At 45.6% G+C, this 57,671-nt stretch carries 55 protein-coding genes (2 of these 55 only partly in view); 12 read left to right on the top strand and 43 right to left on the bottom strand.

Annotation, left to right across the window (positions count from 1 at the left end; translation table 11 throughout):
- The 4 genes in view from AB0763_RS12180 to AB0763_RS12165 are tightly spaced (at most 9 nt apart) and all read right to left on the bottom strand, a layout consistent with a single transcriptional unit that may run on beyond the window.
- Positions 1 to 710, bottom strand: the 5' portion of a protein-coding gene (locus AB0763_RS12180; protein ID WP_306102041.1) for an SMP-30/gluconolactonase/LRE family protein. The gene continues 196 nt to the left of window position 1, outside the view; only the first 710 of its 906 coding nucleotides appear in the window; it begins with the start codon at positions 708 to 710; its stop codon lies beyond the left edge, outside the window.
- A 9-nt stretch (positions 711 to 719) separates the two neighbouring features.
- Positions 720 to 1,838, bottom strand: a complete 1,119-nt coding sequence (locus AB0763_RS12175; protein WP_306102040.1) for a substrate-binding domain-containing protein — start codon at positions 1,836 to 1,838, stop codon at positions 720 to 722.
- Positions 1,838 to 2,875: an ABC transporter permease gene (locus AB0763_RS12170; RefSeq protein WP_306102039.1), complete on the bottom strand. Its 1,038-nt coding sequence runs from the start codon at positions 2,873 to 2,875 to the stop codon at positions 1,838 to 1,840. The genes AB0763_RS12175 and AB0763_RS12170 overlap by 1 nt, the downstream gene beginning before the upstream one ends.
- On the bottom strand, positions 2,862 to 4,400 hold the full coding sequence (locus tag AB0763_RS12165; protein WP_306102038.1) for a sugar ABC transporter ATP-binding protein: 1,539 nt from the start codon (positions 4,398 to 4,400) through the stop codon (positions 2,862 to 2,864). Before AB0763_RS12165 ends, AB0763_RS12170 begins: the two co-directional genes overlap by 14 nt.
- A 431-nt stretch (positions 4,401 to 4,831) precedes the next feature.
- On the opposite strand from AB0763_RS12165, the gene AB0763_RS12160 reads away from it, so the two are divergent.
- Entirely contained in the window at positions 4,832 to 4,978 is a 147-nt protein-coding gene (locus tag AB0763_RS12160) for a hypothetical protein (protein ID WP_306102037.1), read from the top strand.
- Positions 4,979 to 5,205: 227 nt separating this feature from the next.
- Here AB0763_RS12160 and AB0763_RS12155 read toward each other — a convergent pair whose 3' ends face one another.
- From AB0763_RS12155 to yiaK, 10 genes are all read right to left on the bottom strand, one after another.
- Positions 5,206 to 6,078, bottom strand: a complete 873-nt coding sequence (locus AB0763_RS12155; RefSeq protein WP_306102036.1) for an L-ribulose-5-phosphate 3-epimerase — start codon at positions 6,076 to 6,078, stop codon at positions 5,206 to 5,208.
- A 44-nt stretch (positions 6,079 to 6,122) separates the two neighbouring features.
- The gene (locus AB0763_RS12150; RefSeq protein WP_306102035.1) at positions 6,123 to 6,884 is read right to left on the bottom strand and encodes an IclR family transcriptional regulator; all 762 of its coding nucleotides are present in this window, start codon (positions 6,882 to 6,884) and stop codon (positions 6,123 to 6,125) included.
- A 12-nt stretch (positions 6,885 to 6,896) separates the two neighbouring features.
- Positions 6,897 to 7,541: a 3-keto-L-gulonate-6-phosphate decarboxylase UlaD gene (locus AB0763_RS12145; protein ID WP_306102034.1), complete on the bottom strand. Its 645-nt coding sequence runs from the start codon at positions 7,539 to 7,541 to the stop codon at positions 6,897 to 6,899.
- Positions 7,534 to 9,027 carry an FGGY-family carbohydrate kinase gene (locus AB0763_RS12140; protein WP_306102033.1) on the bottom strand — a complete coding sequence of 498 codons (1,494 nt, stop codon included), beginning with the start codon at positions 9,025 to 9,027 and terminating at the stop codon, positions 7,534 to 7,536. The genes AB0763_RS12145 and AB0763_RS12140 overlap by 8 nt, the downstream gene beginning before the upstream one ends.
- A 35-nt stretch (positions 9,028 to 9,062) precedes the next feature.
- A complete protein-coding gene (locus tag AB0763_RS12135; RefSeq protein ID WP_306102032.1) occupies positions 9,063 to 9,908 on the bottom strand; it encodes a Cof-type HAD-IIB family hydrolase in 846 nt (281 codons plus the stop codon).
- Entirely contained in the window at positions 9,898 to 10,608 is a 711-nt protein-coding gene (locus AB0763_RS12130; RefSeq protein WP_306102031.1) for an L-ribulose-5-phosphate 4-epimerase, read from the bottom strand. The genes AB0763_RS12135 and AB0763_RS12130 overlap by 11 nt, the downstream gene beginning before the upstream one ends.
- Positions 10,609 to 10,670: 62 nt before the next feature.
- On the bottom strand, positions 10,671 to 11,642 hold the full coding sequence (locus AB0763_RS12125) for a DctP family TRAP transporter solute-binding subunit (RefSeq protein ID WP_306102030.1): 972 nt from the start codon (positions 11,640 to 11,642) through the stop codon (positions 10,671 to 10,673).
- A 20-nt stretch (positions 11,643 to 11,662) separates the two neighbouring features.
- Positions 11,663 to 12,943, bottom strand: a complete 1,281-nt coding sequence (locus AB0763_RS12120; RefSeq protein ID WP_306102029.1) for a TRAP transporter large permease — start codon at positions 12,941 to 12,943, stop codon at positions 11,663 to 11,665.
- Positions 12,940 to 13,524, bottom strand: coding sequence for a TRAP transporter small permease (locus AB0763_RS12115; RefSeq protein ID WP_306102028.1), 585 nt, complete (start codon positions 13,522 to 13,524; stop codon positions 12,940 to 12,942). Before AB0763_RS12115 ends, AB0763_RS12120 begins: the two co-directional genes overlap by 4 nt.
- A gap of 19 nt (positions 13,525 to 13,543) precedes the next feature.
- Positions 13,544 to 14,545, bottom strand: coding sequence for a 3-dehydro-L-gulonate 2-dehydrogenase (gene yiaK / locus AB0763_RS12110; protein WP_306102027.1), 1,002 nt, complete (start codon positions 14,543 to 14,545; stop codon positions 13,544 to 13,546).
- A 254-nt stretch (positions 14,546 to 14,799) separates the two neighbouring features.
- On the opposite strand from yiaK, the gene AB0763_RS12105 reads away from it, so the two are divergent.
- Positions 14,800 to 16,224, top strand: coding sequence for an ATP-binding cassette domain-containing protein (locus AB0763_RS12105; protein WP_306102026.1), 1,425 nt, complete (start codon positions 14,800 to 14,802; stop codon positions 16,222 to 16,224).
- Positions 16,225 to 16,238: 14 nt separating this feature from the next.
- Here the strand turns inward: AB0763_RS12105 and AB0763_RS12100 are convergent, their stop codons facing one another.
- Together AB0763_RS12100 and epmB are read right to left on the bottom strand one after the other, a co-directional pair.
- On the bottom strand, positions 16,239 to 16,739 hold the full coding sequence (locus tag AB0763_RS12100; protein ID WP_306102025.1) for an MgtC/SapB family protein: 501 nt from the start codon (positions 16,737 to 16,739) through the stop codon (positions 16,239 to 16,241).
- Positions 16,740 to 16,849: 110 nt separating this feature from the next.
- Complete coding sequence (gene epmB / locus AB0763_RS12095) at positions 16,850 to 17,872, bottom strand: EF-P beta-lysylation protein EpmB (RefSeq protein ID WP_306102024.1); 1,023 nt, start codon at positions 17,870 to 17,872, stop codon at positions 16,850 to 16,852.
- Positions 17,873 to 17,905: 33 nt separating this feature from the next.
- On the opposite strand from epmB, the gene efp reads away from it, so the two are divergent.
- The 4 genes from efp to mutM all read left to right on the top strand — a co-directional run bounded on the left by efp (position 17,906) and on the right by mutM (position 21,070).
- A complete protein-coding gene (gene efp, locus AB0763_RS12090) occupies positions 17,906 to 18,472 on the top strand; it encodes an elongation factor P (RefSeq protein WP_306102023.1) in 567 nt (188 codons plus the stop codon).
- A 284-nt stretch (positions 18,473 to 18,756) separates the two neighbouring features.
- A complete protein-coding gene (epmA, locus tag AB0763_RS12085; RefSeq protein ID WP_306102022.1) occupies positions 18,757 to 19,719 on the top strand; it encodes an elongation factor P--(R)-beta-lysine ligase in 963 nt (320 codons plus the stop codon).
- A gap of 26 nt (positions 19,720 to 19,745) precedes the next feature.
- Positions 19,746 to 20,240, top strand: a complete 495-nt coding sequence (locus AB0763_RS12080; protein WP_306102021.1) for a hypothetical protein — start codon at positions 19,746 to 19,748, stop codon at positions 20,238 to 20,240.
- An 11-nt stretch (positions 20,241 to 20,251) separates the two neighbouring features.
- Positions 20,252 to 21,070 (top strand): bifunctional DNA-formamidopyrimidine glycosylase/DNA-(apurinic or apyrimidinic site) lyase, encoded by an 819-nt coding sequence (gene mutM, locus AB0763_RS12075; protein ID WP_306102020.1) that lies wholly within the window; start codon positions 20,252 to 20,254, stop codon positions 21,068 to 21,070.
- Between the two features lies 1 nt (position 21,071).
- On the opposite strand, the gene AB0763_RS12070 is transcribed toward mutM, so the two are convergent.
- The 4 genes from AB0763_RS12070 to AB0763_RS12055 all read right to left on the bottom strand — a co-directional run bounded on the left by AB0763_RS12070 (position 21,072) and on the right by AB0763_RS12055 (position 24,649).
- Positions 21,072 to 21,995, bottom strand: coding sequence for a glycosyl transferase family 90 (locus tag AB0763_RS12070; protein WP_306102019.1), 924 nt, complete (start codon positions 21,993 to 21,995; stop codon positions 21,072 to 21,074).
- Between the two features lie 11 nt (positions 21,996 to 22,006).
- Positions 22,007 to 22,492: a pantetheine-phosphate adenylyltransferase gene (gene coaD, locus AB0763_RS12065; protein WP_306102018.1), complete on the bottom strand. Its 486-nt coding sequence runs from the start codon at positions 22,490 to 22,492 to the stop codon at positions 22,007 to 22,009.
- Positions 22,479 to 23,522: a glycosyltransferase family 4 protein gene (locus AB0763_RS12060; protein WP_306102017.1), complete on the bottom strand. Its 1,044-nt coding sequence runs from the start codon at positions 23,520 to 23,522 to the stop codon at positions 22,479 to 22,481. The genes coaD and AB0763_RS12060 overlap by 14 nt, the downstream gene beginning before the upstream one ends.
- Positions 23,523 to 23,596: 74 nt before the next feature.
- Positions 23,597 to 24,649 (bottom strand): glycosyltransferase family 9 protein, encoded by a 1,053-nt coding sequence (locus AB0763_RS12055; RefSeq protein ID WP_306102016.1) that lies wholly within the window; start codon positions 24,647 to 24,649, stop codon positions 23,597 to 23,599.
- 100 nt (positions 24,650 to 24,749) lie between these two features.
- On the opposite strand from AB0763_RS12055, the gene AB0763_RS12050 reads away from it, so the two are divergent.
- From AB0763_RS12050 to AB0763_RS12040, 3 genes are read left to right on the top strand one after another with little or no spacing between them, the layout of a single operon-like run.
- Positions 24,750 to 25,133, top strand: coding sequence for a diacylglycerol kinase (locus tag AB0763_RS12050; protein ID WP_306102015.1), 384 nt, complete (start codon positions 24,750 to 24,752; stop codon positions 25,131 to 25,133).
- Between the two features lie 27 nt (positions 25,134 to 25,160).
- A complete protein-coding gene (locus tag AB0763_RS12045; protein WP_306102014.1) occupies positions 25,161 to 25,880 on the top strand; it encodes a 3-deoxy-D-manno-octulosonic acid kinase in 720 nt (239 codons plus the stop codon).
- 19 nt (positions 25,881 to 25,899) lie between these two features.
- Positions 25,900 to 26,883: a glycosyltransferase family 9 protein gene (locus AB0763_RS12040; RefSeq protein WP_306102013.1), complete on the top strand. Its 984-nt coding sequence runs from the start codon at positions 25,900 to 25,902 to the stop codon at positions 26,881 to 26,883.
- A gap of 11 nt (positions 26,884 to 26,894) precedes the next feature.
- On the opposite strand, the gene AB0763_RS12035 is transcribed toward AB0763_RS12040, so the two are convergent.
- Positions 26,895 to 28,010, bottom strand: coding sequence for a glycosyltransferase family 4 protein (locus AB0763_RS12035; protein WP_306102012.1), 1,116 nt, complete (start codon positions 28,008 to 28,010; stop codon positions 26,895 to 26,897).
- Between the two features lie 245 nt (positions 28,011 to 28,255).
- On the opposite strand from AB0763_RS12035, the gene rffA reads away from it, so the two are divergent.
- Together rffA and AB0763_RS12025 are read left to right on the top strand one after the other, a co-directional pair.
- The gene (rffA, locus tag AB0763_RS12030; RefSeq protein WP_306102011.1) at positions 28,256 to 29,413 is read left to right on the top strand and encodes a dTDP-4-amino-4,6-dideoxygalactose transaminase; all 1,158 of its coding nucleotides are present in this window, start codon (positions 28,256 to 28,258) and stop codon (positions 29,411 to 29,413) included.
- Entirely contained in the window at positions 29,406 to 30,461 is a 1,056-nt protein-coding gene (locus AB0763_RS12025) for a TDP-N-acetylfucosamine:lipid II N-acetylfucosaminyltransferase (protein ID WP_306102010.1), read from the top strand. The genes rffA and AB0763_RS12025 overlap by 8 nt, the downstream gene beginning before the upstream one ends.
- A 75-nt stretch (positions 30,462 to 30,536) precedes the next feature.
- On the opposite strand, the gene AB0763_RS12020 is transcribed toward AB0763_RS12025, so the two are convergent.
- The 19 genes from AB0763_RS12020 to AB0763_RS11930 form a co-directional block, all read right to left on the bottom strand.
- On the bottom strand, positions 30,537 to 31,694 hold the full coding sequence (locus AB0763_RS12020; protein WP_306102009.1) for an acetyl-CoA carboxylase biotin carboxylase subunit family protein: 1,158 nt from the start codon (positions 31,692 to 31,694) through the stop codon (positions 30,537 to 30,539).
- Positions 31,691 to 32,626 carry a sulfotransferase gene (locus AB0763_RS12015; RefSeq protein ID WP_306102008.1) on the bottom strand — a complete coding sequence of 312 codons (936 nt, stop codon included), beginning with the start codon at positions 32,624 to 32,626 and terminating at the stop codon, positions 31,691 to 31,693. The genes AB0763_RS12020 and AB0763_RS12015 overlap by 4 nt, the downstream gene beginning before the upstream one ends.
- Positions 32,627 to 32,722: 96 nt before the next feature.
- On the bottom strand, positions 32,723 to 33,961 hold the full coding sequence (gene waaA / locus AB0763_RS12010) for a lipid IV(A) 3-deoxy-D-manno-octulosonic acid transferase (RefSeq protein WP_306102007.1): 1,239 nt from the start codon (positions 33,959 to 33,961) through the stop codon (positions 32,723 to 32,725).
- Positions 33,955 to 35,010 carry a lipopolysaccharide heptosyltransferase II gene (gene waaF, locus AB0763_RS12005; protein ID WP_306102006.1) on the bottom strand — a complete coding sequence of 352 codons (1,056 nt, stop codon included), beginning with the start codon at positions 35,008 to 35,010 and terminating at the stop codon, positions 33,955 to 33,957. Before waaF ends, waaA begins: the two co-directional genes overlap by 7 nt.
- A 27-nt stretch (positions 35,011 to 35,037) precedes the next feature.
- Positions 35,038 to 36,018, bottom strand: coding sequence for a lipid A biosynthesis (KDO)2-(lauroyl)-lipid IVA acyltransferase (locus AB0763_RS12000; protein WP_306102005.1), 981 nt, complete (start codon positions 36,016 to 36,018; stop codon positions 35,038 to 35,040).
- Between the two features lie 92 nt (positions 36,019 to 36,110).
- Positions 36,111 to 37,049 (bottom strand): ADP-glyceromanno-heptose 6-epimerase, encoded by a 939-nt coding sequence (rfaD, locus tag AB0763_RS11995; RefSeq protein WP_306102004.1) that lies wholly within the window; start codon positions 37,047 to 37,049, stop codon positions 36,111 to 36,113.
- Between the two features lie 136 nt (positions 37,050 to 37,185).
- Entirely contained in the window at positions 37,186 to 39,249 is a 2,064-nt protein-coding gene (locus AB0763_RS11990) for a YjbH domain-containing protein (protein WP_306102003.1), read from the bottom strand.
- Between the two features lie 217 nt (positions 39,250 to 39,466).
- Entirely contained in the window at positions 39,467 to 40,372 is a 906-nt protein-coding gene (locus AB0763_RS11985; RefSeq protein ID WP_306102002.1) for a hypothetical protein, read from the bottom strand.
- 650 nt (positions 40,373 to 41,022) lie between these two features.
- Positions 41,023 to 41,292, bottom strand: coding sequence for a hypothetical protein (locus AB0763_RS11980; protein WP_306102001.1), 270 nt, complete (start codon positions 41,290 to 41,292; stop codon positions 41,023 to 41,025).
- 67 nt (positions 41,293 to 41,359) lie between these two features.
- Complete coding sequence (gene wecA, locus AB0763_RS11975) at positions 41,360 to 42,427, bottom strand: UDP-N-acetylglucosamine--undecaprenyl-phosphate N-acetylglucosaminephosphotransferase (protein ID WP_306102000.1); 1,068 nt, start codon at positions 42,425 to 42,427, stop codon at positions 41,360 to 41,362.
- A 297-nt stretch (positions 42,428 to 42,724) separates the two neighbouring features.
- On the bottom strand, positions 42,725 to 44,134 hold the full coding sequence (gene cysN / locus AB0763_RS11970) for a sulfate adenylyltransferase subunit CysN (protein WP_306101999.1): 1,410 nt from the start codon (positions 44,132 to 44,134) through the stop codon (positions 42,725 to 42,727).
- Between the two features lie 54 nt (positions 44,135 to 44,188).
- Positions 44,189 to 45,151: a DHH family phosphoesterase gene (locus AB0763_RS11965; protein WP_306101998.1), complete on the bottom strand. Its 963-nt coding sequence runs from the start codon at positions 45,149 to 45,151 to the stop codon at positions 44,189 to 44,191.
- A complete protein-coding gene (cysC, locus tag AB0763_RS11960; protein ID WP_306102088.1) occupies positions 45,141 to 45,803 on the bottom strand; it encodes an adenylyl-sulfate kinase in 663 nt (220 codons plus the stop codon). The genes AB0763_RS11965 and cysC overlap by 11 nt, the downstream gene beginning before the upstream one ends.
- Before the next feature lie 79 nt (positions 45,804 to 45,882).
- Positions 45,883 to 46,791, bottom strand: coding sequence for a sulfate adenylyltransferase subunit CysD (gene cysD, locus AB0763_RS11955; protein ID WP_306102087.1), 909 nt, complete (start codon positions 46,789 to 46,791; stop codon positions 45,883 to 45,885).
- A 158-nt stretch (positions 46,792 to 46,949) separates the two neighbouring features.
- Positions 46,950 to 48,683 (bottom strand): SLC13 family permease, encoded by a 1,734-nt coding sequence (locus AB0763_RS11950; protein WP_306101997.1) that lies wholly within the window; start codon positions 48,681 to 48,683, stop codon positions 46,950 to 46,952.
- Positions 48,684 to 48,810: 127 nt separating this feature from the next.
- Complete coding sequence (locus tag AB0763_RS11945; protein ID WP_306101996.1) at positions 48,811 to 49,461, bottom strand: ABC transporter ATP-binding protein; 651 nt, start codon at positions 49,459 to 49,461, stop codon at positions 48,811 to 48,813.
- Positions 49,448 to 50,104: a hypothetical protein gene (locus tag AB0763_RS11940; RefSeq protein ID WP_306101995.1), complete on the bottom strand. Its 657-nt coding sequence runs from the start codon at positions 50,102 to 50,104 to the stop codon at positions 49,448 to 49,450. Before AB0763_RS11940 ends, AB0763_RS11945 begins: the two co-directional genes overlap by 14 nt.
- Before the next feature lie 91 nt (positions 50,105 to 50,195).
- Entirely contained in the window at positions 50,196 to 52,223 is a 2,028-nt protein-coding gene (locus AB0763_RS11935) for a rhamnan synthesis F family protein (protein ID WP_306101994.1), read from the bottom strand.
- Positions 52,220 to 53,329, bottom strand: a complete 1,110-nt coding sequence (locus tag AB0763_RS11930; RefSeq protein ID WP_306101993.1) for a hypothetical protein — start codon at positions 53,327 to 53,329, stop codon at positions 52,220 to 52,222. The genes AB0763_RS11935 and AB0763_RS11930 overlap by 4 nt, the downstream gene beginning before the upstream one ends.
- Positions 53,330 to 53,832: 503 nt before the next feature.
- On the opposite strand from AB0763_RS11930, the gene AB0763_RS11925 reads away from it, so the two are divergent.
- Entirely contained in the window at positions 53,833 to 55,377 is a 1,545-nt protein-coding gene (locus AB0763_RS11925) for an EAL domain-containing protein (RefSeq protein WP_306101992.1), read from the top strand.
- 82 nt (positions 55,378 to 55,459) lie between these two features.
- Here the strand turns inward: AB0763_RS11925 and AB0763_RS11920 are convergent, their stop codons facing one another.
- The 3 genes from AB0763_RS11920 to AB0763_RS11910 form a co-directional block, all read right to left on the bottom strand.
- Positions 55,460 to 56,491, bottom strand: coding sequence for an NADP-dependent oxidoreductase (locus tag AB0763_RS11920; protein WP_306101991.1), 1,032 nt, complete (start codon positions 56,489 to 56,491; stop codon positions 55,460 to 55,462).
- Positions 56,492 to 56,566: 75 nt separating this feature from the next.
- Positions 56,567 to 57,205, bottom strand: coding sequence for a TetR/AcrR family transcriptional regulator (locus AB0763_RS11915; RefSeq protein WP_306101990.1), 639 nt, complete (start codon positions 57,203 to 57,205; stop codon positions 56,567 to 56,569).
- Positions 57,206 to 57,364: 159 nt separating this feature from the next.
- On the bottom strand, positions 57,365 to 57,671 hold the 3' portion of the coding sequence (locus AB0763_RS11910) for a peptidase M14 (RefSeq protein WP_306101989.1). Its footprint extends 1,694 nt past the window's final position; the window shows 307 of its 2,001 coding nt (coding positions 1,695-2,001); its start codon lies beyond the right edge, outside the window; its stop codon occupies positions 57,365 to 57,367.

The raw sequence follows: 57,671 nt of genomic DNA, 5'->3' as shown, positions 1-57,671 counted from the left end.
CTGCAATAGAGTTGGCCATGACGGTCGACGGTCATGCCGTCTGGAATACCTTTATCGACAGTAAATAGCGTCTTGCCCTGCTCGAGCTGGTAGTGATTCACTCGGTAGGCACGCACTTCCTTTCTGCCGCATTCGGGAAATTCCACAATCGACATGTCGGCCACATAGAGCGTTGACTCATCCGGTGAAAAGGCCAACCCGTTTGGGCGTTGTACATCAGTTGTGGCTAAGTGAAGCTGACCGGTTTTAGGATCAAAGCAATAGACCCAGCAACCAATAATTTGACTTTCTGATTTGTAGCCCTCCTCGTCGTTGATGATCCCATAGGGAGGGTCAGTAAACCACAAGGTGCCATCAGAATGACGTTCGACAACATCATTTGGTGAGTTGAGGCGCTTTCCTTCAAACTTTTCAACCAGTACAGCCGCTTGATCAAGTTGACTTGCACGGCGTAGTGATAAGCAACGGCGACCGTGTTCACAAGAGACAAGATCACCATTTTGAAGAGCGACATTGCCATTGCTGTAGTTGGATTGCGCGGTAATTAATACCGTTTCTTGGCTGTGAGTATCATAGCGGTAGAGGCAGGATTTTTTGACATCGGAAAAGACCAACTGTTGAGAGTGCGCTAACCAAGCCGCACCCTCACACCAACTATGCCCACCGCTTATCTTGATCAAATCAGATTGTAATGCACGAGCAAAAGACATAGCACTTCCTTATTGTGGTTGTTGGCCATTCCACATGGCTTGATAGTAATCGCGATAGCCGTTGTCTGGGTCATAGGCATTGTTATCGCCACCGTCTTGGTGAATATTATCCGCTGTGACAAGGTGAACAGGAGTGACATAGCCACTGATGGGTTGGTCGTTAAATAAGCGGTTAAACTCATCGATAATTTGCCAGCCATGTAAGTTTAGTGGCTCAGCAACCGTTGCTGATTGATGGTTGCCATTGCGAATGCGCTCAAAGGCGGATTGGCTGCCATCGCCGGCCGAGATATTGTAGGGCGGTTGGTCATCTTGTCGGCCTAATGAGCGTAATGCCGGCGACATATAATCGAAGTACAGATCGTTAATGGCCAAGGTGTAGGTGTATTTCTCTTGGTATTTTTGCACCAGTGAGTAAGTCAACTGAGGGATACGGGCCGAGGTGTTGGCCAGTGGTGTATCTTCGTAACTCAATACCGAACACCCCGCACATTGCTCGATGTATTTCTTCATTACATCGGCCTTGTGTACCGCGATACTGTAGAGCCCGTCGGTGAGGATCACCACGTTTGCTTTGCCTTCTGAGTGAGCGATGGCATACATAGCCGAGACTTTCGCGACGTCATCAGCGGAGCTGGTGATATTATCAGCAATATAATAATCCGGCAGTGGGCCTGGGTCGGGCGTGGCGTGCCAGCTGATCAATTTGATACCGAGCTCATTGGCTTTACGCAAGCTATGCACCATGGTATTGGGGGTAAATCCGCCGATCACGATGCCATCAGGTTGTAGGGCAATGGCTTGTTTCAAAGCGGAGGATTGGGAAGGAACACTGCCTGCACCATCGAGTATCCGAGTTTTCCATCCGATGGATTTTGCTGCCTCTTGGTAGCCATTGGCCACGCCTAATACCCCGCTGTTTTTAAGATCAGAGGCGACAAAAATAATGGTTTTGTCGCTCGCGGCTTTAGGCCCGGCAGGGAGAGAAAAAGTCTGCTGTGAGCTTGAAGAAGCCTCAGCAACAATTTTCTTCGCCATGTTTAAATAGTCGGCGCTATCATCAGCCCAGCCATATGTGGTTAGCGATAGACTGATACCGAGTGTCAGATCTTTTATTGTTGTTTTCATTAGTTCACCTTCACGTTATTTTTTGTTGCGGTTTGTTTGCGCTTTTGACTGAAGCCGGCGAGGGTAATGGCAATCAGTAAAATGGCGCCGTTAAAAAGGGGTTCAACAAAGAAAGGAGTGCCGAGTTGCTGTAAGCCAGAAATACCGACACTGACTAACGCGACTCCAATTAATGTGCCCCAAACGTTGACGCGACCAGCTCGAAAAGTGGTAGACCCTAAAAAAGCACCGACCAGCGCGGGGAGCATATAATCTTGTCCGACAGAAGAAGAACCAATACCGATATGAGATGCGAGTAACACACTGGCAAAGGCAATTAACCCATCAGAGACGATGTAAGAGCCGATATAACACGCTTTAGTGTTGATTCCATTGAGCGTTGCTGTGGTGGGATTAGCCCCGACGGCGTAAAGTTTGCGACCAAGCGAGGTGTACTCACTGATGATCCATAGCAGTAAAGTTATGGCCATTAAGTAAAATACGACGATGGGCAGACTCATTATTTCCGCACCGCTGAATAAATAAAAGCTCTCCGGTAAGGCGCCGACAATTTGTCGACCATCGGTATGCCAAAGAGAAATGGCATAAATTACGGTCCCAGTACCAAGTGTGGCCACAAAGGAATCAATATCAGCTAGAGCGACCAAGGCCCCATTAATGGCACCATAGAGGCAACCGCACAACACAACGGTTAATGCTGCCATTTCCCATGAAAACCCATAGCGCTGTTGTAACGTGATGACAAAAACATGCCAAAAGGTCACTCCAAAGCCGACGTTTAAATTCATTTTTCCGGTGATCATGGTGACCATAGCAGCCAGGGCGAGAATCGCTACCACGCTTTTCTCACTCAGAATGGCTTGTAAAGTCAACATCGAGAAGAAAGTGTCGGTGGTGAGACCAAAGAGGACGATCAAAGCCAAAGTTAGGATGAGTAATCCGTAGCGCATCGCCACTTGAGTAATAAAATTGCCCATCCCCATAGAGAAGTGCAATTCGGTTTCGAGAGCGGTAGATTTGATATTAGACGATGCCATGGGGAACTCCTTCTGTTTTAGAACCTGAGGCGTATTTCAATAGGTTGGCAACCGAGACGTCTTGATGGGTTAGCTCTTTGACCATTTGACCACGGTTAAAAACTAAGGCTCGATTAGCAATATTCACAACTTCTTCAAAGTCACTGGAAATTACAATGACAGAGAGGCCGTTTAAGATGGCCTGTTGCATGATGCGATAAATTTCTGCTCGGGCACCGATATCGACTCCTGCAGTTGGGTTATCGAGAATTAATATTGGTTTGTTTAAGTTAAACCAGCGGGCAAGAATCACTTTTTGCTGATTGCCTCCGCTCATCGAGCTGATCGGCATGTCGGGGTCTTTTGGGCGAATATCATAGTGCTCTATCGCCTGATACATTGTTTCTCTCTCTTGATGGTGGTCGAGTTTACTCAGCTCGTGGCGAGACAAATTGGTAGGGTTTAAGTTGAGGTTCTCGGTAGCGCTCATCGCAGGACAAAGGCTCTCCTTGACTCGATCGGCAGCGACCATCGCAATGCCACTTCTGATGCTTGAGGCCGGCGTAGAAAGATTGGCTTTTTTTCCAGTGACATAAACGTCGCCGCTGTGGTGGTGAATACGGCCAAACAAAGCTTGACCAATGGCTTCTTGACCGGCATTGCGCAGGCCAACTAAAGCGACTAACTCTCCACGGCGTAAGGTCATTGAAAAAGGCGGTAGATTACCGATCTGCAGAGAGCGAACGTCAAGCTGAATGGGTTGCTCTGGATTGAGTGGAGTGCGCACATCCATTTGTTTTTTGCTGCCGACGATTAACGTCACAAGATCATCGAGTGTGTAATCTTTGACCTCTCCAGAGCCGACCAGTTGCCCATCTCTGAGCACGACCACATCGTCACATATCTCATGGATTTCATCGAGACGATGCGAAACATAGATAAGGCCAACGCCTTGAGCTTTTAGGTGATGCAGCACTTGAAACATTTTCTCTACATCACTGGCGACAAGTGTTGCTGTCGGTTCATCCAATACCAAAACTTCGGCGTTCGCATCCAAGGCGCGAGCAATCGCCAACAGAGATTTTTCAGCCGCAGATAAGTTGAAAATACGTTCATTGGGTTTGACTTCGAGTCCGACTAAGTCGAGTACGGATTGCGCTTTTTGCTCGGCTTTTTTCCAATCAATAATGCCAAAGCGTTTGGGGTAACCGAGGGTGAGGCCAATATTTTCTGCAACCGTCATCCATTCTATCAATCCCAAATCTTGGTGGATAAAGGCAATAGGAGTATGTCCGCTGCGGTTTAAGTCGGGCGCATTGTTGATTTCTCGACCTTTAAAGGTCAGTGTCCCCGAGGTTTTTTTATGGATACCTGCCAACGTTTTTATCAAAGTGGATTTGCCCGCACCGTTCTCTCCTAACAAAGCCACGCAACGCCCTTTATGAAGGTGAAAAGAAGCTCGGTCTAAGGCCACAAAATTGAAAAAACGCGTGGTGAGATCTTCTATCGATAGCAAGCTGTTTTCTGCGCTATTAATCCATTCCATCGTGTCCTCGTTGTGTATGCGTTATTGGGGAAATAGAAAAAGACTATTCATTATCAAATTCCATAATGTGGAATTATTTATTGTTTAATTCCATATAATAGTAAGAGCAATGTGGAGATTAAAAAGTGACCAAGATCGTATTTTCTATAAAATTGTTAATTATTGTTAATAAGATGTAACAATGCTAAGTCGGTAGTCATATTGGATAAGTGAGAAATAGAAGGAGAAAGAGAAAGGTGAATAAGGTGGATGAAAGAGTGTTAGGCAGGAGGAGAAAATCGCTAAAGCAGAGGAAAAATGACGATGTTCTTTGATGAGATAATGCGTATATAAAATACAAAATATGTAATTTTTTTACGGTTAAAGTTTGACCAATATCACGTTGATTAAGTATAATTAAGTCAGTTGAAATAATGTGTGAGATTAAGTGTATGAATACTACAGTTTTTAAGAAAACTAACGAAATGAGTGCCATGAGTGAAAAGAAATCAACACTGGCTTCTGAAGCGTGGTTCTTTGTGAAGTTTACCGGTTTGATGGCAGTAGTGGCGTTCTTTATGGCTTCAGCTTGGGTTTAAAAGCTGGGTCTTTTTACTTGTTCTTAGCCAATATGTTTTTGCTTATCTAAGCAAAAAAAGCAACGAACGGAGGCATTCGTTGCTAAGAGAAGCAATCTTTGGGGTTGAGCTTCTAAATATCAGTGTTGACTGAAGTTTGCTGATTTTATTTATGTGCTTTAAAAATCACCGACACACCCAAGACTAGAGTGACTGTCATCATAGCTTTTAATCACGCAGTGCCGCGATTAAAGTTCAAAATGACTTTGTTGGGCAAATTGATGAATTCTTTGTTTGGCGATCACCAAATTTTCTTTCCAATTTTTATCGTCGTTGGCCCACATCTCTATCACCAAGGGGCCGCGGTATTGGATGTCCGCCAATGCTGAAAAAATATTGGGGAAATCCACTTCGCCTTCACCAATAACGAGGTCGCGATATTGGCCCGGCTGATCGCCGCGCGTTTTTAACGTATCCTTGAGGTGAATTTGCACTACGTGATGTTGGCTTAATTTAAGCTCGGTCGGAACATCGTAATGCCAGGCTGAAATATTGCCGACATCGGGGTAAGCCATAAAGAATGGCGAAGGCACCTCGCGCTTGATGATCTCGAATTTGCTGAGGGAGTTGAGGTAGGGCGTTTCCATGATCTCGACAGCTAATAATAGCCCAGCCTGCTCTGCCAGTGCCGCACTGGCTTTCATCCCCGCCACAAAATGACGATGGCTGTCTGCTGTCGATGGTTCATAATACACATCATAACCAGCTAACTGGATACAACGAACGCCGAGTTTATAGGCAAAGGCAATGGCTTTTTTCATGATCTCGAGCGCTTTTTCTCGCTTATTCGGATCGGCAGAGCCGAAAGGGTAAGCGCGATGCAGGCTGAGACAAAGCGATTGTATTGGCATGCCATACTGTTCAGAGAGTCGACGCAAGGCATAAATGTCTTCATCACTCCAGTCTAGCCTTGCACTTCGGTGTTCACTTTCATCAACAGAGATTTCGATAAAATCAAAGCCCATTTCGGCGGCGGTTTCAAAACGTTGTTGCCAAGTAAAATCATCGGGCATGGCTTTTTCGTACATGCCTAAACGCGGTTTGGTTGGAGTTGTGTACATGGTATGTCCCTTTTATTAACCATATTGAAGAGATAGGACGGACATCAGCCGTTGATACTCTCTTCTATTTGTTTAGTGGTTTGTTGAATTAAATTGGCTAAGTGTTCAAAGCCATAATTTCGGATCCGCGGGGTGAGGGAAGAAATGCTAATCGCGTAAACAGGGTTGTGTTGCCGGTCTAGAATCGGCACGGCAACACAGGAAATCCCAATTTCATTTTCTTCGTCGTCAATGGCGTAACCGCGTTGTTTTATCTCGTCTAAATGAGCAAAAAAAGCGTCTTTTTCTAAGATGGTATTATTGGTTAAGGGTTTCATTGTACTTGAGTTGCGTTGCCAATACGCTTGTCTTACTTCATCGCTACTAAACGCTAAATAGCATTTTCCTGCCGCAGAGCAGTACATCGGGGACGAGAGACCGATATAGGTTCGAGTGCGAAAGGTGGCATTAGCGGGCTCTAGCTTGTCTTTGAAAATAATATGGTCTGCGTCAAAAGAGAGAAAATTCACGGTTTCATCAATATTGCTGAGCAATTGATTGAGATGAGGTTTTACAATCCCCGTTACATCAGAATGCATGGCGCTGTAGCCGATTTGGACCAGTTTTGTTGTGAGTCGATAGTCTTTACTCATGCCAACTTGGCTCACGTAGCCCATTTCTTCAAACGTAGAAAGAATGCGATGAACAGACGATTTGTTATGTCCCGATTTCTGGCTGATAGTCTGTAACGACGTGCCATTGGGGAATAAACTCAAGCATTCAAGAACCTCGAGTGCTTTGGATAATGATTTGATTGTCTCACTCATCGTGGTTTTACCTTACCAATGTAATTGGATATTGTGGTGAAAAGCGTCGGCATGACGAAGGCCATCGTCGGCGAGTAACGCCCGCCCGGCAATGAACGCTTTTACGTCTAAATGTTTAAATAAGCTTAATGAATCTGGGGTAATACCACCAGTAATGGAGACTTGCATACCGTAACTTCTCAATCTCTCTAGGCAATCGAGATCGGCTTGGCTCCAATCGAGACCGGCTAACTCAGCATCTCGAGAACGGTGGTAAATGACCTGTTCAATCCCCATCGCTTTCCATTGTTGAACGTCTTGCCAAGTCCAATGGCCATAGAGTTCAATCTGTACTTCGCCATTGTGCTCTTTGGCGACACTTTGCGCCGCGCGAATGGTTTCGATATGGGCAGCGGCACTGACGGTAATCCAGTTTGCCCCGGCGCGAAAGGCCATTTGCGCTAACATGCGACTGGCATCGGTAATTTTGACATCAAACACAATCAGGTGATGGGGAAAGTGGCGGCGAATAGCTCGCACCGCATTTAACCCTTGTGAGACCGCGAGGATGGTGCCGACTTCAATGATGTCGACTTGGTCTGCGATGAAATTGAGTTGCTCGATCGCTTGCTGAGTATCTTCAATATCGAGTGCGACTTGTAATAGCGGTTTAGTCATGCTTGCTTGCCTCAAATTGTGCGAATAGACCAACGAGTTGGCTGTATTGTTGGTATTTGTCTTGATACGCTTGGCGATATTTAGCGCGCGGGGTGAAGTGCTGTTCTTCGCTGTGCCAGTACTGCCGGCATTGGGAATAATCTGAGTATTCACCGGCACCGACCATGGCCACCATGGCCGCGCCGAGTGCGCCAGCTTCTTCAATACCTGTGGTTGTGACCTTCATGTTGGTGATATCGGCGAGCATTTGCATCCATACTGGGTTAGCGGTTGGCCCACCGGTTACGATGAGCTCGTCGGTGTTGGGAAAGCCAGTGCGCAAGCGGTCTAAATGCACACAGAGCGCAAAAATAATCCCTTCCCAAATGGCTTGAATCATGTGGGCATGAGAGTGGTGAGATTGTAGGCCATAAAAGCCGGCTTTGATCCCTAAGCCTTGGTTTGATCCAAATAAAAAAGGCACAAACAACAGGTCACTGCCAGCAGGTTGCAGGCCTTCAACGGCTTGCTGATTGCTCTGGTGATCCCATTGACCATCTGGGGTCATGAGATCGGCAAACCATTGGTAGTTGCTGGCAGAGGTCGGACTGGCTTCATGAAGAATATACTGACCTTGATTGGCGTATTGCCCATACACAAAGGGGTAATCGGTATCAGGAATATGGTCGTGAATAGCTGAAATCACCGACCAAGTGCCCATCACCACATTAAATTGTGAGTGCGAAGGAGTAATACCGGAGCACAAGGCCGTCGACACCACATCAAATAAGCCGCCAAACACCGGCGTGCCCACCGATAATCCCGTCTCTTGCGCCGCTTGTTCTGTTAGCTTGCCGGCTTGCTGGTGTGGCTCGATAAGGGGAGGCAGCGCCTCTCGCAGTTCTTCAAGTCCAAACAGGGCGAGTAACTCGTCATCGTAGTCTTGGCGCTGACTGTGATAGCAGTGACTTTCCGACATATTGGTGACTTCGGCGTGGATCTCACCGGTTAAGCGAAATCTGAGGTAATCATGAGCCATGAGAACCGCGCCAATCTTGTTGTAACGCTCTGGCTGATTTTCTTTTATCCAGCGTAAAATCGACACCGGGTGGCCGGTCCACAGGGTTTGTTTGGACAAGGGATAAGCGCTTTGATGTACGCCTTTTGCCAACCAATCTTTGACGATGGCAAGGGAGCGGCTGTCTGAGGACATGATGCCATGGCCTAAGTTTTGTCGCTGCTTGTCGAGCAAATATACTCCCTTACCTTGGGCAGAAATACTGATGCCTTTGATTTGTTCTGCCGGGATCGACGTTTGTGCCATTAAGTCTTGTAACACGAGCGCGGTGTCTTGCCATAAACTGTCGAGGTCTCGCTCAACCCAACCTTGTTGTTGGTTAATCACTTGGGCTGGTCGACGAGCCAGTGTTTGCAATTGACCTTGTGCATCAAACAAAGCGGCTTTCATGTAGGTGCCACCGGAGTCAATACCAATGTAATAGTTCATGTGTTTATCCTTTTGTCTCATGCTCTTGGTGAGGGTCAATTCGCTGTTGGAAACAAGGCTTGTAAGCGCTCTGCGAGCCCCGTTGGGTGATGGTGATCAAACGCACTGACCTCAGTGGCGGCTTTTTGCACGGCAGGTTCGGCATTGCGCATTGCGATACTACGTCCAGAAATGGCAAACATGGACAGGTCATTGTGGTTGTCACCAACCGTGGTCAATTGGGTTAGGTCCAATTGCTGTTGCTGCGCAAATTGCGTGAGCGCATGCCCTTTGCTGTTACCGGGGGCAGCGAAATCGATCCGGTTGTGCCAGGAACGTTCGCCGTTAAGGTTCTCCATCACCCAGGGGTCTTGACTTACGGGGTCGAGATTGTCGCCTTCGACCACCAATTTCCACACGTATTGGCTCGACTCAAGCTTTTGAACAAGGTCATCACAGGCTTGCACCAAGGGACGATGTTGCGCGGGAAACTGCAAAGTCCAATCAACCAGCTCGCGAATGTAGTGGGGCGGATTGTGTTGCAAAAACCACATGCCGTCTTGGTTGTACAATACCGGTCGCAATTGAGCATCGAGCAACTGTTCTAGAAAGCGCTCAGCAATGGCTTGGCCAATCGGTTTGGGCTCGATAAAAGCGCCTTGCTGTACATCGTATAAATAGCTGCCATTACAGCAAATCATTGGTGTTTCCAGTCCAAGCGCTTGGTAATAAGGCAGGGCTGCAACATGGTGCCTGCCGGTGACAATCAACACCAGATAGTCACGAGCAATGGCTTGGATAGCGGCCAACAACTCGGGGCTTATCTGGTGATCTCGATTGAGCACTGTACCGTCTAAATCCAGCGCTAACCAAGGTCGGTTGTTACTGTGTTCAGTGCTCATCCTGATTTCCTTTTTGACCGTAATAAGCGTCTTTGCCGTGTTTGCGCAGATAGTGTTTATTGAGCAGTTCGGTATTGATTTTGACCCCAGGGTTGAGCACGCGAGTGGCAGTGGCCATCGCGGCAATCTCTTCCATCACCACGGCATTGTGAACCGCTTCTTTGGCGTTTTTCCCCCATACAAAAGGCGCGTGACCAGCAATGATTGCCCCTGGCATGGACGCGGGGTCCAAATGACGTTTCTCGAAGGTTTCAATAATGACTAAGCCGGTATTTTTCTCATAATCTTGACGAATTTCTTCATCGCTCAATTGGCGAGTACAAGGGACATCGCCATAAAAGTAATCGGCGTGTGTGGTGCCTAATGCGGGAATATCGTGACCGGCTTGCGCCCAAATTGTGGCGTTGCGCGAGTGGGTATGGACTACGCCGCCGATGTCTTGAAAGGCCTTGTACAGTTCAAGGTGGGTGGCGGTATCGCTTGATGGATTGAGGTGGCCTTCGAGAATATTGCCCTCGAGGTCGAGGACTACAATGTCGTCTACCGTCATGGCTTTGTACTCAACGCCAGAGGGTTTAATGGCAATAACCCCCAACTCTCGATCGATTTCAGAGACATTGCCCCAAGTAAAAGTGACTAATCCATACTCAGGTAAAGCTAAGTTGGCGGTTAATACGCGTTGTTTGAGTTCTTGATACATAATGAATGCCTTACATGATACAACAGGGAGAATCCCCGCTCAGTCTCTGAGCGGGCGTTGGGTTATTTTTCTGCTTCGATCATTTTGATCATGTGATCGCCGTGCTCTTTGATGTAGTTATCCCACACTGGTTTCACGGCCTGTTGGAAGGCTTGGCTGTCGACATCGCGGTTCACTTCCATGCCCAGTGACGACAATTCGTCGATCATACTGTCTTCTTTTTCGATACTCATCTGACGCTGTGCCTCGACCGCTTTTTTGGCCGCATCAAGAATGATTTTTTGTTCTTTCTCATCCAAACCGTTGAACTTTCTAAGGTTCATGGTGACAACTAAAGGCGAGTAAGCGTGTTGGGTTAAGCTGAGGTATTTTTGGACTTCGTTGAATTTAAAGGACAAAGTTACACCAATCGGGTGGTCTTGTGAGTCAACCACACCGGTTTCAAGAGCGGTATACAGCTCAGCCACGGGGAGTTGTTGTGGATTTGCACCTAAAATATTGAACATGTCATTGAGGGCTTTGGAGCCATTGACGCGCATTTGCAGGCCTTTGACATCGTCTGGCGTGCGAATAGGGTGCTTATTATTCGTAATGTTACGATAGCCACTTTCTGGATAGCCCAATCCTTTTAGGTTGAATTTTTCCATCTCAGTAAAGATTTCTTGCCCAGGTTTACCGTCGAGTGCTTTATAGGCCACTTGTCGGTTGGGGAAGATAAATGGCAAGGTAAAAGCCGCGGCGTCGGGGATTAAACCGGAATAGTTGTTTAGACCTACCATAGTGATGTCAATAATGCCCGCCCGGGTACCATCGATCATTTGTTTGTCATTGCCCAATTGACCTTGTGGGTAAATATTGACTTTGAGGTCGCCATTAGACTGTTTTTCTACTTCTTGCTTGAACAACAGAGACAGGTTTTGCTGTAAATCTGACTCGGGTGCGGCATGGGCAAGCTTAAGTGTTGTCTGTGCCATAGCAGAGGTAGAAACAACCAGTAATGAAGTCAGGCCGATAAGAGTGTGTAGGGGTTTCATTGTTATTCTCCTTGGGTGACTTAACCAATGATCCAAGACATTGGTACAGTGATGATACCTGGGAAGATGACAAACAACGCCAGCAGTACCAAGTATGCAAAAATAAAGGGTAAAACGCCTTTGACAGCGGTAGACATCGGCACTCGAGTCACGCCGCAAACGACATTGAGTACGGTGCCAACGGGAGGGGTAATCAGACCGATAGAGCAGTTGATCACAAACAGTAAGCCAAAATAGACTGGGTCTATCCCTGCCATTTTGACCACCGGCATTAACAGCGGAACTAGGATTAAAATCGTCGGGCTGAGATCCATGACCATGCCGACACAGAGCACCAACACCATGATGACAGCCATGAGCAAGCGTGGGCTATCGACGAGAGGGCCGAGCAGCTCTGCCAGTTGTTGCGGCAGTTGCGCCACTGTGATGAGCCATGCGGCGACCATGGCACAACCGACCAGGAACATCACCATGGCGGTAGAGCGGCCGGCATTTTTTAAGATGTCGTAAAAACCGGTCAGCGTCAGCTCGCGATAGACAAACTTTGAAATTACAATGGCGTAGACGGCGGCGACAACGGCGGCTTCTGTTGGAGTAAAAATACCAAAGCGAATGCCGACGACAATTAAGATAGGCAATAACAAGGCCCAAGAGCCTTCTTTGAGTGCGGCTCTTTTTTCGGCTTTGGTCGCTCTTTCGTTGACCGGTAGATCACTGCGACGAATCGTTAAGCGCCAGACCAACATCAAGGCCATCCCCATGAGTAAACCGGGAATGATGCCGCCAAGGAAGAGGTTCTTGATTGAAATACCACCTGCAACCCCAACAATAATCAAGGGAATCGAAGGCGGAATGACGGGAGCGATAATACCACCGGCGGCCAGCAGTCCCATCGATGGCGCTTTGGGGTAGTCGGCGGCTTTCATCATAGGGTAGAGAATACTGACCAGTGCAGCGGCATCAGCAACAGCAGAACCAGAGAGCCCCGCAAGTAAAATTGACGTTAAAATCGCGACATAGCCTAAACCGCCTTTGCGATGTCCGACATAGGCACTGGCCAAATTGACAATGCGCTTCGATAAGCCACCAGAAGCCATGACTTCGCCAGCAACTAAAAAGAAGGGGATAGCGAGAAGTGTAAAGCTATCCACCCCATTGATCAGCGATTGAGCAATAATGTCGACGCTGAAAAAGTTCATTTGTACCATCAAGGCGAACGAAGCCAGTAGCAGAGCAAAAGCAACCGGTAATCCCAATAAAATGGATATAATGAGCACAGCCAAAAATAACAACAGCGTCATAGTGAATCTCCTTTAGGCGCTTCTTTTTTGATCTCGCTTGGGATCGAGGAAATGGGTGTGGTATCGGTTATTACGGGGTCGCCGTCCTGGTCGAGGGATTCGACGTCTGGCGCTGTTTTAAGTGAACTGGGGCTAAGGGTTTCGCATGCCGAGACCAAGACCATCAAAATGGCCGAAATGAAACCAGCGAGATAAAAAAGCGCCGAGGGCAGTCCCGTCAGCGGGGAAATGTCGGCCCAGTTGGCCATCATTTGTCGGTAACAACCTTGGCCGAGCATCAAGGCGGCAGCGAGAATGACTAACCAAGCGAGGCGAGTTAATAAAGGCACCAATTTGGGGAAGAAGCGCTGCGCAAATTCTTTTACGGCTAAGTGTTCATCGTTTCTCAGCATCACGGCTGCCCCGAGCATGACCACCCACACTAGGCCAAGACGAGACAACTCTACCGAAGGCCGCAAGCCTGAAGAAAAGCCGTAACGCAAAACCACGTTGGCAAACACTAAAGCGATCATCGCCGCTAAAATCACCGCCATCGTGACATCGATAACACGCCATACCCATAAAGAAATCGATTTGATCATGGTGTTTCTCCCCTGGTCATTAGAGTGCGATGATTTGACTCCAAATCTCATCGTGTATCTCGATGCCACCCGCGGCCTTGTGTTGGTCAATAAAGCGTTGAATATTGGAACCCGCAATACTGATGTGGCCTTCTTCCGCCGGCTCAGAAGCCAAAACGTAATCGCGTATGCGCTGCATCTCAGGGCCAAATTTCTCCGCTTGTATGGTTTTGCTGATGTCGATGGCGATCAAAAATTGCGATACGCCAAACTCGCCTTTTTGATCTTCGGTTAAAGCGGGGACGGAAAACCCGTCGGATAAAGCAGTCAGCATCATATCGAGGATGATCGACATCGAAGAGCCTTTCCAAAACCCCATCGGTAAAATGCGTTTGTTTTGCCATAGCGTATGCGGGTCGGTCGTCAGTTGGCCTTGATCATCGTAACCACCGATAACCGCGAGGGGCTTGTCGGCAAGGACGTGATTTTGCAATTGGCCGTAAGAGTATTGACTCATCGAGCAATCAACCAGCATCGGCGGCTCGCCGGCAATCGCCATCACTAAGGGATTGGAGCCAATGCGATGATCCTTGCCGCCCCAAGCCGGCATGACCGCTGTTGAGTTAGTGGCGCCAATGCCGATAAAACCCTCACGCGCCATTTTCAAGACGTAGGCTCCGCCGCGCATCCAGTGGTTGGAGTTTTTCATTGCGACCATTCCAATGCCGTTTTGTTTGGCTAATGCCATGGCGCGGTCGGCACAGACAAGGCCGTTTAATACCCCAGGCCCAAAGTGGCAGTCCCATTGCTCCAAGGCACCGATTTGATTGACGCATTCCGGTTTGGCATGCAGGTCAATTTGACCCTGGTCGACTTGGCTAATAAAAACGGGAAAGCGGTTGATACCGTGTGAGTAGATGCCTTCATTGGCCATATCGACAAAGCCTTGGGCCAGTCTATTGGCATCATTTTGATCCATACCGCGTTTAAGCAAGATACGTTGATATTCAGCGTGTAATTTATCGAGGGATACAAGTGCCATTTTTTCTCCATATTCCGTATTGCGGAATTTTCATGAGCGTGTGTTCCATAATATGGCATTTTTGCGCTGTCTGTTTTTTGATCAAGTGCAAACTTTTAACAAAACCATGCCTATTTGTGACTAAAATGTTAAATTTACGCTGTGAAATAATAAGGTCGATGATGAGTGCAATATAACAAGGGAGAATGTCGTGATTTGCAGTGCGATGTTGTTTCGTTATGATGAAAGGCTAGAACCTCAAACAGAGCAGCAACATGGACGTAGAACAAGTATCCTCCTCTTCTTGGCTCACTCATTCACACGGCAGACTCGATCTCAGTCAATGGTCACTTGGCAACGATCAGCACTGGGGCGTGTTGGTGTCCCATTCAACCCTTTCTGACGCATTAATTGAGTATTGGCAACAACACAGTGCGTTAACCCAAAGTGTGGTCTCTCTCAAGCAGCAACAACAATTGTTGGAACAAGAAATCGCCAAAGACGATACCGACTTTTTGGACCGTATTGATTACGGCTCATCGGTTGAGGCGATTGTCAAAGAGACAGGGTGTGATGAGGCCTTATTTGATGACGTGGTGGCACTGACGGATTTAGCCCCGTTACTACAGCGGCCTTTTCGTCAGTTGTCGACAGGGGAAACTCGCCGCTTGATGCTGGCGAAAGCCTTGGCCGAGCGGCCTCAGCGCTTGATTTTAGACGAGCCCTACGCTGGGATGGATGTGGCCCATCGAGCGCAGTTTGCCTCCCGCCTTGAGCAAATCCGCGAGCGTTGCCAGCTGGTGATTTTGTCTTCGCGGCCAGAAGAGTTGCCCGAATGGTTAGACAAGGTGGCTTGTTTAGATATCCGCTGGCAAAAACCGGCATTGTTTGAGCGCCCGTGGTCAACCAATCCGGTTTATAAACACCTTATTGCCCTGTCAGAGCAAGACCCTAGTGATCTAATCGCCTTAGCAAAACCCGAGCAGCATCAGGATTTGCCTAATCCAAGAGTGGTGTTTAATCAAGTGAGCGTCGAGTATTTCGATAAGGTCATTTTTAAGCATTTCGACTGGCAATTGCGCCCTGGTGAGCACTGGCAAATTCGCGGCCCGAATGGCTGCGGAAAAAGCACGTTATTAAGTCTGATCACTGGCGATCATCCACAGTGTTATTGTAATGATATTGAGGTGTTAGGCTTTAAGCGCGGACAGGGTGAGAGCATTTGGCAAGTCAAACAGCGCATTGGTATTGTCTCTTCGTCGCTGCATTTGCAATACCGAGTCAATTGCTCGGCACTTGCGGTGGTGTTATCGGGATATTTTGATTCGATTGGCGTGTATGAACAGACGACGTTAAAGCAGCGTCAGCAAGCGAAGCAATGGTTAGTGGCGCTGGGGATGGAAGGGCTAGAGAAGGTGGCGTTTCGCCAACTCGACTATGGTCAGCAGCGTTTATTGTTGATCGCCAGAGCCTTGATTAAGCATCCGGCATTACTCATTCTGGACGAGCCGTATCAAGGACTGGATCGCTTGAGTCGTCACTTAGTCATGGCCGCATTGGAAAACATTGCTCAGTCTCATATTTGTCAGATCTTGTACGTGACTCATTATCAAGACGACAGCCTAAGCGCGATTAAGCACTTTATCGACTTTGTTGAGCAGCCTGATGGTGGCTATCGATTGGACATCCACCATCAATAAAAGCAGGTTGAGGGTTAAGGATTGAGCTGACGTCGACGCAAACGGCGTTGCTCAATTTTTTGATGAACGCCGCGGCGCAAAATTTTCAGCCGGTTCTCCGCCCGGTCGACACCGAGTAAAACCAGCAAGGCCAATAGGGTAAACAGGATCACATGGCGTAAATAGCCAAGGCCAATCATGATACCCAGGGCGGCGAGTAACCAAATGATGGCCGCGGAGGTCACGCCGTGTATTTTTCCTTCTTGGGTCATCATGACACCGGCGCCTAAAAAGCCCACGCCAGTAATGATCTGACCCAACACACGGGCGTGATCCAAACTGGTTTGCGATAAGGTCATGGCGAGGGTCATGAAAAAGTAGGTCCCCGAGACAATCAAGATCGACGTGCGAATCCCCACCGGTTTGCCCCTTGTTTGCCTTTCCAATCCGATCATCAGGCCTGTCGCGGCGCAGCACAACAATGCCCACCAGTCAAAAGGGGTAATATCTAAAAATTCGCGCACAGTCATCGCCATTCTCAATCTTTAATTAGGTTGTTGTTTCTGAGGGTGAAATGCGCGAAGTATCCGGATTATTAGGTCATAATGCGAACAAAAAATTTTGTTCATGACGATAAATTAAACCGTTATTCTAGGTGTAAATCCAGCGGGGTTTTACTGTGGCGACCGGCAATTTCTCGCGTCAGTTTGGGCACCAAATACCCAGAAACCCGCGCCATTAATCCGGCCATCAATGCTTTCGCTTGCGCATCGTCAATATAAAAGTGACTGGCGCCCTGTACCTTGTCTAACACGTGCATGTAATAAGGTAAAATCCCCGCATCAAACAAGCTTTCGCTGAGGTTGACTAAGTCGTCGACCTGGTCATTAATGCCTTTTAACATCACCCCTTGGTTTAACAAGGTGACGCCAACGTCTTTTAGGCGCTGTAATTGAGCCGCCAAATAAGGGCTGATTTCATTGGCGTGGTTAATATGGGTAACCAAAATCACTTGGAAACGACTCTGCTCAAGCCTTTGGCAAAGCTCTGAGGTCACGCGATCGGGAATCACCACGGGTAAGCGGCTGTGAATGCGCAGCCGCTTGAGGTGTGGAATGGCTTCGAGTTGAGTCAGCAGCCAATCGAGCTCTTGGTCTTTGGCCATCAAAGGATCGCCGCCCGAGAGAATCACTTCATTGAGTTCGGGGTGAGCGGCAATGTAGTCGATACTTTGCTGCCACACCGCTTTGTTGCCTTTATTGTCTTGATAGGGGAAATGACGACGAAAACAGTAGCGACAGTTGATGGCACAGCCGCCTTTTAAAATCAGCAAGGCGCGATTGCGGTATTTGTGCAGCAGTCCGGGTTGTTGATTGCCTTGTTCTTGCAGCGGGTCTTGTGAATACCCCGGGGCAATGATGAATTCTTCCGCCAGTGGCAGTACCTGCCGTAGCAAAGGATCATAAGGGTTACCGGGTTCCATGCGTTCGACAAAACTGTAAGGGACGCGCTGGGCAAATAATTGGCGAGCGGCAAAGCCATCTTGCCATGGTGTCGGATCGATATCTAAAGCGGCAAGTAAAGTTTTTGGATCAGATATCCCATTCGCCAGCTGTTTGAGCCAGTTTTGCTCAACAGAATCAACTTTTCGGGTTATGATGTGCGTCATTAACGTTAACTCGGAATAATGTAAGAGGAAATCATGGCTACTGTTAGCACGAATGAATTTAAAGGCGGTCTCAAAATAATGCTTGATAACGAGCCTTGTGCCATTCTCGAAAACGAGTATGTGAAACCAGGTAAGGGTCAAGCGTTTAACCGCGTTAAAATCCGTAAACTGCTGAGCGGTAAAGTGTTAGAAAAAACCTTTAAATCTGGTGACTCCGTAGAAGTGGCGGATGTGATGGACATCGACCTTGACTACTTGTACTCAGACGGTGAATTTTATCACTTTATGAACAACGAAACCTTTGAGCAAATTGCTGCCGATGCCAAAGCGGTCGGCGATAATGCAAAATGGTTAGTTGAAAACAACGCCTGCATGCTTACTTTGTGGAATGGTAACCCAATTGCGGTCACCCCACCAAACTTTGTTGAGCTTGAAGTCACAGAGACAGACCCAGGCCTAAAAGGCGATACACAAGGGACTGGCGGTAAGCCTGCTACGCTGTCAACCGGTGCTGTGGTACGCGTTCCTTTGTTCATTCAAATTGGTGAAGTCATCAAGATTGACACGCGCAGCGCTGAATACGTTGGTCGTGTAAAATAACGTCTCAGCAGGGGCGATAGCGCGTCGCTAATGATGAATAAAAGGAGCGTTTCGGCGCTCCTTTTTGTCTGTGAATTTTCCACACCTTGCCTCCCTCCTGTTGGTTAAACACTCGATAACATCGCAGACAGTGACATGTAGCATAATCACTTAGGCCCTTGCGTTTTCATTGACCGAACCCTAAATCATAATGAGATAACGATGACAGAGCGTCGGGTTAATTTTACAATCTGTCTCTATTGATGACGCTTATTTTTATCACGAACTTAGGAAAGAAAAATATCATGTGGGCTCCGAGTGCAACGATGGCGATACTGAAACAGCGGGCAAAAATTCTTGCTGACATTCGAGATTTCTTTGCTCAACGAGCGGTTTTAGAAGTCGATACCCCAACCTTAAGTCACGCCACGGTCACGGATGTGCACTTGCAGACTTTTGCCACGCATTTTGTCGGGCCTGGCTACGCCGATGGGCGCGCTTTGTACTTAATGACCAGCCCAGAATTTCACATGAAGCGCTTACTCGCCGCAGGCAGTGGTTCGATTTATCAAATCAGCAAAGTGTTTCGCAATGAAGAAAGCGGTCGTTATCACAACCCTGAATTTACTATGTTAGAGTGGTATCGGATTGGCTTTGATCATGTCCAGTTAATGAACGAGATGGACGAACTGTTACAACGGACGCTGCGCAGTGAATGCGCCGAACGAATGACGTATCAAGAGGCTTTTTTGTCGGTGCTTGGTGTCTGTCCTTTATCGGCGTCGATGACTGAGCTAAAAGCTGCTGCCGCATCCTTGGGTTTGGCTGACATCGCTGAGCCTGAGCAAGATCGCGATACCTTATTACAGTTGCTGTTTAGCGTGGGGATTGAAGATAAAATTGGCCAATCTAGACCGGTGTTTGTCTATCACTTTCCGGCGTCTCAGGCAGCGTTAGCCAAAGTGAGTGCCAGCGACAGTCGAGTGGCTGAGCGGTTTGAGGTGTACTTTAAAGGCATTGAGCTTGCGAATGGGTTTCACGAGCTCGACAATGCTCAAGAACAATTACAGCGCTTTGAGCAAGACAATCAAAAACGCCATCAAATGGGGTTGGCTGAACAACCGATAGACTATCATTTAATTGAAGCGTTAGAACACGGTTTGCCGTCTTGTGCTGGAGTGGCTTTGGGGGTGGATCGTTTATTGATGCTCGCGCTTGATTGCGAGCACATTGATGAGGTGACGGCTTTCCCGTTTGCTCGCAGCTAACCAAAAGCTCGATAAGGAGAGTGAGTATGAGAGCTCGACATTCACGTCAGAAGCGGCGGCGTTGGAATAATTACATGATGTTAGGTGTTATCGCTTTTATGCTGCTATTGAATCTACCGACCATCATTAAAAATTATTTATTACCAGAGCCGCAGCCAGACTCGGTCTACTTACTGAACCCACAAGATGCGGTGATGGAGATCAATACCCTTGAGTGGGCATTAAAGTATCAGGGTAGCCTGTGGTTATTAACCCCCTCACTAGACGTACCAGGTGAGGAGCTTGTTGAGCGTTGGCAACAAGTTAAAGGCAGTGTCGTGAGTGACGAGATGCTGGGGCAATTAAAAGCGCATTTACCCGCGCCGGAAACGATCGAAGTTTGGTATGATCACCAAGAAGAGCCACAACGAATTACCTTATATCGTTTTGCGCAATTTTGGTTGCTCAAAAATTATCAACAGCAGTGGATCGCCATCAGTTTAGACGATGATTATTTACTGCCGAGTGTTTCACCTAAATAAGATTAAATCGAATGCCAGAATTACCAGAAGTTGAAGTAAGTCGCTTAGGGATCAGCCCTCATATTATTGGTCAAAGAATTGAACGAATTGACTGTCGGGTTGAGAAACTGCGCTGGCCGATCCCGCAAGAACTGTTTCTTTTACAAGGCGAGCAAGTGACGCAAGTGACTCGTCGTGCTAAGTACTTATTGATTGAAACGGCTAAAGGCAGCGCCATCGTTCATTTGGGCATGTCCGGCTCATTGCGGGTACTCGATGCCTTGTTAACCCCGGCCAAACACGATCACGTCGATGTCATTTTAGCCAATGGTAAGGTGTTGCGTTTCAATGACCCAAGGCGCTTTGGGGCGTGGTTATGGGTGGCGCCCGGGCAAGAGCATTCGGTATTGGCCAAGTTAGGTCCTGAGCCCCTTACCGATGACTTTTCACCAGACTGGATGCTTGAGCGGGCAAAAAATAAAAAAGTGGCAGTAAAAAGCTTTATTATGGATAACCAGCACGTTGTTGGGGTCGGTAATATCTATGCCAGTGAGTCTTTGTTTAGCGCTCAAGTTCACCCATTAACCCCAGCCGGAAAGGTCACACCAGCGCAGTGGCAAACCTTGGTTGCCTCGATTAAAGCAACGTTAGCGCAATCAATAAAACAAGGTGGCACGACGCTAAAAGACTTTTCTCAAGCCGATGGTAAGCCAGGGTATTTTGCGCAAGAGTTGCAAGTGTATGGCAAAGAGGGAGAGCCTTGCCCTCAGTGTTCTACCGAGTTAGTGGCAGAAAAAATTGGTCAGCGAAACACCTTTTATTGCCCGAATTGTCAGCGCTTAGAGCCCTAGTTTATTGTTGGTTCAGTTCGAAATATCGATGTGCGACCAGCAATGAAATCAGCTTTTCTCGCTTTTTATCTTTGAATTGTTCAACCCATTGGTGAGCATTTTTAATGATATTTTGAGCTTGGTCTGGGTGTTTTAGGTAATACTCCATTTTATCGATGAGATCTGAGTAATCATCTTTCACCTCGATGTAGTGCTTGTTGGCTTCTAAACGCCCTTCCATGAACCAAGTTTCAAATTTGGGTTTGGTCATGATAACGACTGAGTTTGATGACATCGCCCATTTTAAGTTGGTTGCGACGTCATTGCCTTCAATGGCTAATATGAATTTAAAATCAAGTTGCTCTTTGATACTCATAAACCCCTTTTCATAAGGTTCACCTTCAATTGGAGCTGTTCTTCCTACATCACACATAGGATGGTCGTAATACTTTGTTAGTAATAACTTTCTATGAGGCTTGCGACCTAAACCTCGCCATACCACTTGATCTTTTTTCTCAAAAAAAGGTTTATTGTCCGTAACAAAACAAAAATGACGTACTTCATTGAGTTTTAGTAATACCGAATTGTCATTGATATCATTGATGGGGCGACTTTTTAAAAACGTCGGTATTTGAGGTATCTTAGTGACATCACCGTTTTGATAAGCAAACGAGTAATGGCTCGGAAAACATTTGATAACTTTATGTAAATCAAAATAATATGTCGTCCCGCCTGTCTTCTGGAAGTTGGCTACGGATGTTGACTTATCTTTTGGCAGAGTAAAGGGCTGTTTGATTTTTAAATAGTAATTTACGCGGTCTTCTACATAGTCACATGGGGATTTTACGTACTCTCGGATAATTTTTTTTGCACAGTTCTTCCTTATCACATTAGGAAGTAGCCATATCATGGTATTTTTGGAGTAGTATTTAAATTTCTTTAACATGGTATGTACGTCTAAACTTTTTTCTTGTTTTTCAGTGCTTGATTGACTTCATAGGGGACCAGTTGTGACACGTCGCCGCCGTGAATCGCCACTTCTCGCACAATGGTGGAGGAGATAAATGCATTCTCCTCCGATGGCGTTAAAAAGACGCTTTCTAGCCCCGGCATTAAGCGGCGGTACATACTGGTTAAACCAAACTCGTATTCAAAGTCTATCGTTGTCCTTAAACCGCGAATGAGAATATTGGCTTGGCAAGATTGAGCAAAATCGACCATTAAGCCACTAAAGCCTTCCACACTGACATTATCCAGACTGGCTACCGAGTGCTTTACTAAGTTTACCCTTTCTTCTAATGAAAATAAGGTGTTCTTACTCGGGCTCGCGGCAACGGCCACTACGACGTGGTCAAACATGTTGGCGGCACGGCGAATAATATCAAAGTGACCGTTAGTAATCGGGTCAAATGTGCCTGGGTATAAAACTTTAGTGTTGGCCATCGGAAATTACCTGCTGGTATACGTTTTGGTATAAATTGGCCGTATGAGCAATGTCGAAGTATTGCATTTTTGCTTGGCCGCCGTCGATGAGTTGCTGTTTGAGCTCTGGGTTACTTTGTACAGCGACAATGTGCTGGGCGAGCTGTTCGTGATGTCCAGGCTCAATCAATAATCCCGAACTTGTCCCATCAATAATATCGGGAATCCCACCGGCTTTTGAGGCGGCAACCGGTAGGCCGCTTTGAATGGCTTCTAAGATCACCGAACCGAGCCCTTCACTGTAAGAAGGGTGAATTAACATATCAGCGGCGGCAAACCAATCGCCCATGTTGCTCTGTTTGCCCTCAAAACTTAAGTTATTCAGTCCTTGTGCTTGTTGCTGTAAAGTGTCTTTTTCTGGGCCGTCACCCAATAGCGCAATATGAACGTTGGGGCAACATTGGGCTAAGGCTTTCGCGGCGTTAATCGAAACGTTATGGCCTTTGTGCTTGAGCAGATTCGCCGCCTGAATCACCAAAAATTTGCCTTTAAATCGTTGTTTGATCTGTTCGACTTGTTGTTGATGTACGGGATAAGAAACCGGAGAGCTAGGGATTAAATAGTGAGCTTGGCTCGGGTGTCTTTTCTTCAATTGACTGACAATCTCGTTGCTTAAACCGATCAAAGCAGACGCTTTGCTATAGGCCAATTGCGACAACCATTTTTTCTTTAAGGGGTTATCGATACGTCGAGTGACGAGATAAGGCAACCCTGAGATAACACTCTGAATGAGAGCCCAATAAATCGCTCGTCCTTCGTGAACGTGAATCAACTGACAATCTTGGGTGATACTGCGGCTGTGCTGCTTTAAATAATGGGTGGCACTGACGAGCTGACAATCGAGCTTGTCGACCTCGCGATAAAACGGGCTTGCTGGATTGGCGACCACGACCAGTCGATAACCTAACCGCAATTGTTGATGAATCAGCTGTAGGGTTTGACGTTCTCCGCCGCTAAAGCCTGAAGCGAGATTGACATGACAAATATTCAATTTTAATACCTAGTTCGTTTTGTAAATAAAAAAAGATAAGGTTGTGTCATCTTGATTGGTAGAACAAGTTTCGATTATGTATTCAAGCGATTATTGACTACGTTATCTAATGCTTGTGTTACGTGTTCAGCGGTAATCATTTCCATCGCTTTTGGGTTTTGTACACGCTCTCGCCAGTCTAATTCGTCGACGGATTTCCCCGTTTGCAGATGAATCTGCTGTTCATACACGGAAACCACTGAATCTCGGTAGTGGTATGGACCAACGCGCTCGGGATTGTGATGGGCACATAATACCACGACTGGGGTTTGCATCGCACTGGCCATGTGCGCCGGCCCCGTGTCAGGACAAAGCACCAAGTCGACGTGATCAAGTAGGGCCAGCATTTGCAACATGCTCGACTTTCCCACTAAGTTAACACAAGGCGTTTCGAGTAACTGTTGGATATCATCGGCTAATTGTCGTTCTACATTAGCTGGGCTGCCAGCCAAAATGATGTGCCAGCCTTTAGTTCGCATGTGCTTAATGACGTCGACATAGCCTTGTGCATGCCAATTTTTATAAGCTTTGCTGGCGCCTGGCACAATCACTAGATTACGCGATTGTGGATTGAGGTGCGTCAATGCCCATTGCTGATCTTCCTGCGGGTATGTCAGGTTCCATTGGGGGGTAAGGGTTTTAGGGACCCCTAGAGTATAAGCAAAGGCCATTAAGCCATCGGCAACGTGTAAAGAATCGGGAGAGGGGACTTTGACATTGGTAAATAAGGTTTGAAAGTCCTGACTGCGTTCTGGCGAAAAACCCAGTTTGAATTTCGCTTTGATCCCTAAACTCGCGATACTGGCTCGCAAGGCATATTGCATATGCAATAAGGCGTCAAAGTGTCGGCCTTTTAATTGCTTCCACAGCGCTTGATACCCTTTCCAGCCGGCTTTTTTGTCAAAGGTAATGATTTCGACATTGTCGATGGCGGCAAGCAATTGCGCTTCGACTTTCCCTGTAATCCAGGTGATTTTTGTGTCAGGCCAGTGAGTTTGGATCGCCTGCACGGCGGCGATCGTGTTACACACGTCACCAATGGCGGATAAACGTAAAATACACAATGATTTAGGAGGGGTCGAAAACATAGATTTTAGCCGCATAGCAAGAATAGTGTCATTATGCAGAGCCAGTAAAAAAATGTAAAATAAAGGCCACTCAATTTTGCCTAATGATGACGATAATCGTATGACCAATGCCAACTCTAAGCCTGCGAAAGGGATCACGCGACTGATTAAAGCAACCGGCTATTCTTTTCAAGGCTTATACGCCGCGTTTCGCTACGAAGCGGCGATACGCCAAGAGGTCAACCTGTTGCTGATCGCGATTCCTGTATTGCTCGTGTTCGATTTTACTTATCTTGAACGATTGATGTTACTGGGAACGGTGATCTTGGTGTTGATTGTTGAGCTGCTCAACTCTGCGATTGAGGCGGTGGTCGACCGAGTTGGCGTCGAGCGTCATGAACTCAGTGGCCGCGCCAAAGACATCGGCTCCGCTGCGGTGTTTGTCTCCTTACTTTTCGCGGTGATCACATGGGCGACCATTTTTTATCATCACTTCTTTTTATAATTTTTCGTATCTAGGGATCACAGATTGATGAATGTACCGGCTCAAATCGATATTGCCGGTGGTAAAATAATTTACCACCCAGATTTTACTCAACACCCCATCGAGCAAGTGTTCGATGCCCAGTATTGGCGTGAGCAAGATGCCATCGTTGGCAGCGCGCAAGGGCGAGGCACGACGTGGTTTGTTGATGCGGGAGTAGAGCAGGCTGCACTTCGTCATTATTTACGCGGTGGGTTATTTGGCAAAATAGTGCGCGATCACTATTGGTTTGTGTCTTGGCCTAAGACTCGCAGTTTCGCCGAATTTGATTTGTTACTCACGTTGCGTTCTCATGGCGTTAACGTGCCTAAACCCTTGGCAGCGAGAGCAGTAAAATCGGGTTTTGTCTATCAAGCGGATATTTTGACAGAGCGAATTGCCGATGCTGAAGACTTGGTCTCGATTTTACAGAAACGGCCAATTAGCGCGGAGTTGTATCAAAAAATAGGCCGAGAGATTGCAAAAATGCATCAAGCTGGTGTCGACCACACGGATCTGAACATCCACAATATTTTGATCGATAAAGATGAAAAAGTTTGGATTATTGATTTTGATAAGTGTGTTAAGCGCAATGATAGCGGTTGGCAAGAAAAAAATTTAGAACGCTTAAAACGATCATTTATCAAAGAAAAGACAAAACAGACGCTTTACTTAAAAGGTAAAGATATAGATAATTTCTTTCATGAATACGATCAGTTGAAATTATAATGGATTTAATTTAGCTTTTATGAAAAAGATAGCCGTCTTCGTACCACACCGGGCTCAGTTCGGTAATATCACTACACAGCTCCCCTTATTCTGTGCTTTAAAAACGAGATTCCCTAAAAGTGAAATTACAGTTTTTACAAAGTCAAATAACAGTAATTTATTCCTCAATTGTAACTTGGTAAATAAAGTTATTAATTATAAGGAGTGGAGTACTGTTAAGTTGGTTTTTGAATTTAACAAGTGTCACTTTGATTCGGTTTTTAATATTTATTCAGGATCAGAAAGAATACATCTAGTCTGTATGTTATCTAATGTTAAGAACAAGTTCTCATTCAGCTCTTTAGGGTTTATTAAATGGTTTAATAACTACCAAGTGTTTCTTGACTCTAAAAAGGGGAAGCAATATATCGCTAATAATAACCTTGAGCTAGCAAATGTAGCTCTGGGAACTGATTATGATACTCGTGTTATTGGCATGTTGGGGATTGAAGCATTAGAATTAAATAAAAAAGAAACATTGACAATCGTACCTTGCGGCGGCGCAGGAGCCTTTAAAATATGGCCATTAGAGCACTTTTTGTCAGCGGTAAAAAAGATTGTTTTAGATAACGAATGTATTAAAAAAATATGCGTCGTCTTAGGGCCACAAGAATCCGACAAGCAACAACAAATAGAGCGTGAGCTTGAAGGGATGAATTTAGACATTCGTGTATCACCTAAAATTTCAGATCTAGTTGATATTGCAAAACAATCTCGATTGGTCATTTCCAATGATTGTGGGCCATGCCACATCTTTCAGATGATGAAATCACCGATGCTTATGATTTGGGGTTGGACTCATTGTCCGAAGACCCCGAAATCACCGTATCATGTTCTGACTGAGTGGTATCATTGTTATGATGATTCTTGGTGTGTGTTTCCTGCCGAAGATCAAAAAGATATCGCATCAATACCTGTTGAAAGGGTCGTTTCTGTCGCAAACATGCAGTTAACTAGAAGTTAGTTTGCTTTTGCTTACATCTTTTTCTTTAATTTATAAGCGTCTAAAATTACTTGATAATTTTCTTCCATGATGGCTTCTACGTCGAGTTTCATTACTGACTCTCGACACTGCTGAGGAAGGTCTTTGGGTTGATTTTGCACCCATTTTATCATCGCATTTGTAAGCTCTTCTGTTGTAAAGCCTGTGCCAAGAATTGTACTTACATTTTCATTCATAACCTCTTTGGCTCCACAGTCTTGGGTTGTGATGACCGGACAACCAGAAGATAATGCTTCTATTGCAGTAAAACCAAAGGGTTCATACTTTGTGGGGAATACATAGCAATCAGCAAGGGCAAAATAGTGTTCGGGGTTCTCTTGTTTTCCCAGGAAGAAACATCGCTTATCAATACCAAGAGTCTGAGCCAATTGATGATATTTTTCAGGATTAGATTCATTACCCACAATGACCAGATTTGCGTCGAAAGGTAGGTTAGAAAAAGCATTTAAGGTAGGCTCTAACCCTTTTCTGTTGTAGCCTGACCCTAAAAACAAAAAGGTGGGCAAGTTGGCGTTTGTGATGCCGATTTTCTTTTTGATATTGTCTGTTTCTTTTTGATATTGTCTTCTGTCAAACCTGTTTGTGTCGACTGCATTATGGATAGTGATTAGTTTCTCATGAGGAACACTATAGTCAGCTTGAATTTCATGAGTGCTTTTATAAGAATTTGAAATTACATATAAATTATCATTTTCGGATAAGGCCTTACGCTCAATGTACATAGAAACTCTATCACGTAATGTTGGCTTTTTCGCCTTTCTTAAGTCGACGATGTGTTTACGGGTACCTCCCCCCACTCTGATAAGATCGTGTGTCCACGTCTTCCCTAGTGCATAAACTATGTCATAATCGCTGTGTTTGATGTGTTTTTCTACCGCTTTCGCAAAACGATAAACACGATGTGCTTTACCGATACTGAGAGGCTTGAGTACTTGAAACTTGATTTTGGGGTGACTAGGCTCTTCATGAGTACGGCAAATAATAGTGACATCTTCGCCTTTTTCGCAGAGGTACTTGGCAATTTGGTTCAGAAAGAGTTCTGTTCCACCGACTTTTGCATGACGCATGTGTACTAGTGCTATTTTCATGAGATTACTTATTTACAGTATTAAAACATATAAAATACTACATTTCGAACATACTTCATAGTTTTCTGTTCGAGTTGTTAAGTAATGTTGTTTTATATATTTCCAATTTAGTAACATAAAGATATTTTAAAAATTTGCAATATAACCGCTGTCGTTATAATTTTACTTTTACTTCACATTTTGTGTTGGTGTTAATAATATAATTAAAATTCTAACCAAGATGATAAAATATAGGCTGTTTAATAATGAGTGATGATATATATATTCCCTTTAACAAAGCTCCAGTTACAGGGAAAGAAATTTCTTATATTACTGACGCTATCGACAGTATGAAGTTAAGCGGTGATAGGTTCTTTGGGCTTGAGTGTCAAACCTGGTTTGAGAAAAAATTAGGAGTAAAGAAAGCTCTCATTACACCATCTTGTACTCATGCATTAGAACTCGCAGCTATATTGCTTAATATAGGTGAAGGCGACGAGGTTATAATACCAAGCTATACCTTTGTCAGTACAGCTAATCCTTTTTTACTCAGAGGAGCAAAAATAATATTTGTTGATATAAGAAAAGATACAATGAATATTGATGAAAGTTTAATAGAAAATGCTATAACAAAAAATACAAAAGTAATCGTCCCTGTTCATTATGCCGGTATATCATGTGAAATGGATACTATAATGGATATTGCAAACCGACATGGTTTATTTGTTGTTGAAGATGCCGCACAAGGGGTTAATTCATTTTATAAAGGTAAACCTCTAGGTACTATTGGGCATCTTTCTGCATTTAGCTTTCATGAAACAAAAAATTATACTAGTGGTGGGGAAGGAGGATTGCTTCTCATTAATGATGAAAGCTTTATTCAAAGAGCTGAAATAATTAGGGAAAAAGGAACCAATAGAAGTCAGTTCTTTAGAGGTATGGTTGATAAATATAGTTGGGTCGATGTTGGTAGCTCATACTTGCCATCTGAGATCCAATCGGCATATCTAATGGCACAACTAGAATTTTATGACATTATTAATGACAGAAGAAAGACCATATGGAATAAATACTATAAAGAACTATCGGACTTACATGAACAAGGATTAGTTGAATTACCTATATGTCCTAAAGAGTGTATTCACAATGCTCATATGTTTTATATTAAGTTAAAAAATATAGAAGAAAGAACGACACTAATAGATTTCCTAAAAGAAAAAGGCATTGTGGCTGTTTTTCACTACATACCATTGCATTCATCTGAGAAAGGCTGTAAGTCTAGCCTCTTTTATGGAAGTGATATCAATACAACAACTGAAAGCGAAAGGTTACTTAGGCTACCTCTTTTTTATAATATGACTGATAGTGAATTAGATTATGTAATTTCTAACTTACACAAATTCTTTAAAGGTGATTATGAGTAAAAAATTAGTTCTACATATTGGTAATATAGATAAGTTTGTATATCCTTTTATAGAATTTAACAAAGAAAATGCCAATTCAAACAATCACCTTTATTACTTTTATGGTTTTGATAAGCGTCTTGATGGCTTTCCTGATGTTGTTCAGTGCAATGGAAAAGGGAAACTAAGGAATTTACGAAAGTTTTATTTCTATTTGAAGTTTTTAAATTATTTAATAAAGTCTGATATTGTTATTCTACATTCGACCAACAATAAAATTTTTAATTTTATTATTTACATGCTTCCCCAAAAATATGCAAAGAAGTGTAAGTGGATAGTTTGGGGAGGTGATCTTCATAATGCTCAGATTTATCCAGAATTACAAAAAACGGTTCCAGAAATTATAAAAAGAAAAATAATCCCACTTTTTTCATCAATAGCAACTGTCTCTAAGGGGAATTTTCAGTTAGCAATGAAAAACTATGGGGCAAAAGGTAGATTTGTACCGTGTTTTTCATATCCAACAAATATACCACCAAAAATTGAATCATCTAATAAAATAAATAGTAAACCAAATATACTTATTGGGAATTCAGCAGATCCTATAAATAATCATGAAGAGATTTTTAATAGATTATTGAAAGATAATAAAGTCTCAGATATTGGGAATGTTTTTTGTCCACTTAGTTATGGGGATAAGAAATATGCTAAACATATAATGACGTTAGGATCTAACTTGTTTGGAAATAAATTTCATGGTTTAACTGAACTGATGCCAATAAAAGAGTATCATAAATTACTATCCGAAGTTGATATAGCTATATTTAATCATAAAAGGCCACAAGCTTTAGGGAATATAATTTCTTTGTTAGGCTTGGGGAAAAAGGTATATGTTTTTTCAGGAACAACTCAATGGGACTTTTTTAATAGCTTGAATTTGGATGTTCTAGATGTCAATGAAATTAATCTTGATGACGAGATAGATGTTCAGAAAAATAAAGAAATAATATATAATTACTTTTCAAAAGAAAATTTGGTTTCGCAGTTAAATGACCTTTATAACTCTTAAGTTAAAAGTGTAAATCGTGTCTAACTTACTTATTATTAATCAAAAAGTAAGTTAGATTTTTTATTCTTATTGGGGTTAAATTGATTTGTTTTGCTCTTTTATTATAGTGATTATATCATTTAAATTATCGTTACGTACTAATAATTTAGAGCAAGAAAATCGTTCGTTACTTGATAAAACGCTGCCGTTATAGTGTTTGTTGAGAGTGTAGGATAAACTTTGTACACCAGGTCTTGTATTTATTTTTTTGAAGCTTTCATCAAATTGATAGTACACTAGTGAACTGATGTTGTTATTCTCTTTTACTTTTATACTATTTAAATCGATGTTTTTTCCTAAACTAGAAAGTAAAGTTAAAGATAAATAGTCTATTCCAGTATGCGATTCTACTAAAAATGCACCTATAAAATCGCCTCCCATACGAGAGCCTATTTCAATTATTGATATATTACCATCTTCTTTTAATTTTATTTCGCTATGTGAAGGGCCAAACTCTACATCTAATGAATTTAAAGCCTTAATTATTACATTTTCAATTAATTTATATTCATTATTTGTTATTCTTGCTGGAGCCAGGTGAGCAGTTTCAATGTAATTAGGATAACCAGAAGTGAATTTTTCTGTCACTTGTAAAATCTTATGTTTACCAAGTGAAGATATAGTTTCTACACTAAACTCACGACCAGAAATATACTCTTCTATTAAAACATTATCGGTAAACGAGACGCTCTGGCTATATGTAATTGCTTTCTCTATCTCTTTGAATGAATTTACTTTAGTAATTCCTCGGCTTCCTGATCTATCTATAGGTTTTACAATTAAAGGGAAATTGCATTCATCTTCAACTATGTCATTAATATTTTTGACTAGATTAAATCTTGGAATAGGTAACGAATTTTTTAAAAGCTGCTTACGCATGAGAAATTTATCTGTTGTGTACTCAATACAACTTTTGGAAAGAGCTTTCAAACCTAGTTCTCTGGCAACCCAGTGTACAGTTATATTGGCAAGATCTGATGCAATACTACATATAGCACTTATTTTAATTTCCCTACATTTTTCTAATATTTTTTCTTTTTCGGTAATACTTATTTTATAAAAGTAATTAGCTATATCTTCCCCAGGCTCTCCGCCTCCCCAAGAAAAAACGTGTGTTTCATATCCCAGAGTATTAGCCTTTAATATTAAGTCTGTTTGGAATTCATTTGCACCGATAATAGCGATTTTATTCATAACCCTAAAAGCTCTCTATTTATTGTTTTATCAAGAGGTAGTGTGGATCTATTTAATTCGTATTGAATATTTTCTTTTGAACTCGTGTAATTGCTTTTAAACTCTTTTCTTTTTATTTCAAATGGTTCGGTAAATTCCAGTATTATTTTTTCTTTAGAGTCTAATTTGGATGTTTTGTATTCCATTGCTTCCATTTCTTTAAAGCAAATAGCCTCGACATACTCTCTTACTTTAATTGGTAATACCTTTTTATAATTTCCAATTACACTAGAATCAAAAGCTTTCTTTTGGCCGAATGACGAGTTGCTCTTCCATTCTTGTTCATTTAATTTTTTAATTAGTATTTCAAATGGTAATTTTTCAATATCAAGAAAAGAATATATTTTTTCCAAGCTGTCTTTGGGGTCTAATAGTAAATCTTCCATTTTTATCGTGAGTAGGTTTTTGTTGTCTTTTAAATACTGACTTATTAAGACACTTTTCCTCCAATTTTTCAGGTCAAATAAGATAGGCCTTTCTAAGCCTGTATGCTCAAAGCCATTACCAAAAGACATAGACGATAAAACATCTCTAGGATCTCTTATTATATTAATACATTTTATGTTTTTTTCTGTAAGATAAGGTAAAAACTCTTCTGCTAGGACTTCTTTTAATCCATTTTTTTTATCAAAATCCGATGTTTTCAATGAATCAAGGAAGTTATTTTTATTGAGCCATTTTGTGATATTTTCTAAGTTGTAATGTTCGTTTGGTGAGTAATGGCTTAATAAATGATATTTGTTTATACCCAAGTTTTCATGAAAAGATTTAACCTCATTTAGAAATAAGCTTGTTTTATTTTGATATGAAACATTTAACTCTGGATGTTGATCTAAAGACTTCTGTAATAGTGTTGTTCCAGATCTCATCATTCCTGTTAAAAACAAATCCATAATATTCCTTTTTTGCTTGGATATTTTATTTTTCCTTCAGTATTTAATTGGATTTTATACAATGAAAGGATGGGTTTATATTGTTGTGGTGGAAAGTTAAATATTATTAATGCTATTATAAATAGCGTTGCTTTTTAATTCTTTTTTTATATCTAATCGTTCTCGATTTAATGTTTTTATAATTGAATGTGAAAGATCTGAATTATGGTTAATTACACTGACTATATTAAATGCCTTAAGCTCTTCCACAATATCTTGAAAATTATAATAGCTCGGGCCTGTGATGACGGGCAATCCCAATGCGGCCGGCTCTAACACATTATGACCACCCACTTTATCGCCTAGCAAACTGCCGCCCATAAAGCACACATCTGCTGCTCCCATCATCACGAGCATTTCACCCATGGTATCACCGAGGTAGACTTGAACATCACTGCATGGCGCCGAGGTAGACTCGGTGCGTCGCTTTGTCTGAAAGCCCAACTGCTCACAAAGCTCGTAAACATCGTTGAAACGTTCGGGGTGGCGAGGCACTAAAATGAGCAGAGCATCAGGGTGTGTGTTTAAAACCTGTTGATGCGCGGCTAATACTTGTTCATCCTCGCCTTTGTGAGTGCTTGCTGCCACCCAAATGGGGCGATGGTCACCGAGCTGTTGTTTAAGCGCTTTGGCTTGTTGTTTGTCTTGGTCACTAACTTGAATATCGTATTTGATTGACCCGGTAATGATAAGCTTGGCTTTCTCTACCCCTAATTGCTCAAATCGCTTGGCATCAGACTCAGTTTGGCACAGTACCTTTGTTAAGCAAGGGTGTAATAGATTAAACAATGGTTGAACTTTGGCGTAATTGCGGCGCGATTTTTCAGACAGGCGAGCATTGACCACCGTAATCGGGATACCTGCTTTGTGAACCGTATAGAGTGTATTGGGCCAAAGCTCGGTTTCTATAATCAACAATTTTTCGGGTCGGATGATGTTAACAAAACGCTTTACAGCAAAGGTAAAATCAATCGGCATATAGCGATGTTCAACCAATTCACCCAACTTGGCAATTTGCTCTGCACCGGTACTTGTCGTGGTGGTGACAAGGATACTTTGTTGCGGGTTTTGTTTTTTTAGTTCTTTAATTAACGGGGTTGCAGCAATACTTTCGCCCACAGACACCGCGTGAATCCAAATCGGTTTATCCTTGTTTGCCAATGGCTCTATGGCACCAAAATGCTCTTTCCACCGCTTGCCAAACGAAGGTTTATTCTCCTTAGGTCGATACAGGCCATAAAGAAAAAATGGTGCAACTAAGGCAAGCAACAAAGAGTAAACCAATCTGATTAGCATATTTTGATCTCTAACGAATCCATTTGATTGATCGCGTCCAACACCTTTTGTGGTGATAACTCTTTTAAACACTTTAAATGCCCAAGGGGACATTCGCGTTTAAAGCAAGGGCGACAATCGATATCGGTGTGTACCATGGCCACTTTTTCGGCCAGCGGCGGTGTGTATTGCGGTGAGGTTGAGCCGTATACCGCAACCACTTTACATCCGACGGCGGCGGCAACGTGCATCAGGCCAGAGTCATTGCTGATCACAATATCGCAAGCACTGAGTAGATCAACGGCCTCAATGAGACTTGTCTGCCCTGCAAGGATGTAAGCATGGGATTGCAAGTCCTTATCGATTCTGTCTTTGATATTTTGGCACGCTTCGACATCTTTACCAGAGCCGAACAGCCATACTTGCTTACCCGATTTAATCATCTCTTGAGCGACAGCGGCATAGTGTTCGGCTGGCCATTTTTTGGCAGGACCGAATTCGGCGCCGGGACACAAGCCGATGGTCTCTCTGTCCGCATCCAGATGGAATTTATTGATGGTGTGTAAACGGGTTTGAGCATCGATGGACAAACGCGGCCTTGGCAAGGTGTCTAATCCGCCAAGTGAGGATGAGTCTTGCATGGCTTGCTTAGGATGAGCAAGGGCGACATAGCGCTCGACCATGTACTGGAATGACTTTTTATTGGGACGCAAGTCATTGAGTAGCCCATAGCGAAACTCGCCTTTCCAACCGGTGCGTTTAGGAATGCCGGCAAACCAAGGGATCAACGCCGATTTGGCAGAGTTGGGCAAAACAAAGGCGTGTTGATAACCTTGATCTTTAAGCTCTTTACCAATCGCTCGGCGGCCGAGAAAATTAAATTCACCGTGACCGAGAGGCATTTCAATCGCTTGATTGACTTCAGGCATACGCTCTAAGATCGGCTTACACCAACCCGGTGCGATCACATCAATTTGCGCTTGTGGGTATTGCTGTTTTAAGGTGATATACAATGATTGAGACATCACCATATCACCGACCCAAGATGGGCCAATAATAAGAATTTTCATAGCGGAGCCGTGGCCTTTAAATGCTGCTTATGATTGTTGTTGGCGTATTTGCGTTCGGTATTCTTTGTAAATATTACGCCCGTCTTGGCGCGTTTTAAAAAATTGCAAATTCCACATGTATTGCTCGGGGTGTTGTGCCACTTGTTGTTCGATAAACGCGTTCATGGCTCTGGCATCGACATGATCATCCCCGGTAGGGTAACCCTCCCACGGTGGAAAAATATGCACAATAAATTGACCACTATCGGCATCAAAGCACGTGAAGGTAGGCACAATATAGCCCTTACTGATTTTGGTCAGCTTACCTATTCCGGGTAACGTCGCTTTTGGCTGACCGAAAAAATCGACAAAAATACTGCTGTCACGCCCATGGTCTTGGTCAGGTAAATAGTATCCTAAAAACCCTTCTTTGACCGACTTTAAGAAATGTTTAATCCCGTCGCTGCGCTCGTGAATACGGCCGCCATATTGCAGGCGTTGGCGATTCATGAGCCAATCTGCCACTGGGTTTTTTTGTTTTTTCACCATGGCGGCAACGGGCAAATCTCTCGATGCTAACAACACGGGCAATACGTCAATGCCCCAAGTATGAGGCGCGAGCAAAATGACTTTTTCACCTTGTTGTTTTAACGACTCTAAGTGCTCTAAACCAATGATTTCAGTGTTTTTATCGAGATATTGCCGGCTGCGTAAGCTCAATCTTGGAAAGCGCATCAAAAACGTGCCTGCCGTGGTTAAGCACTGCTCAGCAATAGCCATTTTTTCGCTGTCTGATTTGTCACCAAAGGCGGTGTCCAAGTTGACCTTAAGGCTGACCGCGGCCTTGCTGTCTTTGCGCTTGGTTAATATAAACCGAGCAGCACGGCGAGCGATTCCTCGGTGAAACTTTAGTGGCAGTAGGGAAAAGGGCAGGGCAACAATGAGGGCGCCCCATACCCCCCAAAAGCGCGGTTTGAGAAAATGCCACTGAAAACGAGGAAGGTAGGTGCGATTAGTCGGTTTAAGCATAGTGATAAAAATGCCTTACAATAAAGGTATCGCCATCTCAATCCTATCGGGGTCGCGATGGCGATAAAGGATGTTAAACAAAGCGCTCGGGGTTAGTTCAAAATCGCCATATATTCGGCCACGCCTTCGGCGACGGTTTTGAACTCGACATCACAGCCTGCCGCTCTGAGTTTGGTGGTGTCGGCTTGGGTGTATTCTTGGTACGCGCCTTTTAGATGGTCTGGGAAAGGAATGGTTTCAATTTCGCCTTTGCCGTGATGTTTGATCACCGCCTTAGCAACTTCTTCAAATGACTCTGCGTTGCCTGTCCCACAGTTGAAAATACCGGACACGCCGTTTTCAAAGAACCACAGGTTGACTTTGCATACATCACCGACATAAATAAAGTCGCGCTTAAAGCCTTCACTGCCTGCAAACAGCTTTGGATTCTCGCCTTGGTTCATCTGGTTGTTTAAGTGGAAAGCCACCGAGGCCATGCTGCCCTTGTGTTGCTCTCTCGGTCCATAGACATTGAAGTAACGAAAACCGGTAATTTGCGATAGGGTTTCACCGTGATCTTCGGCGTCTTGCCACAAGCGGCGTACGTAATTATCAAATTGTTGTTTCGAGTAACCGTACACGTTTAACGCGCCTTCGTATTGAGGCTCTTCAATAAAGGTCTCGGTTTCGCCATAGGTTGCCGCCGATGACGCGTACAAGAATGGGATGCTGCGGTCTAAGCAGTAGTGTAACAGCTCTTTGGAATACTCGTAGTTGTTGAGCATCATGTATTTGCCATCCCACTCGGTGGTGGCAGAGCAAGCGCCTTCATGAAAAACGGCTTCGATGGGGCCAAAGTCATCACCGGCCATGATCTGAGTGAGAAAATCATCGCGATCCATGTAATCGGTGATATCGAGATCGACGAGGTTTTTGAACTTTTTGCCGTCTTTTAAGTGATCAACGACGAGGATGTCATTGATGCCTTGTTGGTTTAATGCTTTGATGAGGTTGCTGCCAATCATGCCAGCGCCGCCGGTTACGATGATCATACTTGTTTTCCACTAACTTGAAATAAGCTTGATTTTAACAGAAAAAAGGCCGTTGTTGCGAGATTAAGCAACGCCGGCCGGTCAAAATTGTGTGTTGGGAATTTTAAACTCTCAACAACGCGCGCTTGTGGCGTGCCTAATTAACCTCATCAATGTATCTAAGGTATGCATTTCTCAAACGCTGAGTGTGATTGAGGAAATACTGCTCGCCGTAACGGGCACGGTTAAAATAAGTCCGCTCAACATTGTGTTGGAAAGTGAGATCGCCGCCCAGTCCAGTGTTCAACAAGTTTTGATCATCGCCAATACGGGTCTGAATATTCAACCGGTACTGATCAATCCCTCGCAGCTGCACGTAACCCGGTGACATTGAGCGCCAGAAATTAAACGGAAATTCGATACCTAAACTCAAAAATTGCTCGTTGTCGTCACCGTCTTTGGGCGTGGAGGACAAATAGCTCGCATAGACATTGACATCGCCAAACCTGTGATTGGTGGTGATGTCAAAGCCTTGATCGCCTTGCCAATATTCACCACCGCGCACTCGTAACTGCCAGTCCCATTTCGGAATCGAGTAAAGGTAGCTCGCCAAAGCCGGTGTTTTCGCTTCCTCATCGTCATGGTCACGATGCGAAAAATGGCTGTATTCTGCACCAAAGGCGTGACGGCCGCTCGGTGAAAACCACATCCCTTGATATTTAAAGCCGTAGTAATCGTTCAGTACTTTACCACCGGATAATTGCGACATAATGCCCCACGGCCAGCGCCAAGCCTGATGAATCAACACGCGGTCCACCTGGTTTTCAAATTGGCCATCGGCGTAATAACCGTCTCCTTGATAATCATCGCTGTTGTCGAGTGGGGTAAAATGGCGAATATCAAGCGCAAAACCTGGCCATAACGGCGTGTAGAGATTGGTCGCGAGCGCCAAAGAGTAATCGAGTACGCCGTATTCGGTGGCAATCGCGTAGCGAGTACTGGGAGATATAATCACCTGACTTCGACCCAGGCCAGCGCGCTGACGCTCGGTTAACCACTGAGTGTCGGTGAACGGATTTGACGAGAATTGAGTATCAAAACTCAATCCTCTACAGGGTTGACCTGAATGGATAAACTCTCGATAACAGCGACTCGATACCTCAATCACAGAGGTGGCAATGCCGTTGTTGAGATTGACGAGCTGAAACGTATCATTGCCCAGTTGTAAATCATTCACCGCCTGAGCACCGAAGTGGCTGGAGATGAGTCCCAGTGCGACGCCAAAACCATCGACTTGATTGCGGTAGTAGCGGCGATTCTCTAATGCAATGATCAACTGGTTATTTTTTTTCCCCACGCGCACATTGACAAAGCCTTCCTGAATGAGGGCTTGTTGTAAAGCGGTAATCGAGGCGCTCTCTGCGCCGTGTTGAGCAATGGCAATTTTCTCTTCTAAAGTGTGGTTGTCTTTAAGAGAGGTCGGTCTCGAGGTGTAGTCACTCCACAAAGGCATGGCCAATTGGGCTAACCACAGGTCCTGCTCGCTGTTGTCGTAGGAGCTATAAAGCTGATAGGCCAAAGACGCTTTCAAATCCCAGGGCATGAGTTCGTCTGGCGTAAAGAGTTTGACACTGGCATTGGTTTCTACCGCGTCGTATTCGGCGCTCAATTGTAAAAATGACCAAGGTTGATACTCAAGACCGCCAAACGCGCCATCCATCGTCCCTGTGGTCATGTCTGATTGCCCGTAGCCCAAGCTCATTCTCAGCGGTATCGCTTGCCACTCATAATCTGCCACAGCATAACGGGTTTCAAAGAAATTGAGGGCGCCTTCAAAGTCTTGGACACCAAGAGCAAAATGTAAGCCATCCACTTGGTAAAAATTAGGCAATTGGTACTTAAAGGAAATAGACAGATCGCGCAAACCGCCATCTGGATCGGTAAATAAATTGTTGTCATAGGTTTTGGTCACCACTCGACCGTTCGCCTCCAATCCCGAAAATACCCCAAGGGTAAAATTGAGCGTATCTAGGGTTGAGATCTGACCTTGGTAAGGCACGCCTTGCCCATAGTAAAAACTCAGATTGCCCGTGTCGGTGACCTGAGCGTTTGGGGTTAACACTAACCCGGTAAACGCCTGATTAGACGGTAAAGACTCGACGTCGGCATAACTGAAAGAAGACAGTAAAATAAACGGTAAATACGGCAGTGCTTTTCTCATTGAATCATCCCTGGCTAAATGCACTCTTGTTATTGTGTGGTGATAGATTGGGTCGTAACGGCTGGTCTCGACTCAGGCTGATTGATCAGTGCCTGCTCTTTTTTCGTCAGCTGGGTAGGGGGATTGGTGTTGAGTTGGCAAAACGAAAGACACCCCACGCAGTGAGGTGTCTTGGCGACGTCAGTTAATCTATGCTCAACCAACCCATTTATCCGGCCTAAGCCCCGGTGCTGCCGCCTGATGAGCCCGAGCCAGAACCTGTTCCGCCCGTGGCATCGTCGTCATCGTCATCATCATCACCGTCGACCGGTGTGGCGGTTTCTGTTGAAGCAGAGACGTCCGCGACTAGATCCGCATTGTCGTCTGCATCAAAATCACTGTCCGATAGAGCCGCGACATATTCATCATCATCAAGAATGCCCGTCACATCGACATACACATCGTCAAAGTCGATACTGTCGTCCGCGACAATCAGATCAGAAAGGTTGGACGTCACCGTGGTGATATCCGTCACGTCGGTAATCGAACCCGTGGCGAGGACATCAGATAACACCTGGGTTGTCGCAACCAATTTTTTGTACAGCGATGCACCGGCTTCTGATTTGACCGTGGCAAACGCCGCTGCGGGGTTGGTCAACAGCTCGTCTAAAGTCACATAAGTACCGACAATAGAGCCAAGACCAAGGGCGGTGATGATCTCAGAGCCTGCTGACTCATTGTAATCGACACCATCACCGAGGTAGTTGGCAATGAGAGTGGTGATTGGCGTGGCTGCGCCGCCGTTTTTGGCCAAACCACGAGGAATTTTGTAGCTGACATTCGACATGGACTTGCCGTTTGAGGTGTCAACCGCGTTGCCGTCAGAATCGGCAAACTCAACCACACAAGAGCCAGGTAAAGCGGTAAAAGAAAGGTTACTGGTAAAACCAAAGCCATCGCTATTGGTTTCTGTCAAAGTGCCTTGATCGGTCTGCACGCCGTCATCGTCGTAACAAATAAATGTCCCTTCAAAACCACTGATTGCGCCATCATAGGCCTGAATACTAGATGATGAAGTACTATCACTGCCACAGCCCGCCAACACGGCTGCGCCAACACACGTTGCTAAAAGTTTATATTTCACAGTCTAACTCCACTTATCATTAAGGTAACGATCTATTGAGAAATCCAATTTCAAAACGCTGTGTACAACGTCGCCAAACATATTCATTTAACAAATGTTAAGTTTCATATCGATGACGGTTTTGCTGATATAAAATAATGTGATGAGTTGAGCTCTTCCTTGAACACCGATTGGAGTTAGAGTGCGCCCACCACACAGGTATAAATCAATGGGGAAAGGGTACGCTTACTTGTCCATTGTTATAAGCAAAAGTGCATAAGCACTCGTTATAAATCTAGACTGGTACAAAAGATTTGGCAATGAAATTGTTGAAAATATACCAAACTGATTCAGTCTGTGATCAATGATAGTGTAGGAACAAAGCTTGAGTACAACACAAGAAAGGAATCTAAGTTGTTATCATTCCAATGATTTTATTAACGGCGAGATCGAGTTTTTAACCCGCTAAGGTGACCTGCGATTGAGTTAGGTTGGTATGAAACTCACCGGATTCAATAGAAAGTAAATGAGACCACAAGCCCCCCACTTCTGAGCTCACCCCACAGGCGAGCTAGATATATAGGCGCTCATTCATTCTTTTGCCGGCGATTCTTTCACGCCGTGATGGCGTTTTATCGAGAGGAGAGCCGCACTATTTTGTCGGCCGGGTATCAATCATCAAACGTCAGCGACTGCTTAATGAGAGTGTCGGTTGCGGTCAATAAAGACAAGTGAAGACGAGCCGGTGAGGTTTGGGTTTCGAGTAACCAGTACACGCTGCAGCGCGCCGAGAGCGAGGGGGCATTGTGTTCCGTTAATACCGGAAAGTCATACTCTTCACAGGTGGTTAACACGCTGAGAAGAAAGCGAGCGGCGTCATCTAAGTGGGGTTGCTGGGCAGCCTCTTCGAGCAAAGGGGCTAAAAATTCCTCTAATGTCATACTTCACTTGTATTGTTGGGTTAATTAAGTCGTCGAGTTTGGCGCAACAAACCAAGGTTGCGGTGCGCTATGCTTGGCGCCACTGACGAATAAACGTTGAGATACGCCAAATATAACTGATGATGACAACATAAAGAAGGAACAATGCGATAAATGTTGCCAGCATCAACGACTCTGGCACACCTTGAAGCTGTGCCCAGATCCCCAAACAAGCCAAAAGAACAGAGAGCGCCACGATAAACGCCAAGGTTTGTCGTGCCGACATTCCCAAGCGGACACATAAGTGATGTAAGTGCAGGCGGTCGGGCTTAAAAGGAGAGCGGCGTTTTTTCATTCGTCTGATCATGACCATGGCCATGTCCATCAATGGCAAAGCAATGAGCCATAAGGCCGTTACGGGTTGCAATACCAACGACGTCGTTGAGCCATCAGGCAACACTTGAGAGCTGTGGATCAACAGCCACACGATGGTAAAACCAATTAAGAAACTGCCCGAATCGCCCATGAAAACTTTAAAAGAGCGCTTGGGGATCAAATCGAGATTGAAAAAGATATAGGGGAGCATGGCCAAGACGAACAGCGAGCAAAAATAGGCCAAATTGACATCGCCAGAATACCAAAAGAGAAAACCTAACCCGGCAAAGGTGACCGAGGCCAAGCCACCCAACAAGCCATCGATGCCGTCGACCATATTAAACGCACAGATACAACCAATAATCGCTGCCGTCGTTAAGACAACACTGCCCGCGCCGACGTCGATGTCACCGGTGCCAAATAAGTTCCCAAGTTGCGTTAGGCTGATGCCCTTCACGTAGATCAACCACAAAGACAACAGCAATAAGATCACCAGGCGCGTAGAGGCACGGATATTGAGCTTGTCATCGACGGTACCGACGGCCACTAAAATGCCACTGACCATCAGATACTCAAAGCTGTGCGGAATTAAGTTAGGTTGCCACAACCCCATCGACACTAAGGTGACAAACAGTGCTTGGCCGCCAATAAAGGGAATGTTGCCTTCATGGACTTTGCGATGAGTCGGTTTGTCGACCAAATCATAGACGATGGCGACTTTTCTTAGCGATAATAAACTAAAAATAGAAATAGTCAGCGTGAGCGCAATCAGAGTGATCAAAGCCAAAATCCTTGTAAAAGCCGAGACGAATTGACGATTTTATGCGACGTGATAACCCGTTGATGACCAGTGTGGTGTTCACCACTGAGAGTGGGGTTAAGAAGGTTAATCAGCTCGTCGATAAAATTCAAAAATAGCAATGCAAATGTATGAGTATCTTATATGTGATTTATATCACTGATTATAGCAAAGCGGAATGACAGTTTGATGTTTTTTTCTGCGAATTGTGTCTGGAATATGTCAAAGTGGGCGCTTATCCGTAAGCACCCACTTACTTTTTACTCGTCGAATGAGCGATTAAATCTCAGCACAGCCCCATTCAGGGAAGTGTTTGCGCACGTAGGCGTTGAGATCTTTTTCAGATTGCGAGTAAACGCGGCTTTCTTGGCCTTGGTCGCTCAAGACTTCACTGACCATACCCGCACCAACGGTCACATTGCTGTGGCGGTCGATGATAATGAAAGCACCGGTTTGCGGCAATTCTTGGTAATTGTCCATGACGACTTTTTCAAGCAAGCTGATGTCCGCCATACCAATTTCGTTGAGCTCAAGGCTTTCGGCATTTTCACCGTGTTGCTCAAGTGTATTGACATCCACTTTATGGTGAAGCGCAGAGACTTTACCGGCACACGATTTGGTCGCAAACTTAAACAAGTACTCTTTTTGCGTACGTAGGGCACTTTCACTCATCCAAACGACGTGGGCACTGAGTTTGTTAGACACAGGGGCTTCGTGGCCGGAGTGAACGATCATATCGCCGCGAGAAATGTCGATCTCGTCTTCGAGTGTGATCGTTATCGCTTGACCAGGTTGCGCACGCTCAAGCTCAGCATCGTAAGTGTAAATCGATTTCACCTTAGAGGTTTTGCCTGACGGCAGAGCGGTGATCTCATCGCCAACTTCAACTAGGCCTGACGCTAGAGTGCCGCAGAAGCCGCGAAAATCTAGGTTCGGGCGATTGACGTACTGGACTGGGAAACGCATTTTTTCTAGGTTGACGTCTTTGTCCACTTTGACGGTTTCAAGCAGCTTCATCAAGGTCGCGCCTGGGTACCAATCCATTTTCTCACTTGGTGTGACCACGTTATCGCCTTTTAGGGCAGAAATTGGCACAAAGCGAATGTCGTCAATGTTAAAGTTCTTCGCCATTTCACGGTAATCGGCTTTCACTTTTTGGTACACGTCTTGGCTGTAATCCATCAAGTCCATTTTGTTGATTGCAACAATAATGTGCTTAATGCCAAGTAGACTACAAATGTAGCTGTGACGGCGAGTTTGCGTTTGAATGCCGTGACGCGCATCGACCATCACAATGGCCAGGTCACAAGTGGACGCACCCGTCACCATGTTACGCGTGTATTGCTCATGCCCAGGAGTATCGGCAATGATGAACTTGCGCTTGTCAGTCGAGAAGTAACGGTAGGCCACGTCGATCGTGATGCCTTGCTCACGCTCAGACTGCAAGCCGTCGACCAAAAGGGCTAAGTCGAATGCTTCATTGGTGGTGTTGAATTTTTGCGAGTCTTTTTCGATCGCCGCCATCTGATCTTCATAAATGAGCTTGCTATCAAAGAGCAGGCGACCGATTAGAGTTGATTTACCGTCATCCACACTACCACAGGTGATAAAGCGTAGTAGATCTTTGTTTTCATGAACCTTTAGATAAGCTTCAATGTCTTTTGCAATCAATTCAGATGAATGTGACATAGTGTATTCCCTTCTCAGAGCACAATCCTGGCTCTTGTAAATAATAGTATTCTTTTATTGATAAAAACGATTGAGTGTCTCGATAAAGCGCGCTTTGTCGGCCAGGGGGAGTGCGTTAACACCCGCGGCGGCTTTACGGCCTCCGCCAGTGGGGAACTGGCTGCAAATTTCATCGGCACCAACGCGGTTGCTCAACGGCGCGCGAACACTGACGGTATAGTCTTGTTCAGAGCCGTTAAGAGTGAGAACCGCATGGGCTTTATCGGGAGATTGATTGGCCAATTCATTGCCAAACACACCACTAATTCGTCTTGCCCAAGGCTGACACGGTAACTCAAAAACCTTGCTGACATCACTGTCTTCAATCGGCGTGAGCGAGAGGACATTTTGGTAATCGCTCTCATAGCCCGCTTTCAATTGATAGTAAGGCGATTGACGATCTTCTCTTAAATCAAACGGATTTTCATAGCCGAGCAACTGTTGGAACAAGGTTGCAGGCGGGATGTGCAAATCATCGATATTTGCGCCATAGCCGTTGTAGTTGATCAAGGTGCCGAGCTCTTTCAAAAATTCGGTATCTTGCGCTGAGAGTGCTTGTTCTGCCGCCAATGCTTCGGCCGCCTTGAACATGTTATCGCCAAAGGCCGCCGCAATCGCCCAAGTGGAGTAACGTTGCCCTAGGTACTGATTGATCAGCAAGCTAGTACAGGTTTCCGCATCGAGGTCAATCAAAGCGTGTAAGTGGTCACTTTCTGGTATATCACCGGCGCGATGGTGGTCACAGTAAAACGTGTCAATACCGCGTGCCAGTAACGCCTCAAGTGGCGCTTTGTTTTTCTCCATCGAGATATCGAGCGTGGTCACTGAGGTGACATCATTGGCATTGGCCACGTGTTGCAGCAATTGAATGTCGCGTTTCACCCCGGTGATCAGCTGACTGTCTTTGGGCTCTGCGAGGCGAAGCTGCAGTAGGGCAATAATGCCGTCTGCATCGCCGTTAAAGACATCATAATGCATGAGAGGCCTCCTGAGCGCTGAGTTGTAAGTAGCCAAGCTCACTCAATTTTTCAATAACTTGAGTCGCACATTGTTCAATCGATAAGTCCGCGGTTTTCACGTGGATCTCAGCGTTAACTGGCGCTTGATACTCAGAATCAATCCCGGTGAAGTGCTTGATTTCACCCGCGCGCGCTTTTTTGTACAAGCCTTTCGGATCCCGGGCTTCACAGACGTCGAGTGGGGTGTCAATAAACACCTCTAAGAATTGATCCGCCGCCAGCAAATCTCGCACCTGTTGGCGGTCAGAGATAAACGGCGAGATAAAGGCCGTCAATACGATAGTGCCTGAATCGACAAACAATTTGGCCACTTCGCCAATGCGACGAATGTTTTCCACGCGGTCGACATCGCTAAAGCCCAAATCTTTGTTTAAGCCGTGGCGAACGTTATCGCCATCGAGTAGATAGCTGTGCTTACCAAGGCGCAAAAGCTGGCTTTCTACCGCGTTGGCAATGGTGGATTTTCCTGAGCCACTTAAGCCAGTAAACCAAAGCACGACGGGTTTTTGTTGTTTAAGAGAAACGCGGTCTTGATGAGTCACCGTGGTGTTGTGCCAAACCACATCGTCACTCACCGAGTCGTTGTCTTTCTTTTCGTATGGCGTTGTCATAAATGAGACGATCTCTTTCCATGTCATTACAAGCGCCAGTGGCGCTCGGCGTTAAACAGGCGTAAACCTTACTCTGGAGTTAGAAGTAGCCTTCGCGCTTTTTCTTCTCCATCGAGCCAGAGCTATCGTGGTCAATCGCACGACCTTGTCGTTCTGATGTCGTCGTTAACAACATTTCCTGAATGACTTCTGTTAACGTCGTAGCTTGCGACTCAACCGCGCCGGTCAGTGGGTAACAACCCAAGGTGCGGAAGCGAACCATTTTTTCTGTGATTTCTTCCCCTTCTTTGAGCTCCATACGCTCGTCATCACGCATGATCAGCATGCCATCGCGTTCGACCACAGGACGCATCTTCGATAGGTAGAGATCAGGGATCTCGATGCTTTCTAGGTAAATGTATTGCCAGATATCGAGCTCAGTCCAGTTTGACAGTGGGAAAACGCGGATGCTTTCGCCTTTGTTAACCTTGCCGTTGTAGATATTCCAAAGCTCAGGACGTTGGTTTTTCGGGTCCCAACGGTGGTGTTCGTCGCGGAAAGAGTAAACGCGTTCTTTGGCGCGAGATTTTTCCTCGTCGCGGCGAGCGCCACCAAAGGCCGCATCAAAACCGTATTTGTCCAGCGCTTGCTTCAAGCCTTGGGTTTTCATGATATCGGTGTGCTGTGAACTGCCGTGGGTGAACGGGCTGATGTTCATCGCCAAACCGTCTGGGTTTTGGTGAACGATCAGGTTCATGCCAACTTTTTCCGCCATTTGATCGCGGAATTGATACATTTCTTTAAATTTCCAAGTGGTATCAACGTGCATCAGTGGGAATGGCGGTTTACCTGGGGCAAACGCTTTGCGAGCAAGGTGCAACATTACCGACGAGTCTTTACCCACGGAATACAGCATTACTGGGTTATCAAATTCGGCCGCGACTTCGCGAATGATATGGATTGACTCGGCTTCCAATTGTTTTAAGTGAGTCATACGCTCAGGAGAAATAGTCATCTCAGATGTTCCCTATTCTAACTAGTTATTCTGTTAATAAAGACAGCATACCGCTTTAACAATGTGTTGTGCAAAGTGTTGCTATCATTTTTATACATTGCGTTATAGGCAAAGTATACGTCTTGCTGGTGATAAGTACGTCAGCGGGATGTTTAAACCCCATAAAAATAGCTGATCGCACTAATAACGGTTACGCCATAGAGCAAACTGATCGGCAAGCCCACTTTGACATAATCCTGAATTCGGTATTGGCCGGCGTTGTACACCATGAGGTTGGTTTGGTAGCCATAAGGGCTAACAAAACTGGCACTTGCGCCAAACGCCACCACTAAAATAAAGCTGTGTAAATCCGCCCCCAAACTCGAGGCCAGCCCATAAGCGATCGGGAAGGCCAGCGCTGCCGCGGCGTTATTGGTGACGAGTTCGGTAAACACCCAAGTTAATAAGTACACCACCACGAGGGCCGTAAACGGCGTGAAACTTTGTGGGTGGGCGGCAATCCATTGTTTTAACCCGTCGAGGGCTTGACTGTTTTCCAGCGCTTGTGAGAGCAATAAGGCCGAGGAGATGATCAGCCAAATTTGCGTTGGCAAGCGCTGTAATACTTCATTGGTTTGTAAGCAACCACTGACTAACAATAACCCCAGTAGCAGCAACATGCCCTGAAACAAAGGGACCCAGCCTAATGCGGCGGCGGCGATGGCCAAGAAGAAACCGCCAATGGCGAGCTTTTCTTGTTTGCCTTTAAGCATGTGGTCGGGCGTGACGCCACTGATCAAAAAGAAATTTTTATTGATGTTGCGTCGGCTTTTAAAATCTTCACCAACGGCAAGCACCAAGTAATCCCCAGGGCGAAGCACTTGCTCACCGAGTTTGCCTGAAATCGCCTCACCATCGCGCCTTAAGGCCACGACAGCAGCATCAAACAGGGCACGAAATCCCGCTTTTTTAAGCGTTTTTCCCGCTAAGATACTCTCAGGTCGAACGACCACTTCGGTCAAGTTATCGATCGGTAACCCATTTTCGTAGGCAAATAGCGCTAGGCCATCAAACTGATTGAGCAAGGTCACTTTTTTTATGTCGCCACTGAAGATAAGGCGGTCTTCGGCTTTGAGGACTTCGGTTGGCGAGACCGGTGAAATCAGGTGGCCTTCGCGCAAAATTTCCACTAAAAACAGCGATTCCAAATTGCGCAGACCATTGGCTTCAATGGTTTTACCAATCAGTTCTGAGCCTTCTTGTACCTTGGCATCGATAAAGTAATCGGTCGGGTTAGTAGTGATGACCTTATAGCTGGGTAAAAAGCGCGACAGACCAAAGAGTAATATGCCCACAAAGGTGACGAGGCAAGCACCTACTAACGTAAAATCAAAAAAGTGCAGCCCAGGTAAACCAGCATCAAGCGCCATACTGTTGACGATTAAGTTGGTGGATGTTCCGACTAGGGTCAAGGTCCCCCCGAGTATGGCGGCGTACGAGAGGGGAAGCAGTAAACGACTGGCTGGGTGATGCGGGTTATTTCTGATTGGAGCCAGCATGGTCGAGACCACCGCGGTATTGTTTAAAACGGCCGATGATAACGTCGTGAGAAGATAGAGACGCAGCCAGGTGGCATTATAGCTCTTTTGGATCACGTAGCCGGCGACCAGGCGCAGTAATTTGGTTTTTTCCAGCGCCAAGGAACACACCATCAACAAAATAAGCGTCAACAAGCCCGGGTTGGCAAAACTGGCCACCACTTGTTGTTGAGTGACGAGATTGGTGGCAATCAAAATCAACATTAACACACCAAAAACGCGTTCTGGATGGTTTTGATAGCGTATTAACCCAACAATAGTCAGGGCAAATAAAGTCAGAACGAAGTATGAAGCGTAAGCACCTAGCATAATTTTTTATTTTTTTAGTGATAGTCCATTAAACACATAGCGGATACTAAGGTTTTAATCTGTTATCGTCATCTTTACGCTATCATAATCAACGAAAGCGGGAGGCGATAGTTTGTTTGTGACTGACTTATAACTGATTATACACTTCGATCCCAATGTCAAAATTGTCAAAAAATGTCAGCTGACCTTGGTGTATGATCACCACGCTGTCGCAAAACTCGCGCAACTCTTCCACCTCATGGCTGACCATAATGACTTGAGATTGCTTACTTTTATCGAGTAGGGCTTGTTTGGCTTTTTTGCGAAACTTCTGATCGCCAACCGACGTCGCTTCGTCAATCAGATACACATCAAAGTTCACCGCAATACAACAGCCAAAGGCCAAGCGCGAGCGCATACCACTCGAGTAACTGGCCACGGGCAAATCGTACTTGACGCCGAGTTCGGCAAATTCTTTGACCTTTTCCTCGTACTCATCGAGGTTGGCAACGCCATTGACTCGGCCGATAAAGCGGGTGTTTTCGCGCCCGGTCATTTGCGGGTGAATACCGGTCGACAGTGCGACAGGCCAAGACAGAGCTCGGTCGGTGACCACGCGGCCGCGGTTGGGGTATTCACTGCCGGCTAAAATGCGAAATAACGTCGATTTACCCGCCCCATTTGAGCCCATTAACGCCACATTGTGGCCCGAGGGAAAGGTGAAGTTAACATCGCGAAAGACGTATTGATTGCCGAGATCGGATGGATAGTATTTGGTTAAGTTATCAAGCGTTATCATGGCGAAGACCGAGTTGTTGACGATACAGATCCAGCTTGTCTTTGATAAACTGGCCTTGGGGTCTGGCTTGATGGGCCAGTGCCATCAGTTGATGCGCTTTTTTAAGATTGCTTTGCTCCATTTTCACCGCACTGTCGCGAACAAAGTCAATATCGGCGGCGGTTTCGAGATCGTTTAAGCTGGCGCTGTCGAGATCAAAACGCGGCGGTCTTAAGTTGGGCGCGGAGAGCTTTTGATAGATTTGCGTTAAGGTTTGGTCAAGGGCTTTATCATCAATCGCGTTGACCAGGGCCAACACCAAAGAGGATTGCTGACGATGTTGCTCGGCCAGCTGTAAGAGATCCCTTTTGCGCCCCACTTGGCAAAGCTGATCAAAACTGAGCTCAAACGTTGGTACGCTTTCTGGGGCGTGGCGATGGCCTTCACTGTCCTCAGCCAGCTCCACGTTGCCGTCGCGCACGAGCAACTGAGCTGCCATTTTGATGTCTGGGATGGCAATGGCGACTTGTTGACCTTGTAACTCAGGCTGCACAAAGTGGCCCACTCGGTTGAGGACTTTGACCAAGGCTTTATTTTTGGTGCTTTTGGGCATAATGCTCAAGGTGGAAATCAGCAGTCGCTTTTTTATTTTGTCTAAACTCATGGTGGTTCCGTTATTCATGTCTGGGTGAGTGAGCGGCCTCAAAGCGGCCTGTCACCAATCATTGTTTGTGTGGCCGCTTGCGTGACCGGTATCACTCGCCGATAAAAGGGTAGCGCCCTAAGTCACTGATCAGAGGTCCCCATTTGTTAATGGTATATTCATCTAATTTCTCTTGATCTGCAAATGGGTTTTGTCCCCCGACCGCTTGCCACTTGTCGAGTGGGTTGAGCAGATGAAGGCTGGCCAAGCCCATTTCTCCTGGGATTTGCGCATCGGAGACGGCGTTGTCGCCCAAGTGAATAAATCGCTCGTTGCTCGGTATTTGTTGCTTGATAAAGTGCCACATACTGCCGTTGTCCTTGCGAAGCGCCAAGGCAGAAGAGACAAATAACTTATAGCCATTGCTGACGCCGGCTTTTCTCAACATCATGACAATTTGATGCTCGGTGTAATAGGTATCCGAGATGATGAAGACGGTTTTGCCTGCGACGATAAAGTTATTGAGTAACTCGACCATTTCATCTTTGCTCTTGATCATGTCCAAATCGTAAGCAAATTCCAAGTTGGCCATTTCATCGGCTTGCGAGATGGACCAATTTAGCGTTGTGGCCAACTGGCGATAGACCGTAAAAATATCGACATCACCTTGAAAGCATTGGTTCTCTCGGGCTTGATATTCCGCTTGGTTGCGCAATTCGACAAAGCGGTGCGCGCAGTCTATCTCACCGTGTTTGACCAAATAGTGACCCAGCTTGAGCTTGGCGTAATCGGCGACAAAGTGGCTGCGGCGAATTAGGGTGTCGAACACGTCAAAAGAAACTATAGAATAGGGCGCCAACTGTTGCATCAAATCGTCTGGCTGTCTGACATAGTGGCTAAAAATATGCCCTTTGTCTTGGGTAAAGCAGCCAAGCTCTGGGTAGTAGAACAGCTGTTGGTAGCCTTGCTGTTCGGCCAATAACCCGATACAGCGCTCTAAGGCGTGTAATTCCGAGCCATCATTGGGCAATGGCTCGGCGGGGAAGTCCTCGTATTGATTGAAGTTTTCGAGTAGCGGTTTTAGGGCCTTTGGCTTGGCCCAAAACATGCCCCCGACCGGGTAGGCGAGAAAATCACTGCGGTCTTTAATGCCCCATTGGGAATAAAAACGTTCGCGGTGCGGGATGTTTTTCAGCCAGTGATTGACCCAATCGGGCATCATGGGGAAAAACGTTGGGTAATAGATCCCACAATCGTCATTTTGGCCCATAAAGCTGATCGCTCTGGCAATCACATGGCAATCTCTTAATAAATACTCACCTAAGTAATCGGCCCACTGGGTTTGAGCCCGACCAGAGTAAAGCGATTTTTTCGAATGCAGATGACAAAACAAATCGTACTCGAGTAGGGCTTGGCCAAACTCAACCAACAAAGGACCAAAGTTGCGTCCCCGATTGACGGCGGTTTTGACGTTAAGGTGGCGCACGTTGTCTAAGGCCTGAAATTTTTCCAGAATGTCGGTGTGCCACTCGTCTTGACTGACGGTAATAAAAACGTCGAACTGCGTCGGGAAATGACGCAGGCACTCAAGGTAATAGTCAATAAAATCAGCGTAGAAAATGTGCAGGCACACGGCAATTTTTTGTTTGGCAATCGTGTCTTTGTCAATCACCGGGCGCAATTGGTCTTTGGGCTGCCATTTCGGGGAAAACGCGGCGACCTTGTTCGGGTCAGGGTTTGCCAAGTAATGCGCTAACGGGCTGATTCCGGCGTGATAGACTTCTGGGTGCTGCTTGAGATAAACGAGGTTGTCGAAGTTCGGGCCTGGGCTGACCGGTGAAAAGGGACTCTTGTACAGATAGTCGGCAAACGCAGCTTCTTCCGTGGCAAAACCGTGTTGTTGGTTATCGCTGTACCATTTGGCATCAAACCACTGCTCACGTTTGGCTTGGGCCAATAAAGGTTGGTGTTCACCCTGGGTCGGATAGTGGCGAGCGGGCAGCTGCTTGGCTTGTTTTTTCATTCCCCGGCGCATCAACATCCCTTCAAGGTGCACCGCCTGTTGCATTAAGCCTGGGTGCTTTCTTAGCAAGCGTTCGACGTACGGAAATTTTTGTTTAATTAAAGCTCGGTAGTTCATAAGCGCAGACCAAAAAAATCAAGCGGCGATACCGTCCCGACATTGGCGGTATCGTCATCAATAGAAAACAATGGCCACGAGGTGCGGGGAATTAACCCTTGTTGCGTGACAAATTGGGTGTACAACTGCTCAATTTCGCCCTGGCTAAAGCAGACGCGATCGCATTGCAGTTGATACAGTCGTTGCAACGCCCCCTGAAACACCTGCTCTAACAAGTAAAAGTGATGCTGGGCCGAGGTTTTGCGACCAAAGTAAAAATCAAATTCTTTGTGTTCAAGTGGGTTAAAGCGAATGTCTTGAAACTGGCCGTTGGGGGCGGTGAGCAACGATTCGAGAAACATCGAACGATCCAGAGGAAGATACCCATCCCCCAGTTTTACCCCTTCTTTTAGGTACCCCGCCATGGTCATGGTTTGGTTGCCAATTTGGTGGTGACCGGGTTGAGAGGCGATCAAATAATGTCCGGCAGTGGGCTGCTTAAAAATCAAGGTCAATAAGGTTTGAATCGTGCCGCTGTAACCAATGTCGACTAAATGGGAGCGGGCATCGTCAAAGTAGCCAAGCTGAGTCAAGTACGCCTGATAAGCCATTTTGGTTTGGTTGATAATCGGGCTTAAAGGCGCCAAGCTTTGATTGAGTAATTTGGTGACCTTATCCATGTCTTGCGGCAGGGCAATGTGCTTGTTTTGCTCTTTGCGTGAAAAGGCTTTGTTGATGCTGACATCGCTGATCATAAAGCGGGTACGCATTAACTGGTACAAGGATCCGCTGTAATTAAAATTGAGTGAATATTGATAGGTTTCGGGCTCAAGTAAGCCAATCTTAAACAAGAAGGCCCGCGACACTAACAGATACGCTGAGGTGTCAGAACTTGAGTGCGTGGCGACGGCCGTTGTGAGTGCAGTGTCACTCGACACGTCGCATTGCTTTTCTTGCTGATTGGCATCTTGATAGGTCTGATAGGCCTTTTCGAGCCAATACCCTTCGCGCGCGAGAAAAAACAGGCGTTGAGAGGGGGCGGTGGCTTGATCGAGCTGCTGACAAAAAAAGTGCAGTACAGGCGCGAGAAGAACGGAGCCTAAACTTTGTAAAGATTGGTATGCCATGTCACGTCCTGGGTGTGAAAATCCGAGTGCCTTTGAAAAGGCTATTTATTGTTGTTTATTTTATTTTTTGTTTTTATTTCATACAGCTATGCAAGAAGCGATGAGTGAACGTTGGTTTGCTGCAATCCGTAAGTGTGCGTAAAACATTATATCAGACCACCCCTTGCTTCAAGCGCCATTCAGTGAATACTTCACAAAAAATAGCATTGCTGTGTCAATTCTACGCCATATAAAGTCAGTGCAGTTTCAATCGGCTAGGCGGGGCTGGGCATTGTGTTTTGGCATAGGTTTTCGGTGCGAGCGAACGCGCGGGTAAACAAACGGGATTATCGATAAAAATGAAAACAGCGAATATTACAATTAAAAACTCTACGCTCCTCACAAAATACTTATAACTCGTCCTAGTTGCTGGCTTTTTTTTGTGAGGGTTACCATAATGCGGTGATTAATATATTAATAGTGGTCGGTCTTACTTTACGCCAATTATTGCAACAGACAAATTTATGATCAAAATTAATCAATGGTTTACTCGAAACTACCAATATTATTTTGACCGTACCCACATCGCCAAATTCATTGCCTTGTGTGGCTTTATTACGGTTTTACTTTATGTTTGCTTGGTATCGCTGCACTCGCGCTGGTCATTGGATGAGAAAATTCATCACGCGTTAGACAATTTTAACCAGTTACTTCACCAAGAGCGCATTGCGGTGAAAACACAATTGCTCGGCATCAGCCCGCTCGATTGTCCTACTTATGCGCAGCAAGCGCGTCAAGCCGTGTATAACTCCAACTATATCGATGCCATCGGCCTGGTGAATCGCTATATGGTGCTCACGTGCTCTTCCTACTTGGAAAACGTCAATATTGATCTTGTCGCTCACTACCCGATTGGTGAGATCAAAGAAGATTCGATTTATCAAGTGGTACCTCAGTACACCGACAAAACCAGCATGCTGTTTTTTACCGGGTTAGAGAAAGGGTATTGGGCATCGATGATCATGCCGCTGCGTCACGTGCGCGGTATTTTTGAAAAAGTGTTTGATACGGAAAATATCGCGTATCGCATCTTAGTCAACCAAGATGTAATTGACCACAATGGTAAGTTGACCGATGGCAGGATCGTTGTTAGCGATGCCGACGGTCCGCAAATTGAAATCGAACCCAATGCCCAATATTACCTGGGTAAGTTGGTGGAATGTTTACCCTACCTGATCATCGTGCTCTTGATTCAGGCCGTCGTCATTATTTATATCATGTATCGGACCAAGTCGCAGTCATTGAATATATTGGTCGCTCAAGCTTATCAAAAACGTGAATTTAACGTGTATTTACAGGCCATCGTTAATAATCATCAATCCAGCGTGATTGGCTATGAGGCTTTGCTTCGTTGGTACAACCCAGCGCAAGGCGTGGTGTCTCCGCTGGTGTTTATTCCGGTACTGGAAAACATTCAATTAATTGATAAAGTGACTTATCAAGTGTTTGAAGATGCCTTGGCGTTAATCAAAAAACACTCGCAACACTTTGCCGATAAGTACATCAGTGTCAATTTAAGCCGAGTGTTACTAGACGATTGCGATGCCTTGAGTCGAATCATTACTTTGCTCAACGATCACAACGCCTTGTGTTCATCTATCGTTATCGAGATCACCGAAAACTTAGAACTCGATGAGAAAAAAAGCAATAACTTAAGCTACTTGATGTCGAGCTTGCGCCCGATTGGCGTGCGTTTTTCTATCGATGATTTTGGCACCGGTTATTCTGGCCTGTCTTTGATCAAAGACCATCGCTTTGATTACCTTAAAATCGACAAAGTGTTCATCAATCAGGTTGGTCAAAATGGCTCTTCGGATCTGATTTTGAACCACGTCATGCAAATCGCAAAAGACTTTTCTATGGGGACGATCGTCGAAGGGGTGGAAACGACACGACAAGTGACCGCGCTCGAAACACTGGGTTTTGATGTGCTGCAAGGCTTTTATTTCCACAAGCCAGATGTGTCGTCACAAGCTATCGAGTATTCAGATAACATATTCCCATCGTGATCGCGGTGATCAGCAACGATCAAAAAGAGGCCGAGCCCCTTTACCGGGCTCGGCCTCTTTATAGGATTACATCGCTGAGCAATTACAGCGGTTGATTGACCTGAATCACCAACTTGCCGAAGTTTTTGCCTTCGAGTAAGCCAATAAACGCTTCAGGGGCGTTTTCAAGACCAGAGACGATTTGCTCTCGGTATTGAATATCACCGTTTTCTACCCAAGGGGTCATGGCTTCGGCGAACTCTTGGTAACGATGGCCATAGTCATCAAAAATGATAAAGCCCTGCATTTTAATACGCTTCACCAACAGTTGTCCCATCAGCGCCCCCATGCGATCGGGGCCTGGTTGTGGGGCCGTGGCATTGTACTGAGAAACCATGCCACACAAAGGAATACGGGCTTTGGCGTTTAACAGCGGCAAGACCGCATCAAAGACTTTTCCGCCAACGTTTTCAAAATACACATCGATGCCGGCGTCACAGGCTTGAGTGAGCTGCTCGGCAAAATCTTCGGCCTTGTGATCGATACAGGCATCAAAACCGAGGTCGTTAAGGGCGTAGCGACATTTTTCTTCGCCACCGGCAATGCCGACGACACGACAGCCCTTGAGCTTGGCGATTTGGCCAACGGTGGCCCCGACTGGGCCTGTTGCGGCGGCCACCACGACGGTCTCACCGGCTTTGGGTTGGCCGATATCTAACAATCCCATGTAAGCGGTAAACCCGGGCATGCCCATTACGCCCAGTGCGTAAGAAGGGTGCGCTGGGTTTTGACCGAGTTTAAGCAAGCCTTGACCATTAGACACCGCGTAATCTTGCCAACCGGTAAACGCGACGACCCATTCACCGACCAAAAATTCATCATTGCGGGATTCTTCCACTTGGCACACTGTGCCACCGACCATGACCTCATCAATCGCGACAGGGTCGGCATAAGATTTGGCATCGCTCATCCGGCCGCGCATATAGGGATCGAGAGAGAGATAAACACAGCGCAATAAAACCTCACCGTCTGCTGGGGTCGGTTTTTCTGCCTGTTCCAGACGAAAGTTTTCTGCGGTTGGCGCGCCGTGGGGGCGAGAGGCGAGTACCATGCGGCGGTTGATCGTTTGAGTCATAAAAAGCTCCTGAATATTAAGCCGTAAGTGGATTACTTCTGCGATGACAAATGACCGTTTTGGGTAAGTAAAACGTCATTTGCAGATGGAGTACTGGGTTGGCGATTGCACTTCTAGAGACGTCGAGGACAACCATTTAGCCGTTAACGCGAATGTGTTTTCCAATATCTCAACATCTTGAGAAAGTTTGTGTAGTAAACAAGCACCAAGCCAAGTTTGATATAAGTGTCTGGCATGGCTTTTTGGGTCGAGAGCGGTGACGGAGCCATCTTCTATCCCTTGTGCAAGGAGATCGGCCAAACGCGCCATAATGCGCTCCGCAGCGCGGTTGAGCCCTTGACGCATCGGTTCAGAAAGGTCGGCGACTTCACCACTGAGCTTGACCACCAAACAGCGATGACCGTGTTGAGTATCGAGCTCTACCTGCATCCAGGCGTCAAAAAAGGCTAAGATTTTTTGATACGCACTGTGCTCAGGGTGAGAAAAAATGGCTTGAAGTTTCTGGGTATAGTGCTCGAGGTAGAAGTCGATTAAGCACTCGCCAAAATGCTCTTTAGAACGAAAATAATGATAGAAAGAGCCTTTGGGCACTTCGGCTGTCTTGAGCAGTTGTGATAAGCCCAGCGCGTGAAACCCCTGCTTAACCACAAGTTGGTAGCCAGTAGCAAGGATGTGCTGGCGAGTATCTTGAAATGTGTTGCGCGTGTTAACCACAGGAACTCCGAGCGTCACCATGAACAATAAAGCGCTATCCTAACCAAGATTAGACCGGTCGTCTAGTGTTGTTTTTATGACCAAAGTCCGCCCCGATATGTTCATCTTAGGGGAAAACCATCACTGAGACACTAGGGTCACAGCGATGGTGTGGCGCAATCAAATCGAGATCTTGGGGGAGGAGCAAGTTGGCGGCGACAGTGAGGCTTGGTTCATGCAGTGTTGAAAAGCGTGATAGGCCTTAATCACGACGTCACTTTGAACCTGATGACCAAAGCAAAATGCCTCGCCATCGATACTTTCATCGGGAAACTCGGTAATCAATTGCAAAGGCGTCAACGCGTCGTCGGCGACTTTTTGCAGCAAACAGGGAATGCGATTGATAAAGGTAAAAGGGGACTCTCCCCCATGGCGTTGGAACGCAGTGAGTTGTGCGTGATTAAACGCCAGTAAGGCGTTGTTTTGT

The sequence above is a fragment of the Vibrio sp. HB236076 genome (assembly GCF_040957575.1).
Lineage (GTDB): Bacteria > Pseudomonadota > Gammaproteobacteria > Enterobacterales > Vibrionaceae > Vibrio.
Note: the sequence above shows the minus strand (reverse complement) of the source record. Positions and strands in the feature narration are given on the sequence as shown.

What these genes read in the sequence shown, in the direction of transcription:
- AB0763_RS12150 (WP_306102035.1), bottom strand. Translation starts at nt 6,884, where the DNA reads ATGAGTGAGACAATCAAATCATTATCCAAAGCACTCGAGGTTCTTGAA.
- waaA (WP_306102007.1), bottom strand. Translation starts at nt 33,961, where the DNA reads ATGCTAATCAGATTGGTTTACTCTTTGTTGCTTGCCTTAGTTGCACCA.
- AB0763_RS12160 (WP_306102037.1), top strand. Translation starts at nt 4,832, where the DNA reads ATGAATACTACAGTTTTTAAGAAAACTAACGAAATGAGTGCCATGAGT.
- mutM (WP_306102020.1), top strand. Translation starts at nt 20,252, where the DNA reads ATGCCAGAATTACCAGAAGTTGAAGTAAGTCGCTTAGGGATCAGCCCT.
- AB0763_RS12050 (WP_306102015.1), top strand. Translation starts at nt 24,750, where the DNA reads ATGACCAATGCCAACTCTAAGCCTGCGAAAGGGATCACGCGACTGATT.
- AB0763_RS12155 (WP_306102036.1), bottom strand. Translation starts at nt 6,078, where the DNA reads ATGTACACAACTCCAACCAAACCGCGTTTAGGCATGTACGAAAAAGCC.
- AB0763_RS12135 (WP_306102032.1), bottom strand. Translation starts at nt 9,908, where the DNA reads ATGAGCACTGAACACAGTAACAACCGACCTTGGTTAGCGCTGGATTTA.
- AB0763_RS12070 (WP_306102019.1), bottom strand. Translation starts at nt 21,995, where the DNA reads ATGTTAAAGAAATTTAAATACTACTCCAAAAATACCATGATATGGCTA.
- rfaD (WP_306102004.1), bottom strand. Translation starts at nt 37,049, where the DNA reads ATGATCATCGTAACCGGCGGCGCTGGCATGATTGGCAGCAACCTCATC.
- AB0763_RS11925 (WP_306101992.1), top strand. Translation starts at nt 53,833, where the DNA reads ATGATCAAAATTAATCAATGGTTTACTCGAAACTACCAATATTATTTT.
- AB0763_RS12100 (WP_306102025.1), bottom strand. Translation starts at nt 16,739, where the DNA reads ATGGCGATGACTGTGCGCGAATTTTTAGATATTACCCCTTTTGACTGG.
- AB0763_RS12025 (WP_306102010.1), top strand. Translation starts at nt 29,406, where the DNA reads ATGAGTAAAAAATTAGTTCTACATATTGGTAATATAGATAAGTTTGTA.
- yiaK (WP_306102027.1), bottom strand. Translation starts at nt 14,545, where the DNA reads ATGGCACTTGTATCCCTCGATAAATTACACGCTGAATATCAACGTATC.
- AB0763_RS11990 (WP_306102003.1), bottom strand. Translation starts at nt 39,249, where the DNA reads ATGAGAAAAGCACTGCCGTATTTACCGTTTATTTTACTGTCTTCTTTC.
- waaF (WP_306102006.1), bottom strand. Translation starts at nt 35,010, where the DNA reads ATGAAAATTCTTATTATTGGCCCATCTTGGGTCGGTGATATGGTGATG.
- AB0763_RS11940 (WP_306101995.1), bottom strand. Translation starts at nt 50,104, where the DNA reads ATGAGTTTAGACAAAATAAAAAAGCGACTGCTGATTTCCACCTTGAGC.
- AB0763_RS12175 (WP_306102040.1), bottom strand. Translation starts at nt 1,838, where the DNA reads ATGAAAACAACAATAAAAGATCTGACACTCGGTATCAGTCTATCGCTA.
- AB0763_RS12165 (WP_306102038.1), bottom strand. Translation starts at nt 4,400, where the DNA reads ATGGAATGGATTAATAGCGCAGAAAACAGCTTGCTATCGATAGAAGAT.
- epmA (WP_306102022.1), top strand. Translation starts at nt 18,757, where the DNA reads ATGTGGGCTCCGAGTGCAACGATGGCGATACTGAAACAGCGGGCAAAA.
- AB0763_RS12105 (WP_306102026.1), top strand. Translation starts at nt 14,800, where the DNA reads ATGGACGTAGAACAAGTATCCTCCTCTTCTTGGCTCACTCATTCACAC.
- rffA (WP_306102011.1), top strand. Translation starts at nt 28,256, where the DNA reads ATGAGTGATGATATATATATTCCCTTTAACAAAGCTCCAGTTACAGGG.
- AB0763_RS12130 (WP_306102031.1), bottom strand. Translation starts at nt 10,608, where the DNA reads ATGTATCAAGAACTCAAACAACGCGTATTAACCGCCAACTTAGCTTTA.
- AB0763_RS11930 (WP_306101993.1), bottom strand. Translation starts at nt 53,329, where the DNA reads ATGGCATACCAATCTTTACAAAGTTTAGGCTCCGTTCTTCTCGCGCCT.
- AB0763_RS12000 (WP_306102005.1), bottom strand. Translation starts at nt 36,018, where the DNA reads ATGCTTAAACCGACTAATCGCACCTACCTTCCTCGTTTTCAGTGGCAT.
- epmB (WP_306102024.1), bottom strand. Translation starts at nt 17,872, where the DNA reads ATGACGCACATCATAACCCGAAAAGTTGATTCTGTTGAGCAAAACTGG.
- AB0763_RS12080 (WP_306102021.1), top strand. Translation starts at nt 19,746, where the DNA reads ATGAGAGCTCGACATTCACGTCAGAAGCGGCGGCGTTGGAATAATTAC.
- AB0763_RS11945 (WP_306101996.1), bottom strand. Translation starts at nt 49,461, where the DNA reads ATGATAACGCTTGATAACTTAACCAAATACTATCCATCCGATCTCGGC.
- AB0763_RS12170 (WP_306102039.1), bottom strand. Translation starts at nt 2,875, where the DNA reads ATGGCATCGTCTAATATCAAATCTACCGCTCTCGAAACCGAATTGCAC.
- AB0763_RS12020 (WP_306102009.1), bottom strand. Translation starts at nt 31,694, where the DNA reads ATGAATAAAATCGCTATTATCGGTGCAAATGAATTCCAAACAGACTTA.
- AB0763_RS12125 (WP_306102030.1), bottom strand. Translation starts at nt 11,642, where the DNA reads ATGAAACCCCTACACACTCTTATCGGCCTGACTTCATTACTGGTTGTT.
- AB0763_RS12055 (WP_306102016.1), bottom strand. Translation starts at nt 24,649, where the DNA reads ATGTTTTCGACCCCTCCTAAATCATTGTGTATTTTACGTTTATCCGCC.
- AB0763_RS11950 (WP_306101997.1), bottom strand. Translation starts at nt 48,683, where the DNA reads ATGCTAGGTGCTTACGCTTCATACTTCGTTCTGACTTTATTTGCCCTG.
- efp (WP_306102023.1), top strand. Translation starts at nt 17,906, where the DNA reads ATGGCTACTGTTAGCACGAATGAATTTAAAGGCGGTCTCAAAATAATG.
- AB0763_RS11935 (WP_306101994.1), bottom strand. Translation starts at nt 52,223, where the DNA reads ATGAACTACCGAGCTTTAATTAAACAAAAATTTCCGTACGTCGAACGC.
- AB0763_RS12035 (WP_306102012.1), bottom strand. Translation starts at nt 28,010, where the DNA reads ATGAAAATAGCACTAGTACACATGCGTCATGCAAAAGTCGGTGGAACA.
- AB0763_RS11965 (WP_306101998.1), bottom strand. Translation starts at nt 45,151, where the DNA reads ATGCATTATGATGTCTTTAACGGCGATGCAGACGGCATTATTGCCCTA.
- AB0763_RS12015 (WP_306102008.1), bottom strand. Translation starts at nt 32,626, where the DNA reads ATGGATTTGTTTTTAACAGGAATGATGAGATCTGGAACAACACTATTA.
- AB0763_RS12120 (WP_306102029.1), bottom strand. Translation starts at nt 12,943, where the DNA reads ATGACGCTGTTGTTATTTTTGGCTGTGCTCATTATATCCATTTTATTG.
- cysN (WP_306101999.1), bottom strand. Translation starts at nt 44,134, where the DNA reads ATGTCACATTCATCTGAATTGATTGCAAAAGACATTGAAGCTTATCTA.
- cysC (WP_306102088.1), bottom strand. Translation starts at nt 45,803, where the DNA reads ATGACAACGCCATACGAAAAGAAAGACAACGACTCGGTGAGTGACGAT.
- AB0763_RS11980 (WP_306102001.1), bottom strand. Translation starts at nt 41,292, where the DNA reads ATGACATTAGAGGAATTTTTAGCCCCTTTGCTCGAAGAGGCTGCCCAG.
- AB0763_RS11920 (WP_306101991.1), bottom strand. Translation starts at nt 56,491, where the DNA reads ATGACTCAAACGATCAACCGCCGCATGGTACTCGCCTCTCGCCCCCAC.
- AB0763_RS12140 (WP_306102033.1), bottom strand. Translation starts at nt 9,027, where the DNA reads ATGAACTATTACATTGGTATTGACTCCGGTGGCACCTACATGAAAGCC.
- AB0763_RS12115 (WP_306102028.1), bottom strand. Translation starts at nt 13,524, where the DNA reads ATGATCAAATCGATTTCTTTATGGGTATGGCGTGTTATCGATGTCACG.
- AB0763_RS12045 (WP_306102014.1), top strand. Translation starts at nt 25,161, where the DNA reads ATGAATGTACCGGCTCAAATCGATATTGCCGGTGGTAAAATAATTTAC.
- coaD (WP_306102018.1), bottom strand. Translation starts at nt 22,492, where the DNA reads ATGGCCAACACTAAAGTTTTATACCCAGGCACATTTGACCCGATTACT.
- AB0763_RS12145 (WP_306102034.1), bottom strand. Translation starts at nt 7,541, where the DNA reads ATGACTAAACCGCTATTACAAGTCGCACTCGATATTGAAGATACTCAG.
- AB0763_RS12040 (WP_306102013.1), top strand. Translation starts at nt 25,900, where the DNA reads ATGAAAAAGATAGCCGTCTTCGTACCACACCGGGCTCAGTTCGGTAAT.